56 protein-coding genes, 2 tRNA genes and 2 pseudogenes (2 of these 60 running past the window's edge) are annotated in these 56,406 nt (G+C 58.2%); 30 read left to right on the top strand and 30 right to left on the bottom strand.

Annotated features, from left to right (window positions below; translation table 11 throughout):
- Positions 1 to 223 carry the 3' portion of a CopG family transcriptional regulator gene (locus tag DCC24_RS05555; protein ID WP_110098926.1) on the top strand. 41 nt of this gene lie to the left of the window's left edge, so only the last 223 of its 264 coding nucleotides appear in the window; its start codon lies off the left edge, out of view; the stop codon is at positions 221 to 223.
- Between the two features lie 188 nt (positions 224 to 411).
- Here the strand turns inward: DCC24_RS05555 and DCC24_RS05550 are convergent.
- The 6 genes and pseudogenes from DCC24_RS05550 to DCC24_RS05530 all read right to left on the bottom strand — a co-directional run.
- A pseudogene (locus DCC24_RS05550) lies at positions 412 to 693 on the bottom strand (integrase core domain-containing protein); the annotation flags it as partial.
- Positions 694 to 778: 85 nt separating this feature from the next.
- A complete protein-coding gene (locus DCC24_RS12040; RefSeq protein ID WP_158278400.1) occupies positions 779 to 946 on the bottom strand; it encodes a hypothetical protein in 168 nt (55 codons plus the stop codon).
- Positions 947 to 974: 28 nt separating this feature from the next.
- Positions 975 to 1,694 carry an ABC transporter permease gene (locus tag DCC24_RS05545; protein ID WP_158524603.1) on the bottom strand — a complete coding sequence of 240 codons (720 nt, stop codon included), beginning with the start codon at positions 1,692 to 1,694 and terminating at the stop codon, positions 975 to 977.
- Positions 1,695 to 1,723: 29 nt separating this feature from the next.
- Entirely contained in the window at positions 1,724 to 2,629 is a 906-nt protein-coding gene (locus DCC24_RS05540) for an ABC transporter ATP-binding protein (protein ID WP_110098924.1), read from the bottom strand.
- Positions 2,622 to 4,427: a hypothetical protein gene (locus tag DCC24_RS05535; RefSeq protein WP_110098923.1), complete on the bottom strand. Its 1,806-nt coding sequence runs from the start codon at positions 4,425 to 4,427 to the stop codon at positions 2,622 to 2,624. The genes DCC24_RS05540 and DCC24_RS05535 overlap by 8 nt, the downstream gene beginning before the upstream one ends.
- Positions 4,427 to 4,948, bottom strand: a complete 522-nt coding sequence (locus DCC24_RS05530) for a glyoxalase/bleomycin resistance/extradiol dioxygenase family protein (protein WP_110098922.1) — start codon at positions 4,946 to 4,948, stop codon at positions 4,427 to 4,429. The genes DCC24_RS05535 and DCC24_RS05530 overlap by 1 nt, the downstream gene beginning before the upstream one ends.
- A 78-nt stretch (positions 4,949 to 5,026) precedes the next feature.
- On the opposite strand from DCC24_RS05530, the gene DCC24_RS05525 reads away from it, so the two are divergent.
- Entirely contained in the window at positions 5,027 to 5,842 is an 816-nt protein-coding gene (locus tag DCC24_RS05525) for a helix-turn-helix transcriptional regulator (RefSeq protein ID WP_110098921.1), read from the top strand.
- A gap of 94 nt (positions 5,843 to 5,936) precedes the next feature.
- Here the strand turns inward: DCC24_RS05525 and DCC24_RS05520 are convergent, their stop codons facing one another.
- The 11 genes from DCC24_RS05520 to dnaA form a co-directional block, all read right to left on the bottom strand.
- The gene (locus DCC24_RS05520) at positions 5,937 to 6,164 is read right to left on the bottom strand and encodes a hypothetical protein (protein WP_146206285.1); all 228 of its coding nucleotides are present in this window, start codon (positions 6,162 to 6,164) and stop codon (positions 5,937 to 5,939) included.
- Between the two features lie 153 nt (positions 6,165 to 6,317).
- Positions 6,318 to 6,390, bottom strand: a tRNA-Ala gene (locus DCC24_RS05515).
- A 4-nt stretch (positions 6,391 to 6,394) separates the two neighbouring features.
- On the bottom strand, positions 6,395 to 6,520 hold the full coding sequence (locus tag DCC24_RS12505; RefSeq protein ID WP_255410799.1) for a hypothetical protein: 126 nt from the start codon (positions 6,518 to 6,520) through the stop codon (positions 6,395 to 6,397).
- Between the two features lie 27 nt (positions 6,521 to 6,547).
- A tRNA-Ile gene (locus DCC24_RS05510) sits at positions 6,548 to 6,624 on the bottom strand.
- 72 nt (positions 6,625 to 6,696) lie between these two features.
- Positions 6,697 to 7,293, bottom strand: a complete 597-nt coding sequence (locus DCC24_RS05505; RefSeq protein WP_110098919.1) for a DUF3566 domain-containing protein — start codon at positions 7,291 to 7,293, stop codon at positions 6,697 to 6,699.
- On the bottom strand, positions 7,293 to 9,806 hold the full coding sequence (gene gyrA / locus DCC24_RS05500) for a DNA gyrase subunit A (protein ID WP_110098962.1): 2,514 nt from the start codon (positions 9,804 to 9,806) through the stop codon (positions 7,293 to 7,295). Before gyrA ends, DCC24_RS05505 begins: the two co-directional genes overlap by 1 nt.
- Before the next feature lie 145 nt (positions 9,807 to 9,951).
- Positions 9,952 to 12,081: a DNA topoisomerase (ATP-hydrolyzing) subunit B gene (gene gyrB / locus DCC24_RS05495; protein WP_369859966.1), complete on the bottom strand. Its 2,130-nt coding sequence runs from the start codon at positions 12,079 to 12,081 to the stop codon at positions 9,952 to 9,954.
- Between the two features lie 252 nt (positions 12,082 to 12,333).
- Positions 12,334 to 12,909, bottom strand: coding sequence for a DUF721 domain-containing protein (locus DCC24_RS05490; protein WP_110098917.1), 576 nt, complete (start codon positions 12,907 to 12,909; stop codon positions 12,334 to 12,336).
- 3 nt (positions 12,910 to 12,912) lie between these two features.
- Entirely contained in the window at positions 12,913 to 14,094 is a 1,182-nt protein-coding gene (gene recF / locus DCC24_RS05485) for a DNA replication/repair protein RecF (RefSeq protein WP_110098916.1), read from the bottom strand.
- Positions 14,094 to 15,224, bottom strand: coding sequence for a DNA polymerase III subunit beta (dnaN, locus tag DCC24_RS05480; RefSeq protein ID WP_110098915.1), 1,131 nt, complete (start codon positions 15,222 to 15,224; stop codon positions 14,094 to 14,096). Before dnaN ends, recF begins: the two co-directional genes overlap by 1 nt.
- Positions 15,225 to 15,866: 642 nt before the next feature.
- The gene (gene dnaA / locus DCC24_RS05475) at positions 15,867 to 17,426 is read right to left on the bottom strand and encodes a chromosomal replication initiator protein DnaA (protein ID WP_110098914.1); all 1,560 of its coding nucleotides are present in this window, start codon (positions 17,424 to 17,426) and stop codon (positions 15,867 to 15,869) included.
- Between the two features lie 435 nt (positions 17,427 to 17,861).
- Between dnaA and rpmH the strand changes: the two genes are divergently transcribed.
- From rpmH to DCC24_RS05435, 8 genes are all read left to right on the top strand, one after another.
- On the top strand, positions 17,862 to 17,999 hold the full coding sequence (gene rpmH / locus DCC24_RS05470) for a 50S ribosomal protein L34 (RefSeq protein WP_110098913.1): 138 nt from the start codon (positions 17,862 to 17,864) through the stop codon (positions 17,997 to 17,999).
- Positions 18,000 to 18,041: 42 nt separating this feature from the next.
- Entirely contained in the window at positions 18,042 to 18,467 is a 426-nt protein-coding gene (rnpA, locus tag DCC24_RS05465; protein WP_110098912.1) for a ribonuclease P protein component, read from the top strand.
- A 3-nt stretch (positions 18,468 to 18,470) separates the two neighbouring features.
- Positions 18,471 to 18,848 (top strand): membrane protein insertion efficiency factor YidD, encoded by a 378-nt coding sequence (yidD, locus tag DCC24_RS05460; protein ID WP_110098911.1) that lies wholly within the window; start codon positions 18,471 to 18,473, stop codon positions 18,846 to 18,848.
- Between the two features lie 5 nt (positions 18,849 to 18,853).
- A complete protein-coding gene (gene yidC, locus DCC24_RS05455) occupies positions 18,854 to 19,816 on the top strand; it encodes a membrane protein insertase YidC (protein ID WP_110098910.1) in 963 nt (320 codons plus the stop codon).
- Entirely contained in the window at positions 19,813 to 20,376 is a 564-nt protein-coding gene (locus tag DCC24_RS05450) for a R3H domain-containing nucleic acid-binding protein (RefSeq protein WP_110098909.1), read from the top strand. The genes yidC and DCC24_RS05450 overlap by 4 nt, the downstream gene beginning before the upstream one ends.
- A gap of 16 nt (positions 20,377 to 20,392) precedes the next feature.
- Positions 20,393 to 21,097 carry a 16S rRNA (guanine(527)-N(7))-methyltransferase RsmG gene (rsmG, locus tag DCC24_RS05445; protein ID WP_110098908.1) on the top strand — a complete coding sequence of 235 codons (705 nt, stop codon included), beginning with the start codon at positions 20,393 to 20,395 and terminating at the stop codon, positions 21,095 to 21,097.
- A gap of 44 nt (positions 21,098 to 21,141) precedes the next feature.
- Positions 21,142 to 22,071 carry a ParA family protein gene (locus DCC24_RS05440; protein ID WP_110098907.1) on the top strand — a complete coding sequence of 310 codons (930 nt, stop codon included), beginning with the start codon at positions 21,142 to 21,144 and terminating at the stop codon, positions 22,069 to 22,071.
- A 400-nt stretch (positions 22,072 to 22,471) separates the two neighbouring features.
- A complete protein-coding gene (locus tag DCC24_RS05435; protein WP_110098906.1) occupies positions 22,472 to 23,356 on the top strand; it encodes a ParB/RepB/Spo0J family partition protein in 885 nt (294 codons plus the stop codon).
- A gap of 1,380 nt (positions 23,357 to 24,736) precedes the next feature.
- Here DCC24_RS05435 and trxA read toward each other — a convergent pair.
- The 5 genes and pseudogenes from trxA to DCC24_RS12290 form a co-directional block, all read right to left on the bottom strand.
- A complete protein-coding gene (trxA, locus tag DCC24_RS05430) occupies positions 24,737 to 25,060 on the bottom strand; it encodes a thioredoxin (protein ID WP_110098961.1) in 324 nt (107 codons plus the stop codon).
- Between the two features lie 29 nt (positions 25,061 to 25,089).
- A complete protein-coding gene (gene trxB, locus DCC24_RS05425) occupies positions 25,090 to 26,040 on the bottom strand; it encodes a thioredoxin-disulfide reductase (RefSeq protein ID WP_110098960.1) in 951 nt (316 codons plus the stop codon).
- Between the two features lie 122 nt (positions 26,041 to 26,162).
- The gene (locus tag DCC24_RS05420) at positions 26,163 to 27,881 is read right to left on the bottom strand and encodes a hypothetical protein (protein WP_146206284.1); all 1,719 of its coding nucleotides are present in this window, start codon (positions 27,879 to 27,881) and stop codon (positions 26,163 to 26,165) included.
- A gap of 143 nt (positions 27,882 to 28,024) precedes the next feature.
- Positions 28,025 to 29,734 (bottom strand): murein biosynthesis integral membrane protein MurJ, encoded by a 1,710-nt coding sequence (murJ, locus tag DCC24_RS05415; protein WP_233491997.1) that lies wholly within the window; start codon positions 29,732 to 29,734, stop codon positions 28,025 to 28,027.
- A gap of 377 nt (positions 29,735 to 30,111) precedes the next feature.
- Positions 30,112 to 30,687, bottom strand: a pseudogene (locus tag DCC24_RS12290) (NUDIX domain-containing protein); the annotation flags it as partial.
- A gap of 51 nt (positions 30,688 to 30,738) precedes the next feature.
- On the opposite strand from DCC24_RS12290, the gene DCC24_RS05405 reads away from it, so the two are divergent.
- The 3 genes from DCC24_RS05405 to DCC24_RS05395 are packed head-to-tail and all read left to right on the top strand — an operon-like array spanning position 30,739 to position 34,615.
- Complete coding sequence (locus DCC24_RS05405) at positions 30,739 to 32,310, top strand: CCA tRNA nucleotidyltransferase (protein WP_110098903.1); 1,572 nt, start codon at positions 30,739 to 30,741, stop codon at positions 32,308 to 32,310.
- Positions 32,303 to 32,839: a DedA family protein gene (locus DCC24_RS05400; protein ID WP_110098902.1), complete on the top strand. Its 537-nt coding sequence runs from the start codon at positions 32,303 to 32,305 to the stop codon at positions 32,837 to 32,839. Before DCC24_RS05405 ends, DCC24_RS05400 begins: the two co-directional genes overlap by 8 nt.
- Positions 32,840 to 32,848: 9 nt before the next feature.
- Positions 32,849 to 34,615 carry a formate--tetrahydrofolate ligase gene (locus tag DCC24_RS05395; protein WP_110098901.1) on the top strand — a complete coding sequence of 589 codons (1,767 nt, stop codon included), beginning with the start codon at positions 32,849 to 32,851 and terminating at the stop codon, positions 34,613 to 34,615.
- Between the two features lie 54 nt (positions 34,616 to 34,669).
- Here the strand turns inward: DCC24_RS05395 and DCC24_RS05390 are convergent, their stop codons facing one another.
- Positions 34,670 to 35,755: an inositol-3-phosphate synthase gene (locus DCC24_RS05390; RefSeq protein ID WP_110098900.1), complete on the bottom strand. Its 1,086-nt coding sequence runs from the start codon at positions 35,753 to 35,755 to the stop codon at positions 34,670 to 34,672.
- Between the two features lie 108 nt (positions 35,756 to 35,863).
- Between DCC24_RS05390 and DCC24_RS05385 the strand changes: the two genes are divergently transcribed.
- The 10 genes from DCC24_RS05385 to DCC24_RS05340 all read left to right on the top strand — a co-directional run bounded on the left by DCC24_RS05385 (position 35,864) and on the right by DCC24_RS05340 (position 45,720).
- Positions 35,864 to 37,489: a glycosyltransferase family 87 protein gene (locus DCC24_RS05385; RefSeq protein WP_199446225.1), complete on the top strand. Its 1,626-nt coding sequence runs from the start codon at positions 35,864 to 35,866 to the stop codon at positions 37,487 to 37,489.
- Positions 37,490 to 37,499: 10 nt separating this feature from the next.
- Positions 37,500 to 38,813: a M18 family aminopeptidase gene (locus DCC24_RS05380; RefSeq protein ID WP_110098958.1), complete on the top strand. Its 1,314-nt coding sequence runs from the start codon at positions 37,500 to 37,502 to the stop codon at positions 38,811 to 38,813.
- A gap of 156 nt (positions 38,814 to 38,969) precedes the next feature.
- Entirely contained in the window at positions 38,970 to 39,275 is a 306-nt protein-coding gene (rpsF, locus tag DCC24_RS05375) for a 30S ribosomal protein S6 (protein WP_110098899.1), read from the top strand.
- 62 nt (positions 39,276 to 39,337) lie between these two features.
- Positions 39,338 to 39,862, top strand: coding sequence for a single-stranded DNA-binding protein (locus DCC24_RS05370; RefSeq protein WP_110098898.1), 525 nt, complete (start codon positions 39,338 to 39,340; stop codon positions 39,860 to 39,862).
- 55 nt (positions 39,863 to 39,917) lie between these two features.
- Entirely contained in the window at positions 39,918 to 40,154 is a 237-nt protein-coding gene (rpsR, locus tag DCC24_RS05365) for a 30S ribosomal protein S18 (protein WP_110098897.1), read from the top strand.
- Between the two features lie 28 nt (positions 40,155 to 40,182).
- Positions 40,183 to 40,653, top strand: coding sequence for a 50S ribosomal protein L9 (rplI, locus tag DCC24_RS05360; protein ID WP_110098896.1), 471 nt, complete (start codon positions 40,183 to 40,185; stop codon positions 40,651 to 40,653).
- A 133-nt stretch (positions 40,654 to 40,786) separates the two neighbouring features.
- Complete coding sequence (locus tag DCC24_RS05355; protein WP_110098895.1) at positions 40,787 to 41,515, top strand: YggS family pyridoxal phosphate-dependent enzyme; 729 nt, start codon at positions 40,787 to 40,789, stop codon at positions 41,513 to 41,515.
- Between the two features lie 168 nt (positions 41,516 to 41,683).
- Entirely contained in the window at positions 41,684 to 42,118 is a 435-nt protein-coding gene (locus tag DCC24_RS05350; RefSeq protein ID WP_110098894.1) for a PaaI family thioesterase, read from the top strand.
- A 486-nt stretch (positions 42,119 to 42,604) separates the two neighbouring features.
- Positions 42,605 to 43,978: a replicative DNA helicase gene (dnaB, locus tag DCC24_RS05345; protein WP_110098893.1), complete on the top strand. Its 1,374-nt coding sequence runs from the start codon at positions 42,605 to 42,607 to the stop codon at positions 43,976 to 43,978.
- A gap of 188 nt (positions 43,979 to 44,166) precedes the next feature.
- Positions 44,167 to 45,720, top strand: coding sequence for an AMP-binding protein (locus DCC24_RS05340; RefSeq protein WP_110098892.1), 1,554 nt, complete (start codon positions 44,167 to 44,169; stop codon positions 45,718 to 45,720).
- A 54-nt stretch (positions 45,721 to 45,774) separates the two neighbouring features.
- Here DCC24_RS05340 and DCC24_RS05335 read toward each other — a convergent pair whose 3' ends face one another.
- The 3 genes from DCC24_RS05335 to DCC24_RS05325 are packed head-to-tail and all read right to left on the bottom strand — an operon-like array spanning position 45,775 to position 47,291.
- Positions 45,775 to 46,176 carry an SDR family oxidoreductase gene (locus DCC24_RS05335; RefSeq protein WP_233491996.1) on the bottom strand — a complete coding sequence of 134 codons (402 nt, stop codon included), beginning with the start codon at positions 46,174 to 46,176 and terminating at the stop codon, positions 45,775 to 45,777.
- A 38-nt stretch (positions 46,177 to 46,214) separates the two neighbouring features.
- Positions 46,215 to 46,589, bottom strand: coding sequence for a hypothetical protein (locus tag DCC24_RS11960; RefSeq protein ID WP_146206283.1), 375 nt, complete (start codon positions 46,587 to 46,589; stop codon positions 46,215 to 46,217).
- A 12-nt stretch (positions 46,590 to 46,601) separates the two neighbouring features.
- Positions 46,602 to 47,291 (bottom strand): GTP pyrophosphokinase family protein, encoded by a 690-nt coding sequence (locus DCC24_RS05325; protein ID WP_110098957.1) that lies wholly within the window; start codon positions 47,289 to 47,291, stop codon positions 46,602 to 46,604.
- A gap of 176 nt (positions 47,292 to 47,467) precedes the next feature.
- On the opposite strand from DCC24_RS05325, the gene DCC24_RS05320 reads away from it, so the two are divergent.
- A complete protein-coding gene (locus DCC24_RS05320; protein ID WP_110098889.1) occupies positions 47,468 to 48,676 on the top strand; it encodes an aminotransferase class I/II-fold pyridoxal phosphate-dependent enzyme in 1,209 nt (402 codons plus the stop codon).
- Positions 48,677 to 48,691: 15 nt separating this feature from the next.
- On the opposite strand, the gene DCC24_RS05315 is transcribed toward DCC24_RS05320, so the two are convergent.
- On the bottom strand, positions 48,692 to 49,282 hold the full coding sequence (locus DCC24_RS05315) for an NADPH-dependent FMN reductase (RefSeq protein WP_110098888.1): 591 nt from the start codon (positions 49,280 to 49,282) through the stop codon (positions 48,692 to 48,694).
- A gap of 155 nt (positions 49,283 to 49,437) precedes the next feature.
- On the opposite strand from DCC24_RS05315, the gene DCC24_RS05310 reads away from it, so the two are divergent.
- The gene (locus DCC24_RS05310; protein ID WP_110098887.1) at positions 49,438 to 50,007 is read left to right on the top strand and encodes a YbhB/YbcL family Raf kinase inhibitor-like protein; all 570 of its coding nucleotides are present in this window, start codon (positions 49,438 to 49,440) and stop codon (positions 50,005 to 50,007) included.
- Positions 50,000 to 50,728: a Pr6Pr family membrane protein gene (locus DCC24_RS05305; protein WP_110098886.1), complete on the top strand. Its 729-nt coding sequence runs from the start codon at positions 50,000 to 50,002 to the stop codon at positions 50,726 to 50,728. The genes DCC24_RS05310 and DCC24_RS05305 overlap by 8 nt, the downstream gene beginning before the upstream one ends.
- Here the strand turns inward: DCC24_RS05305 and DCC24_RS05300 are convergent.
- Positions 50,725 to 51,399 carry an NAD(P)-binding oxidoreductase gene (locus DCC24_RS05300; protein WP_110098885.1) on the bottom strand — a complete coding sequence of 225 codons (675 nt, stop codon included), beginning with the start codon at positions 51,397 to 51,399 and terminating at the stop codon, positions 50,725 to 50,727. The genes DCC24_RS05305 and DCC24_RS05300 overlap by 4 nt on opposite strands.
- Before the next feature lie 131 nt (positions 51,400 to 51,530).
- Between DCC24_RS05300 and DCC24_RS05295 the strand changes: the two genes are divergently transcribed.
- Together DCC24_RS05295 and DCC24_RS05290 are read left to right on the top strand one after the other, a co-directional pair.
- Positions 51,531 to 52,298, top strand: coding sequence for a ubiquinone/menaquinone biosynthesis methyltransferase (locus tag DCC24_RS05295; protein ID WP_110098884.1), 768 nt, complete (start codon positions 51,531 to 51,533; stop codon positions 52,296 to 52,298).
- Between the two features lie 77 nt (positions 52,299 to 52,375).
- A protein-coding gene (locus DCC24_RS05290) for an IS5 family transposase (protein ID WP_110098883.1) occupies positions 52,376 to 53,255 on the top strand; the annotation gives its coding sequence in 2 pieces (ribosomal slippage) (positions 52,376 to 52,732 and positions 52,734 to 53,255; 879 coding nt in all).
- Here DCC24_RS05290 and DCC24_RS05285 read toward each other — a convergent pair.
- Both DCC24_RS05285 and DCC24_RS05280 read right to left on the bottom strand, forming a co-directional pair.
- Positions 53,252 to 54,460: a hypothetical protein gene (locus tag DCC24_RS05285; RefSeq protein ID WP_110098882.1), complete on the bottom strand. Its 1,209-nt coding sequence runs from the start codon at positions 54,458 to 54,460 to the stop codon at positions 53,252 to 53,254. The genes DCC24_RS05290 and DCC24_RS05285 overlap by 4 nt on opposite strands.
- A gap of 11 nt (positions 54,461 to 54,471) precedes the next feature.
- Entirely contained in the window at positions 54,472 to 55,077 is a 606-nt protein-coding gene (locus tag DCC24_RS05280) for a TetR/AcrR family transcriptional regulator (protein WP_110098881.1), read from the bottom strand.
- Between the two features lie 192 nt (positions 55,078 to 55,269).
- Between DCC24_RS05280 and DCC24_RS05275 the strand changes: the two genes are divergently transcribed.
- Together DCC24_RS05275 and DCC24_RS05270 are read left to right on the top strand one after the other, a co-directional pair.
- Complete coding sequence (locus DCC24_RS05275) at positions 55,270 to 56,052, top strand: electron transfer flavoprotein subunit beta/FixA family protein (protein WP_110098880.1); 783 nt, start codon at positions 55,270 to 55,272, stop codon at positions 56,050 to 56,052.
- Between the two features lie 13 nt (positions 56,053 to 56,065).
- A protein-coding gene (locus DCC24_RS05270) for an electron transfer flavoprotein subunit alpha/FixB family protein (RefSeq protein WP_110098879.1) crosses the window boundary here: on the top strand, positions 56,066 to 56,406 show its 5' end (the start). It continues 643 nt past the right edge of the window; the window shows 341 of its 984 coding nt (coding positions 1-341); the start codon lies at positions 56,066 to 56,068; the stop codon falls past the right edge of the window.

Raw genomic sequence — 56,406 nt, 5'->3', positions numbered from 1 at the left:
CGACGACATTGAGCGTTGGGCTGCCGAAGCCGAGTCCGAGGAGGGCTACACCGGCAAGCACATCGGTCCCCCTATACAGGGCCGGCCTGTCAGCGTCGGTGCAGAAGCTAAGCCGTTCACTCTTCGACTGGATGCGAACCGCCGGGCAAAGCTCAACAAGCTTGCTCAGGAGCGGCACACCACGCCCTCAGACCTCATGCGCAGACTTATCGACACGCTCTAGGAAGACGCTTCTGCAGGTGCTCTGAGGGCTCGTTTGGATGGCCAGCGGAGTCGTTGAAGCGACCGCAAATCCCGGAAACATCTGACTTGGTTCCTCGCATACTTTGAACACGCCGAAGAAGGTCCACCAATTTGTTTTCAGGGTGGTGCATTTGGGTACGACCCAGTGAAGTGCCCCGGGGCTTGTTCCTAGGCATTTACCTTGTTTTCCATTATTTCTTGTTTCGGGTTGCGAGCCCAATAGTCGACTTCTACCTCGTGTGGTGTCCGGTATCCCAGGCTCTGGTGGAGTCGGGCTTCGTTCCACCACGTCACCCATTCAAACGTAGCGATCTCGACCTCAATAACATTCGTCCAGCGTCGGGTATGGATCAATTCATTCTTGTATGAGCCGTTGACATTTTCTGCTAGAGCGTTATCGTAGGAATCCCCAACTGTGCCGGTCGACGGTGTAATACCAGCCTCTGTCAGCATGTCGTTAGATTTTCGTCAACGCCGTGGTCTCAATGATTGCCATTGATGATTCTCCTTCCACAGCCCCCTAATCGGGCAGATGTCAATGGGCCGCGGTGCTCGCGGTACTGGTACTGCTAGTACTGCTGGTGCTACAGAGCATAATTTTCGATGCAGCCTCCTCCTGCTCTGTCTGAACTTCGGCGATTTCGAAGTTCTCAGCTTTGAGTTGCTCAGCGAATTCCCACCCGTAGGTGATCTTTTTTCCCATTTCTTGTTCCTTTCTTTCTCGAGTATCGCTACCCGTTATCGGTATTGCGTCTCCGGTAGACGGTTGTGGTCGCTGCGGCGCTTATCACCAACCAGACCACCAGAACTATCAACACGAGCCAGAGGCCACTTTCGAGGAACTGACCTGACATAGACTCCACCAAACCTTGAGTCAAAGCCGCTAAGGGGGTGAACTGCATAACCGCCTGGATCCCGTCCGGCAGACTGCTCATCGGCACAAAACTGCCGGACAAGAATGCCAATGGCAACAGCACCAGGTTGAGGCCCGCTGAAACGGCTTGCTCCGATTTTGATATCAGTCCCACGAGTCCCCCGATGACAAAGAACACCAAGGAACCCATCAGCACACAGATGAATCCGAGCCACCAGAACTCTAGTGCGACCTCCAGCCCAAGAAAGGCCACGCCGAGCAGCAGAAATACCACGGTTTGCAACATGGTGATGGCAGCAGTCACGAGGTATCGAGAAAAGAGTATCTGCCAGCCAGTGATCGGTTCGAGTCGCAGTCGAGTCAGCAGTCCACTATTGCGCCATGCAGTAAATGTCAAAGCGGAAGCGCTAAGCGATGCGTTTGCAATGGAATAGGCCAAGATACCCGGCACGACCTGGTTGGCGACATTGTCACCACCAAGGACCTCCTGGCCGATGAGTTGAAACACAATGATGATGCCGATAGGCATCACGAATCCAAAAAGTACGGTGGTCGGTTGCCGAACATTGACGGCCACCGCGGCTCGTGTCATTCCTCCAACCACGCTCATTCCAGATCTCCTGCCTGTTCAACTAACCGAATATAGGTCTCTTCAAACGGTTCTACCTGCCGCTCGACGAGCGCGTGCGCGTCGATGTCTACGATGGCCTGGGTGATTCGCTCCGGCTGGCGTGTCAAAACTTTGTACCCTTCATTGGTCGGAGCCAACGTGACCACGCTGTCTTCTGCCGCCAATTGATCGAGCGTTAGGAGTGTTCGCACCGACAGGGTGACCAGCCCGCTGGTGTCTCGGATGTGGTCGGGTGAGCCGTCGACCAGAACCCTGCCGTTGAAGAGGATAATGACCCGATCACATAATCCGGCCACTTCGTTCGGGTCGTGTGAGGTGAACACGATCGACATACCCTGGGCTGAGAGTTCCTTGAAGTACGTTCGCATACTCCGACGAGCAAGCGGATCTACGTTGGCGGTGGGTTCATCCAGGAACAGTACCCGTGGATTACCGACCACAGCGCAGGCTACCGAGAGTCTTTGCCGCTGGCCGCCGGAGAGCTTTTCTTGGCGGACATCTGCAGCATCCTCAAGCTCTAGCCGTTCGATGACAGTCTCAGCCCGCTGGGCAGGTTGGTTACGGAACCGAGCGAATAAACGAACGTTCTCTCGCACCGTGAGCTGTTCGAATAAAGCCGCATGTTGGGGCTGGTAACTGACCAGAGCGTTCCGTCGCCTGTTCGGCGGGTAGGATGGCTCACCGAGCAGCGCCGCTGACCCAGAGGTGGGTTGCTGCAGTCCTTGTAATACTCGAAACGCGGTGGTTTTCCCGGCGCCATTTGGTCCAACAATTCCAACAAATTCACCCGCCTCAATCTGAAATGTAGCGTCGTGCAGGGCCATACGATTACCGAATCGAACGGTGACATTTTCAAGGCGTGCAAGAGTCTCATTATTCATTGGCGGTGTTCTCCCACTGCAGGTAGACGGTACGCGCCGTGGTCATGCGGCTTACAGTGTCTGGAGTGATGTCACAGAGCTGGGGACACAAATTCAGCTCGGTCATCACCGATGCAAGATCCACCGGTTCACGGACGGGTGCAGCCGAAGTGCTGGGCTTGAGAAGCCGTTGCGGGTCTAGTTCAAACCAGCTCTCTGTTGCTGTTGGCTCGAGCCCAAACTGGGTCCCAGCTGCTAGACGTGCAAAGACGGTAGTTACGGCCTGTGCTACGGTCGGCGCCGCTGCGCGAGTAGAGTGCCGATACTGACCTGCGCTATCGGTGATCACACCGACCACGAGAGGCGCCGGTAACGTGTGCCAGTACAACAGCGTCACGGTCTGTCCGTTGTGGTTGAGGTGGTTCCATAACAGCTGGTCAATGGGGTCATCCAATGGGGCGTCCACTTTTGCAACAGCAGCGGATCGCATCGCCCGGTGAAAGAGTTCGTGTTCGATTGCCATCCACTGGGCTTGTCGAGCCGCTTCTTCGACGCCGAAGGCTGACGAAATATAAGACTGCGGAGCAAGCCGATGCCCCTGTTGAGCTTCGGCCACGGTGGCAGCACAGGCTGACAAAGCCGATAGTAACGCATCACGTCTAGCTTCCGCGAAGGATTCAGTACTAAAGCCCATCCCCGCACGGGGTAAAGCAGGGTGATTCCACCCGTGTCGGATACGTGCGACGAAGAGTGGTTCTTGTAGATAGTGGTCGTCGTCGAAGTCCGCAAATATTCCGGTGTTCGGAGACATCAATGCCAGAAGATCATCGAGCACCTCCTGGTCGCTGCGTGCGTGCGGCGTACTACGCTGCTGGTTCGGTCTCGAAAGAGCCGGAGCAACATTTGCACGAGGTGGTGAAAATGGGTCGATAACTCGCTCTAGCGAACTGTCAACTGTGCGCTCATCCATGACCAGGGCTGCTTGTTGCAATTGGGATGGCAAGGCACCGGTAATCTCACGGAAGACTTCAAATGCTGCGTTCACCCCGACGATTTCGGCGACCGCAGGGCTCAGGTGGGTTGGTAGCGGCCGCCCGCGCATGGCGTATTCGCGCCAGGCAATATGCGCCGTGGCGGAAGCATTGCGCAGCAGCAAGTCAGCGAAGTTTTCAAGACTCTCCACCGGACCGTTCTGGTCGATGATCGGTCCGGTAATCACCTTCTGATCAAGGGTGAAGACGCAGAGTAATCGAAAGGCGCCACTGGCAGCGGCTTGGGAGAGCGTGTGTACCGTCGACAATGGACTGGCGGTGGTAACGAACACCCATTCCCACATTGAGCGTTGGAGATCTTCGACGTTGTGGATCATCACCGCTTGTTGCGCGCCGTTGGTTTTGAGATTATCCAGAAACGCCTGAGCAATGTGGTCATCCCCCACCACCGCGATAGGCGTTTGTGTAAACCGGCGCGCGTCAGTGCGGGGGGTGGCGGACCAGTTCGATAGGAAGGCCTCGATCTCGTTGAGGGCACTGGTTTCCGCGTCTTTCAAGGGCCCTTCGAGCAGGCGAGCGGTGCCTCGCGAGACGAGCAACTCGATGAGTTGTTCGGCAGTGCTCTGCGTACCTTGGGGAACTTGGGAAGTGATGTCGTCAACAGATTGCGAGCCGTTCATCAACTGGGTTAACGCAGTGAGCCAAGCATAGACCGTGTCCCCTTTGATGAGGTAGGACCCGTTTGCGTCCTTGACCACAGCACCCTGAGGATGCTTAAAGTACAGCGCTTCGCCTCGAACGAATGGGTAGCGTGCGTGAGTTGTCATCAATTATGCCTTCTCTTTGGTCCGTTGGGGTATGAGTGCTGTGACGCTGCCCATTCAGCCACGCGACGAGCACTCTCGACCTCAGAGATGTCCTCGATGCGGGTCATGATTGACCAGCGGATGCCGAAGGGGTCGCGGATGCTCGCGAACCGGTCGCCGGACACGAAGTCGGAGACCGGTTCGCGGATAACTGCACCACGCGCCTCTGCCGCGGCTACGACAGCATCGACATCCTGGACGTACAGTCCGAGTGAATAGCAGTCGTCTTCGCCTTCCGGTGGTGCCACGAGGTGATAGTCGGGCATCGGCTCACCAATTTGCAGAAGGCCGTGCCCGAAATCGAGCACGGAGTGGACGACAACACCGCCCATCTCCGTGATGTCGACCACGCGGGCGCCGAACGTGTCTCGGTAGAACTCGATTGCGTCGCGGGCTTGAGGGAGTGCAATGAAGGGCGTGATGCTACTTGCGCCCCTGGGTGTGCCGTGGTCGGTGTGTTCGCCATGTGCTGCTGTTGCCATACGTTGAACACTACGGACGATGACTCAGCTGGCACTTGAAGATTTACGCCAGGACCCCTCGGTATAGTTATTGACGTGATGGTACGCCTGGCAATCTCGCGTGGGGTACTCTACCCAACGACCCTCCCCTGTTTTCATCGCGAGCCGGTCGCGAGAGACCTTGCGGCCTTCGTACGGTGGTTCTGGATTCCTGAATGGCACCTCGAACCCGGACACACCTCACGTCAGCACGTGATCGGGTACCTGGCGTGCAACCTCGTCGTGGGCGACTCCGCGACCGAAATCTCCGGTCCCACGACCCGCGCGTCTTACCGCGACCTGACAGGAAAAGGTTGGGCGGTGGGCGCGTTGCTCCGCCCAGCTGCTGTCCCCGCGCTGGCCAGCGATGTGGCGTCCATGCGCGACGGTTCGCGGCTGGTCGAGGCTGCTGATCTCACGGACGCGGTCCGTGCTGCAATGGGGTCCAAGGGTTCCGGCAGTGCCCGCCGACAATCAGCTGTCGCGGCATTTACCGCGTGGCTTCGGACCCGACTGGGCAACCCGAGCGCTGAGGCCCTACTCGCGAACCGGATGGTCGACGCGGCAGAAACGAACCCGGCACTACGTAGCGTCACTGATCTCGCATCGCATCTGCATGTTTCGACGCGGACTGTCCAGCGACTGTCCGCCAAATATGTCGGTGTTGGGCCGGCGTTGCTGATTCGTCGCCGCAGGCTCCAAGAAGCTGCCGAGAAGCTCCGTGAAAACCCTACTCTCGACCTGACTGAGCTGGCACACGAAGCCGGTTATGCCGATCACGCTCATTTAACCAGAGACTTCCGATCCACTCTCGGCTTCACGCCGAGCAGCTACCGGGCCTCTCTCGCCGAGTCGCGCCCACAACGCACAGTCTGACCTGAGGCGAGCCACGCGTGCGCCAGACTCACTGAAGCAACGGGCGGCTCCTGGTGGAACAACCGGTTCACTGGCCACGCGCCGTCTGCGACGTTCACCATAACGCCACCGATGCCCTGCCGGATGGGGGCGACTGCGCGCACTTACCCTCGATACTGTCGCGACTTGGCTCGATGGCGCACCGGCGAGCTCTTACTCGCGAGCCGGCTCGGTCGATGACTTGTTTGATCTCGCGCTTGATGTGGCTCTCGCCGATGACATCGTTGTCGCCCAAGCGTTCGCCGGGGCGGTAGTCGAAGTGGTCGAAGGTCGTCGCGACCAACCCACTCACCTCGACCTGTACAACGGCACCGTCATCGACGGTGACGCATGTGCGGGTGTCTACAACCTCGCTCTCCCTGTGAGCCGGCGTCACCTATCTTGCCAGTTGGGTCACCCACATAAAAAAGAACCGCACGATAGTGCGGTTCTTTCGTGGAGGTAAGGGGACTCGAACCCCTAACCCTCTGCTTGCAAAGCAGATGCGCTACCAGTTGCGCCATACCCCCATATTTAATGGTGTGGGACCTCGTCGGTCGCCTGGTCCCAGATGTTCCGGGTTTTTGCATCACGGGCGATGACGAATCCCAATGCACCGGCACCAAGAGCCACGGCAATCGTCACGATGAGTTTCTTCATAGTGATCTCCTGTGGTCTTAGGGTCGGTGGTGGGCGTACCAGGACTTGAACCTGGGACCTCTTCGTTATCAGCGAAGCGCTCTAACCGCCTGAGCTATACGCCCGAACCCGTCTCAAGGTCGCCCTCAAGACGAGAATCAACATTACCTGGAATCTAGCGGATCTCCAAATCGAGTTTAGTCATCGGTGAGCGTGACACCGACACCGCCAACCAGGGAGGCAGAGATATTGTAGATGGTCGCAGCCAAGATGGACAGCAACGTAATTAGGACGACGTTCACCACGGCGATAATGGTCGATACCGAGGCCACCTGGCTGAGGGAGACCAGCTCTTGAATCGTCTGTCCACCGCCTTCGGTACCGAGGATGGTCCCGATCAGGGCGTTGACCTCATCGAAAATACCGGTCAGATCCATCACGGTCCACAACACGACCCCAGCCACCACTGTGACGACGCCGAAGGCGACCGAGAGCAGGAAGGAGATCTTCAGCACCGACCAGAGGTCGATTTTGGCCAGCACCAGTCGTGCTCGACGTACCTTGGCCTTCGGCGCCGGACGGACCAGGCCCTTGGTGTTCTTCTTCCCCTGGGCGGGGTTGGTGCCGGCACCGGGTTTCTTCCCGGCTTGAGCAGCCGGAGCAACTTTCTTCGGGGCCTGGGCCTGACCGGCAGGTTTTTTGCCGGGGGAGACAGGTGGTGCCTGCTGTGGACGGACTTGAGGTGGTTGACCAGAGGGCTTGTTCTTCGGCCCTGGAGTGCTCGATTGACTCACTACTGTCCTTCCTCCGTAATGTGATCAGTTTCCAAGGCTACTTCAGAATGCTGATCATTGGGGTCAATGGCAACAGTGTCAGCCGTATTCTCGGCCTCGTCTTCGGTAGGTTCCTGATCAATCGGGTGGTTGAGCGCTACAGCGACAATAGAGTCCTTCGGACCCGGTTTGGCGAAAATGACACCCATGGTGTTGCGACCTCGGATGGGGACCTGCGAGACGGCTGAGCGGACCACATTACCGGATTTCATGACCACCAGAACCTGTTGGTCCTCGGTGACCACGAGGCCACCGACCAGACCGCCACGAGCTTCTTGCAGGTTAGCGACCTTGATGCCGTAACCGCCGCGGTTCTGGAGCCGGTACTCCTCGGCCGAGGTACGTTTCGCGTAGCCTCCTTCGGTAACTGTGAAGATATAGGAGTCATCACAGATCACGCCCATGCTCAGCAGCTCGTCGTTATCTTTGAACTTCATGCCGGTCACGCCTGAGGTGGCGCGTCCCATCGGCCGCAGCGCGTCATCGGTGGCGGTAAAACGCAGGGATTGTCCATTACGGGAGATCAGCACCACATCATCATCGTTACTGACCAGTTGAGCGGCTACCACTTCATCGTCTTCGCGCAGTTTGATGGCGATGACCCCGGCGGTGCGGGGAGAGTCGTAATCTTCCAGGCGGGTCTTTTTCACTAGACCCTGCTTGGTGGCTAGGGCCAGATAGGGCTGGTCCTGATAGGTCTTCAACGTCAGGACTTCAGCAATGTACTCCTCGGGTTGGAAGGCCATCACATTGGCCACGTGCTGACCTTTGGCGTCTCGTCCTGCCTCTTGGAGCTCATAGGCCTTGACCCGGTAGACGCGGCCAAAGTTCGTGAAGAAGAGAATCCAGTGGTGGGTGGAGGTGGTGAAGAAGTGCTCGACCACATCTTCACCCTTCAGCTGCGCGCCCCGCACTCCTTTACCACCGCGGTTCTGTGCACGGTAGTGGTCGATCCGGGTGCGCTTGACGTATCCACCACGGGTAATGGTGATGACCATTTCCTCTTCGGGGATCAAGTCCTCCATGGTCACATCGCCGTCGTAGCCGTAGAGGATTTCAGTGCGACGCTCATCCCCGTGACGGTCGACGATCTCGCCCATTTCCTGGGAGATGACCTCGCGCTGGCGAATCGGGGAATTCAGGATCTCGTTGTACTCGGCAATCTTGGCCTGCAACTCGTCGTATTCATCCTGAATATTCTGTGCTTCCAGGGCCGCCAGCTGGCGTAGTTGCATCAGCAGGATGGATCGAGCCTGGTCATCGTCAATATCCAGCAGCGTCTTGAGTTGCTCGCGGGCAACCTCGGCTGAGGCGGAGGCACGAATGGTGGCAATAACCTCATCGAGCATGTCCAAGGCCTTGAGCAAACCGCGCAAAATATGGGCGCGTTCTTCAGCCTTGCGCTTGCGGTAGGCGGTGCGACGCACAATGACATCCACCTGGTGTTTGACCCAGTAGTGAATGAACCCATCCAGTGACAGGGTCCGCGGTACCCCGTCAACCAGCGCCAGCATATTGGCTGAGAAGTTCTCCTGCAGCCCGGTGTGCTTATACAGATTATTCAGCACCACCTTGGGCACCGCATCGCGTTTGAGGACGATGACCAACCGTTGCCCGGTACGACCGGAGGTCTCATCGCGCAGATCGGCAATACCGCTGAGTTTGCCGTCCCGGACCATTTCGGCGATTTTGGAGGCGAGATTATCCGGGTTGGTCATATACGGCAGCTCGGTGACCACCAGGCAGGTCCGACCCTGAATCTCTTCCACGTTGACCACCGCGCGCATGGTGATCGACCCGCGACCGGTCCGGTAGGCTTGCTCGATCCCTTGATGCCCCAGGATCTGTGCCCCGGTCGGAAAATCCGGACCTTTAATACGTTTCAGCAACTCTTCAAGAAGTTCTTCCCGGCTCGCGTCGGGGTGGTCCAAGTACCACTGGACACCATCGGCGAGTTCCCGCAAGTTGTGCGGGGGGATGCTGGTGGCCATACCCACCGCAATACCGGAGGACCCATTGGCTAACAGATTCGGGAACCGGGCGGGTAGCACTGTGGGTTCTTGCTGTCGGCCGTCGTAATTGTCCTGGAAATCCACGGTATCTTCGTCAATATCCCGGACCATCTCCATGGCCAGCGTGGCCATCTTGGTCTCGGTATACCGCTGCGCGGCCGCCCCATCGTTACCGGCCGAACCGAAGTTACCCTGCCCCTGGGCCAGCGGATAGCGCATCACCCAGTCCTGGATCAAGCGCACCAGCGCGTTATAGATCGCCGAGTCACCGTGTGGGTGGTAATTACCCATCACGTCGCCGACTACACGTGCCGATTTCGAGAAGGACCGATCGGGACGGTACCCGCCGTCATACATGCCATACAGTACACGGCGGTGAACGGGTTTGAGACCATCGCGCACATCCGGCAACGCACGGCCAACAATCACGGCCATCGCGTAGTCAAGGTAGGAGCGCTTCATCTCCGACTCGAGGTCAATGTGTTCGACCTTGTCTTGGTTGATGATCTCTGGAGGTTGTTCGTCACTCACGCTGTTTTAGTCCTTGGGTTTTACAACAGGGGTTGATCGGTGGTGAACTCGATGTCTGGGAGCGATGATGCCCGCCCTAGATATCGAGGAACCGGACATCCTTGGCGTTTTGTTGGATGAAGTTTCGGCGGGATTCCACATCTTCACCCATCAGCATCGAGAAGACCTGATCGGCTGCGGCGGCATCGTCCATGGTGACCTGCAACAGAGTGCGGTGTTCGGGGTCCATGGTGGTTTCCCACAGTTCCTGGTAGTCCATTTCACCCAGACCCTTATACCGCTGGATCCCGTTCTCCTTGGGCAACCGCCAGTTCTTGGCCAGTCCGGCTTCCAGACAGGCGTCACGCTCGGCATCGGAGAACACGTAGTCGTGGGGCTGATTGGACCACTTAATTCGGTACAAGGGTGGTTGGGCGAGAAACACGTGCCCACGTTCGATCAGCGGACGCATATAGCGGAAGAGCAGGGTCAATAACAAGGTGGTGATGTGCTGACCGTCCACGTCAGCATCAGCCATCAGCACGATCTTGTGATACCGCAACTTTTCGATATCGAATTCTTCACCGATACCGGTGCCGAAGGCGGTGATCATTGCTTGCACTTCCGCATTGGAGAGGGCCCGATCCAGCCGGGCCCGCTCGACGTTGAGGATTTTGCCACGCAAGGGCAAGATCGCCTGGGTGATCGGGTTGCGGCCCTGTTTGGCCGAGCCACCAGCCGAGTCACCCTCGACCACATAAATTTCGCACTCTTCGGGATTCTTCGAAGAGCAATCCGAGAGCTTACCGGGCATCCCGAAGGATTCCAGTGGCGACTTCCGGCGGGCCTGATCTCGGGCCTTCCGGGCCGCCAGCCGGGCCTGGGAGGCCAAAATAGCTTTGCGAATAATCTCCTTAGCTGGCGCCGGGTTCCGGTCCAACCAGTCACTGAGCTCAGAGGTGATCACACCCTGGACGAAACCGCGGGCCTCGGAATTGCCCAACTTGGTTTTGGTCTGGCCCTCGAATTGGGGCTCGGACAGTTTCACCGAGATCACCGCGGTGAGACCCTCACGGATGTCCTCACCGGTGAGGTTATCGTCTTTATCGCGCAATAACCCATTCTCGCGAGCGTAGCGGTTAATCAAACCGGTCAACGCCGCCCGGAACCCTTCTTCGTGGGTACCGCCCTCGTGGGTGTTGATGGTATTGGCGTAGGTGTAGACCGATTCTGAGAACGCCGTGGTCCACTGCATGGCTACTTCCAGGGCCATCTGGCGCTGATCGTCCTCGGACTCGAAGGCGATAATGTCCTGGTGCACGGTTTCGGCACGCTTTAACGCATTCAGGTGTTGCACATAGTCCAGCAACCCGTCTTCGTAGTAGTAGCTCACCGACCGCTGGGATGGGACCTCCTCGTCCTGTCCTTCTTCGGCCAATCCGGCCTCATCGGGCTGATCCTCGACGTGGCTGGCACCGACGATTTCATCAGACTGGACCTCATTGGAATCCAGATCCCGCTCATCGGTAAGTGTGATCCGCAGTCCCTTATTCAAAAACGCCATCTGCTGGAAGCGGGCGCGCAGGGTTTCGAAATCAAAGTCAACGGTTTCGAAGATCTCCGGATCGGGATAAAAGGTCTGGGTGGTCCCGGTCTGATCCGTTTCTTCCCCGCGTTCAAGCTGCTGATCGGTGTGACCACCGTTGTGAAAACTGATCCGCCACACGTAACCCTGGCGGTGAATTTCGGTGTAGACCCGGGTGGACAGCGCGTTGACCACCGAGACACCGACACCGTGCAGACCACCCGAGACCGCATAACCTCCGCCACCGAATTTACCGCCGGCGTGCAGAATCGTCATGACCACTTCAACGGTGGGTTTACCCTCTGTCGGGTGCATATCGACCGGGATACCGCGACCATTATCGGACACACGCAGACCGCCATCGGCCTGAATGGCGATATCGATGGTGTCGCAATAGCCGGCCAGGGCCTCATCGACCGCATTGTCGACCACCTCGTAGACCAAGTGGTGCAGGCCCCGGGAGGTGGTGGATCCGATATACATGCCGGGCCGTTTGCGCACGGCCTCCAAACCTTCTAGGACCGTAATGTCCCCGGCGTCATAACTGTGTTCAACTTTGGCCAGTCCAGCTGAGTCCGGATGGTCTGGTGGAGACGACGTCTCTGGCGGTGTCTCTGGCTGTTCATCGGCCACGGTCGACAGGAGCTCCTCAATCGAAAAAATAGGACTTTCAGCAGCGATCTTTCGCCGCGCACATCCCGTTATTCTACGCCATCAAGCCCGATCCGCGGAAAATCCCGGCCCGTCAGTGGCGAAAACATGGCCAAAACGTGACATAATGGCCTCTCCGACGTCTCAGCAGAGGCCTATCTAGCCCGGATCTCAGTCTCGACGGTGCTAACCCGGCAAATCCGCGTTGAGCGAGGTCGAACAAGTTGACCAAGGTGGGGTTGGCTATCCGTAGGTGTCTCGCGGGCCTGGTCCCCGAACCACCCGGGGTCCTTTCCGCCAGCTCGGCGCGGCCGGCCCATTAATCTTGATCTCGCGTACGACCTCACGCCCGAGGGCAGTATTGATCCGTTGCAGGATGTGGTTGGACATCAGCCGCAATTGGGTCGCCCAACTCGTGGTTGAACACCGCACCACCAGCACGGCGTGTTGAAAACTTTCGATCTGGCAGTGTTCAGCGACCTGAGGCCCCACCAGGTCCTCCCAGCGACCTAAGACCGACCCCACCGCAACCGGTTCCTTCCAACCCCGGTCGGCAACGAGTCCGCCGAAAAGATCATCGAGGGTTTTCAGTTGCGACAGCGGGGAGGTGAACTGATTATCGCCGTCGGCAACCCTTCCCCGTGGTGGTTGGAGAGGCCGGCGAGAACGCCGTCGGGAACGCTTGGCCGCTGGGTCGGGATCGCCCGGCGAATATCCAGCCTGCCCCACGGCCCGGCGCACACGCTGCAGGGCCGCGAAGGCTGCATCGATGGTGTCGTAATCGACACCGGAGACCGCATCAAGTTCGTCTTCTGCCATCAGCTAATCCTCCAGCCCCTCAACGTCGGCACCCTCGACGTGGGATACCCCGTTGTCAGCGTGCACGGAAAACCGTGGGCCCTGGAGCGCTGTCGGCAGATCCTCAGCCACCGCAGCGGTGACGATCACCTGGTGTGCCTGGCTGGCGATCTGGGCCAATTTCTCTCGACGCTTGGCATCCAGTTCGGCAAAAACGTCGTCGAGCACCAAGAGAGGTCGGTCTTGGTCAGTGGGACGATCCTCGGCTAAGACCTGATAGCTAGCCAGCCGTAAGCCCAGTGCGAATGACCAGGTCTCCCCGTGCGAAGCATACCCTTTAGCTGGTGCCGGACCGAGGGTGAACTTCACCTCATCTCGATGGGGGCCCACAAGGGTGAGGCCACGATCTTGTTCTTGATCATGCACCTGACGGAGTTCTTCCAGCATCGCCCCGGCCAACGCTGATTCCTCAGGGACCACCGGATGTTGCCCAGCAGCCAGTCCCACCGTTGATTCGTAGCTGAAACCAGCATCTTTGATCCCTGGGGCCAGTGCTTGATACGCGGCGTTGAGTGGTTGAGCTAACAGTTGGAGCATGTGAAGACGCCCGGAAAGAATTCGAGCACCGGCTCGGGCAAGATATTCATCGAAGACCTGCCGGGTGTTCTCTTCATCGGCACCCCAGCGGCGGGCTTTCTTGGCTGATTTGTACAACGCGTTGCGCTGTTTCAGAACGCGTTCGTACTCACGGCGGGCATCGGCCATCACCGGCCGTAACTGGACGGTGAGATCATCGAGAAAATTCCGTCGCACCGAAGGGTCTCCGGTCAACAGTTGTAAGTCTTCCGGAGCAAAGAGCACACATCGCACCAGTCCCAGACCCTCTTTGGCCGGTTGAGGGGCTCCACGGTTAATGGAGACCCGATTGGATTTGCCCGGGTTGATTTCGAGGTCTAAACCCACAGCACGCTGATCATAGTGAACCCGACCCCGGATATGGGCTTGGTCAGCACCAAAATGGATTAATGGGCCGTCATGGGAGACTCGGTGGGAACGGTGTGTCGCCAGATAATTGAGGGCTTCGGCAATGTTGGTCTTTCCCACCCCGTTATATCCCACGAGGACGTTAGTTCCCGGTTCAAGGGTGAGGTCCAGTTGACGGTACGAGCGAAAATTCGTCAGGGAGAAAGCCGAAATATAGACCATCAGTCAGTGATGCGGATCGGCATAACCAGGTACCGGAAGTCCTCGCGTTCATCACCATCGGGCTCATCCTGCCCGGTGACCAATGCGGGTTTAGGGGCAGTGGTGAAAGCAAAGTGTGAATAGTCGGCGTTGACCACATTGAGGCCTTCAAGCAGATAGCTGGGGTTGAAGGCTACCGTGATGTCTTCTCCAGATAGCTGACACGGCACCGATTCATTGGCCGAGGCATCATCCCCGGCCCCGGCATCGAGAAATACCTCGGTACTTGTAAAAGCCAACCGTAACGGAGTATTTCGCTCTGCGACCAAGGCCACGCGTTTGACTGCATCAATCAGTGGCGCTGACTCAACCACGGCGTGGATGGGACTTGATTCGGGGAAGAGCGCCCGAATCTTGGGGTAGTCGCCATCAACTAACAAGCTGGTAGCCCGGCGACCACCTGAGGAAAACCCGAGAATTTCGGTACCCGCATCGTGCTGATTCAGGCGTAACGAAAGCTCTCCACCCCCGCCTAATGACTTAGCGACCTCCGAGAGAGTGCGAGCTTTGACCAAGACTGAGGTGGAGATCGAGGGGTCGGTGGGTGTCCAGGTGATCTCTTTCATCGCCAACCGATAACGATCGGTAGCCAGGAAGGTCATCTGGTCGCCTTCGATTTCAATCTTCACGGCAGCCAAGATCGGCAACGTGTCATCCTTGGATGCCGCTGCAGTGACTTGGTGAACAGCCTGGGCGAAAGTTTCACCGTCAACAGTCCCGGTGATCTCAGGAAGCTGGGGCAGATTGGGGTATTCACTCACCGGCATCGTGGCGAGAGCGAAGCGGGAATTTCGACACGTCAGAATAACTTTAGAGCCATCAAGTTCAACGGTGACAGGGGCGTGGGGCAGTGATTTGACGATGTCATTGAGCAATTTACCCGATACCAGAATCTGTCCGGGTTCGTCTATGTCAGCCTCAACTTCAAGTTGGGCCGAGGTCTCATAGTCGAAGCTGGCAATGGAAACTAATTGTTCATCTGCGGTAATGAGCAAGCCCGATAAAACAGGTACAGGTGGCCGAGGTGACAAAGAACGAGCAGCCCAAGATACAGCGTCGGTGAGGGTGTCACGCTCGATTGTGAACTTCACGCTTGTTCTGCCTCTCATGATCGGGTCTATCGCACACGTTGATAGCGCGACTATGAACTCAAGACTGACACAGATGAGCTCAAGAGTCATAGCAAGCTTAGCGGATTGTGAGTTGCGATGTGATGGGTGCAGAACAGAAATCGCAGATGTGAGGTGTCGTAGAAGCAAACGCGAAGTGTCGACAAGGTTGTTGTTCTGCAGATAGAGATCTTAACGGGTTAATGGTGTTAATAACTCCTGTGGATAATGTGGATAACCGGCTTCTGAGGGCTCATCACGCGGTTGCAGTTGTGGACCACCGAGTGGAATCTCGTCGGATCGATTGGGGATTGTCGTGGAGTCTTTTCTGGGGCTTGTAGGAGAGATTCACAGGGAAGACGGAGGCTATCCAGAAGGTATTTGAAGTTCTCCCCGTGTTATCCCCAAGATTATCCACACCTGTTTATCGTGGTTGAACCTTCGGTGTGGATAACGTGTGGATATTGCCGGGCACCTGTGGATTCTAGGTCTCCCGATGCACTGAGATCGCTGAATTTCAAGGGTTTAACTGTGTGGACCAAGATTCAAGTTGAACTTGAGATGAACACGGGAAAACCTTCATGGCGATGGTTGTCAACACGGCATTGTTGTTGCCCGCACCGTTTAGTTGCGCTTATTACGGGCTGCTTGCTTGATGAGATTCGTCAGTTCAGTAACTTGGTTGTAAATGGTCCTGCGCTCACCCATGAGATCGCGGATTTTTCGGTAGGCGTGCATCACCGTGGTGTGATCGCGTCCCCCAAGTTCGGCACCGATGCGAGGAAGAGACATCTCTGTCAACTCGCGCAAGAGGTACATCGAGATTTGACGGGCATTGACCAGTTTCTTCGTCCGCGACTTGGACTGCAATTCTTCCAGCGTGAAGTCGAAATACTTCATGGTCTCGTCCAAGATCAGTCCCGAGGTGATCTCTTGGGAGTCTTCGTCAGGAATCAAGTCCTTGAGAACATGCTCGGCTAGCGCATAGTCAATGTGGGTTCGATTCAGGGACGCATAGGCGGCAACGCGAATCAGTGCACCCTCGAGCTCGCGAATGTTCGTGGAGATGCGCGAGGCAATGTACTCCAGAGCATCGGTGGGGACATACAGACCGTCGGATTCTGCTTTCTTGTTCAGAATCGCAATGCGTGTCTCCAGATCGGGCGGCTGAATATCGGTGGTCAAACCCCACTCGAAGCGAGAACGTAACCGCTCCTCAAAACCAGAGAGCTGTTTTGGTGGCAGATCTGAGGTGATCACCACTTGTTTATTGTTGTTGTACAAGGCGTTGAAGGTATGGAAGAACTCCTCAACGGTGGCTTCTTTATTAGCCATGAACTGAATATCATCGATCAGCAAGATATCGACATTTCGATAGATTTGCTTAAAGCTGGCGCCTTCGTCGTGCCGGATGGAATTGATGAAGTCGTTGGTGAATTCTTCGGAATTGACGTAGCGAACTCGGAGCCCCCGGTAGAGCTCCTGGGCATAGTGACCAATCGCATGCAACAGGTGAGTCTTGCCGAGTCCCGACTCCCCATAGACAAACAGTGGATTATAGGCTTTGGCTGGAGCTTCAGCTACCGCATTTGCTGCTGCGTGGGCGAATCTATTGGACGATCCTGTGACAAATGACTCGAAATGATAACGCGGATTCAGTCGAGTGCGCTCTTCGGAATCGGTAGGCGTCGTGTCGAGAGCGTGGGGTTCTGGACTGGGAGCAGGATTAGTCCTCGCGCTGAGAATAGTGGTGGGACTGGAGTAATCCGGGTCCGTTCTGGGGCGGGAATCGGGGTGTAACGCTCGTGGAGCATCTTCCGAGCCGAAACGTCTGGGGGCGTTATCCACGTAGTTATCCACAGCATGGGCCCGGTCGTAGGAGGGCTCCGGTGGCCGGGTTGGCTCGGGGGTGACGGTCTGCAAACTCGAGTCGATCGAAAAGGCACAACGTAGTTCGGTCTGGAAGACCGTGTGGAGGGCTTGACTAAGCACAGACTGCAACTGGCCTTCAAGAACCTGTCGAGTCAGTTCGTTAGGCACGGTAAGAAGAAGAGTGTTGCCAATCAGCCCTTGCGGAACTGCGAGGTCCAAAAATCCCATCTGACGTGCACTTATTTGTCCAGAATCTTTAATCTCTTGGACAACGTGACGCCAAGAACTAGTGATTGAGTCATCTGGAACCACGAGACTCTCCTCTTCACAGACCCTTTTGCTGTGATATTGCTGACCTGTCAAAATTGGTGCGGTACTCGGTCACGTTCACGCTACGCCACCCCTTACGATGCGGTGGCCATCAGGCAACAGTAGCGTCAACGACCTTCCTGGTTGGATCAACAACCAGTGGTAACAGCCTAGCCTGATCGTACGCGAATTCAGAGTTATGCACAGTGTTATTCACAGCATGTGCGAACGTCGTTGAAAGGTAAATACCGTTTGATTTGACGTCTCGACGCGGAAGTAACTATCCTTGATGGGTCTGTGCTCGCGCTAAATCATTGCCTAGCGGGCTATAGACGACGAACTGACCCTGAACTGACATGGAGTTCATCAACGCCGAGGCGATCACCGACATCTCCCGGCGTGCGGTGCAAGACCAGATAGCTTGGAGAAGTAAGAATCATGAGTAAGCGGACTTTTCAGCCGAATAACCGCCGTCGCGCCCGTAAGCACGGTTTCCGTGCCCGGATGCGAACCCGGGCAGGTCGTGCAGTACTCTCAGCACGTCGCGCCAAGGGTCGCTCGCGCGTTTCTGCCTAAGATTGTTGATCCTTTGATGCAGTACCAGCGGGTCGTGATCGCGTGCTGCCACGAGTGAACCGGATCAGAACAGGCAAGGACTTTTCACGGACAATTCGTTCCGGTACCCGCGCTGGGGGCCGGAACATTGTCGTATCCGTAGCATTTCAGCTCCAGGGGGGTCACCGGCTTCGTCCGAGTCCAACACGTGTGGGTTTTATTGCCTCGAAGGCGGTTGGCAATGCGGTAGCACGTAACACCGTCCAACGAAGATTGCGGGCTGCCGTGGCTAGTCTTTTGCAAGACGACGACTTTCCTGTCGGGGATCATTCGTCCCCGGGCCAAGATGTCGTTATTCGCGCACTGCCTCGTTCAGCTGAGGTTGACTATCATGAGTTAAAGTCCGATGTGGCCGGCCAATGGAAACGTGCTCTGAAGAAACTGGCCCAGTGTCAAAGAACCGACGCGAAAGAAATGACAGAAGACTAAGATATGCCCGTTGAATCGCCCTACACGACGTTGAGCCCGGGTAAGCAGTGGGGATGGTTTCGAGCGTTGCCATCTCAAGCTGTAGCCTCGGTGCTGATTGCGTATCGGGCGGTCATTTCACCACTATACGGTCAGGTGTGCCGATTCTTTCCGAGTTGCTCGGCCTATACACTTGAAGCCGTCTATCGACACGGTGCTGTTAAAGGAATGGGTTTAGGGATCTGGCGTATCCTGCGATGCCACCCGTGGCAGTCGGGTGGTATCGATGCAGTTCCGCCGAGCCATAGAGTGTGGCCTGAGGGCAAAGTTCCCAAGATTATTAGACTGAATCACCCGCAAGTACCGGAAGAACCCGGCTCACACACAGCAGAGGAAACCTGAACGCCATGGGCTTTTTCGATATTATACTGTTCCCCTTCAAATGGGTTGTCTCCTGGATTCTGAGTATCTTCCACAGTTTCCTGAGTTTCTTGGGGATGAACTTTGACTCCGGCTGGACCTGGACCCTGGCGTTGGTGCTGTTGGTGATCACGATCCGCACCTTGCTGTTGCCATTATTTGTTCGGCAGATCAAATCTCAGCGGGCCATGCAGGCCATGCAACCTGAGATTAAAAAGCTTCAGCAGAAATATAAGGGAAAAAAAGACCAATTGTCCCGTCAGGCCATGGCGATGGAGCAACAGGCGCTGTTTAAGAAGCATGGAACCAGCCCGTTTTCGGCCTGTTTGCCCATGTTGGTTCAGATGCCGTTCTTCTTCGCTCTCTACCAAGTCCTCAATGGTGCATCCCACGCAGCCGAAAACGGGGAGAACATTGCGGCGCTAAGTCACGAAGAGATTTCGTCGTTTGCGCTATCGAGTATTTTCGGAGCCCAGATGCAGGATACCTTCCTTGGCTCCACCGGAGAGAATCTCGACTGGTCGGTTCTGATCGTTGCCTCAGTCATGATCGTCTTGATGTCCGCGTCGATGTTCTACATGCAGCGGATGTTGATGAGCAAAAACATGACCGAAGCGGCGATGACGGGCCCCTTCGCGCAGTCGCAAAGAATGATGCTGTACGTGTTGCCTCTGGTTTTCGCCATTGGCGGTATCAACTTCCCAATCGGCGTCTTGGTCTACTGGACCGCGACAAACTTCTGGGCCGTCGGCCAACAGTTTTACATCATTCGTCGCAATCCGGCTCCTGGCTCGCAGGCCGAACGTGAGCTTAATGAACGCCGGGTGGCAAAGGGTCTTGAACCCATTGGAAAAGCAGCGGAAGAAGCGCGGGCCAAAGCGGAGGCTAAAGCCAAGAAGCCTAAGGGTCAGCGCCAGCAACCTGTGAGAAAGAGCAGAAAGAAACGATGACCACAACCGAAGAACTCCAAAACTCCGTCGAGGACCACGACGTATCCGGTGACGCATCGCTCGAGACGACCGAGGCTCAGGACTCGGTCTCTGCAATGGAAGAAGAGGGAGATCGAGCAGCCGACTATATTGAGGAGCTACTCGATATTGCAGATCTCGACGGGGACATCGATATCGAGGTGCGCAACGGTCGCACTTACCTCTCTGTAGTTACCGATGGTGACGATGAGCAGTTGCAGGGACTGATTGGTACCAAGGGTAAGGTTCTGGAAGCCCTGCAAGAGCTCACGCGTCTTGCCGTACTGTCCTCAACGGGACAACGCTCTCGTCTCGTGCTCGACATCGCTGGGCACCGGCAACAGCGGGAAGCAGAGCTTCGCGTCCTGGCTAAGGAGGCGATCAGCGAGATTAGCGATGGCGATAAAGATGAAGTGCATCTCAAGTCGATGTCGCCGTATGAGCGCAAGATCGTTCATGATGTTGTCGCTGAAGCTGGGTTATTTAGCGAATCCCAAGGGCAAGGTTCACGACGCCACGTCGTCATTAGTGCCGATAACTGACAGAGGATGGGACTATATGGCCAACGATGAAACGCAAGGGCAGATTGAACCGACAGAAGCCCTGGCTATCAGTGGCCTGAAGGCACAACCGGTATGGGTCCAGGACGCGGTGTCCCACTTTTACGATGATGCCGGGGATATTGCACAGCGTTATGTGAACCATCTTGTCACCACCGGGGTTGAGTGGGGCCTGCTCGGGCCACGAGAGATTCCTATTATGTGGGAACGACACGTTTTGAATTGCGTCGCCACTGAAGCACTTTTTCCTTCGGGAGTGTTGGTGGCCGACGTTGGTTCGGGGGCAGGCCTGCCCGGTGTCGCATTAGCTATCGCCCGTCCTGATGTTCAATTCGTGCTCATTGAACCCCTGGAACGTCGAGTGGGTTGGTTAGTGGACGTCATTGCGGATCTAGATTTACCGAACGTTGATGTCATCCGGGCTCGTGCCGAACAAGTTGTCGAAACTCTGGACGTTGACGTAGTCACGGCTCGCGCGGTGTCGGCGTTGAAGTCCCTTGTCCCCCTGACAGCGCCCCTGTTGCACGGTGAGGGGGAACTCATTGCCCTGAAAGGCCGTAGCGCGCCTGATGAAATCAATCGCGCCCGGAAGGTGCTACAGAAATATCGTGCGGAGAACGTCGAAGTACTCACCTGTGGCAAGGAATGGCTTGAAACACCCACGACAGTCGTCAGGGTCAGCTTTGGGGATAGACTGGGGTAGTCAATGGAGTCGGACATCGTGGCAACGGAGTGTGAGTTTCTCGTATGAGTAAAAATGGTTCCTCAAGTTCCGATGAGTCCCAGGTGTCTGCGACACCGTTGGCTGCGGAAATAGCGTCTGAGGCCAAGCGCCGGCAGCGGTTGAATTCGAAGAAGATTCCCAAACCGGACCAGACCCGCATTCTCACTGTCTCGAATCAAAAAGGTGGTGTGGGAAAGACCACGACCACGGTTAACTTATCCTCTGCCTTTGCTCGTGCTGGGATGAATGTGTTGGTCATCGATGTTGATCCTCAAGGTAATGCCTCAACTGCGCTTAATGTGGAACACTCGCAGGGCACCCCGTCCATCTATGATGTATTGATCAATGACTTCGACATTCATGAAGTTGTGCAGGATAACCCCGAGACCGACTCATTACTCATAGCGCCCGCCACCATCGATCTGGCAGGTGCTGAGATTGAGCTGGTGTCTTTGGTAGCGCGTGAACATCGGCTGTCGAAAGCATTACAAAGGTATCTTACGTACCGTGAAGAGCAGGGGCTGGCACGGCTGGATTATGTCTTTATTGATTGTCCCCCAAGTCTCGGGCTGTTGACCGTGAATGCTTTGGTTGCGGCGAAGGAAGTTCTCATCCCGATTCAAAGTGAGTACTATGCGTTGGAAGGGTTGTCGCAACTGATGAAAAATATTCAGATGATACAAAGGCATCTGAATGCAGAACTCAAAGTGTCAACTATTGTGCTGACCATGTACGATGGCAGGACCAACTTAGCGGTTCAGGTAGCAGAAGAAGTACGCGAATACTTCCCAGATCAAGTACTTGACGCGGTTATTCCGCGTAATGTGAGGATATCGGAGGCGCCGAGTTACCAGCAATCGGTGATGACCTACGATCCGATCTCATCAGGTGCGCTCAGCTATCGTGAGGCTGCACTAGAAATTGCGGAGCGCGAACGCAAGAGGCGTCGCTAGGGTCGATCGGCGGGGTCCGCTTCTTATGTGAGCGTGTATCTGACGGTGGTGCCGATGTGAAATTGTTTCACGTGGAACGGGTACCATAGACGTGGAGGTAATCGTGACGCAAAAAAGATCAAGGCGTGGTCTCGGTCGGGGTCTCGGCGCGCTTATTCAACCGGAAGCAGAACCGGTTCCAGCACAGCAGCTTCCTGAGGGAAATGAAGTGGAACCACCGTCAGACGATCATGAGCCGGCCACGGGTGATCAGGGTGCTGCCCTACAGGAGAGTAGCGCTTCGCAGGTCGACGTACCGGAGGGAAAAACACAAGGGCATTCGCGGCCATCGGACTTATTTTTTGAATCCTCTGCTACCGAGTCGGAGGCGAAACGTCGGCAACGGTATCGTCGGCCCACGATGCCCAATCCCCTTGCTCAGCGTCCGAACCGTGGTTCCGGGTCTGGCGTTGGGCAGGCCGCTGAGGAAGAATCAGAGGATGTGGCCGATACCAGACTAGTGGAACTGGACCTGGACCGGATTCACGCGAACCGGCAACAGCCCCGCCAATATTTTGAGGAGGACCAATTACAGGAGCTGGTTGCCTCTATTCGTGAAGTCGGCGTTTTACAACCTGTAGTGGTTCGTGAGATCGGGACAGATTCGTATGAACTTGTCATGGGTGAACGTCGCTTTCGTGCGGCGAGGCTGGCGGGACGGGAGTCTATTCCTGCGGTAATCCGTGATACGTCGGATGATCGGATGCTAGTTGAGGCGCTGGTGGAGAATATTCACCGGAGCGATCTCAACCCTCTCGAAGAAGCGGCAGCCTATGAGCAGTTATTGAAGGACTTCGGCTGGTCTCAGGAGGAGTTGTCGAAAAATATTGGCAAGTCACGGCCGTCGATATCCAATAGTTTGCGACTAATGCAACTGCCCGCTTCGGTCCAGTCAAAGGTGGCGGCACGGGTTTTATCTTCAGGGCATGCCCGTGCCTTACTCGGCGCTCAAGATGCTGAAACGATGGAAGCTATCGCTGATCGCGTGGTGTCGGAAGGTTTATCGGTTCGCGCGACCGAGGAACTCGTTGGACTCTACCGTCCAAAAACTACCTCTTCCCCACGTAAGGTTTCACGTGGAACGCAGAAATTCGAAGACCTGGCTGCGATGTTTGCGGACGAATTGGATACCACCGTTGATATTACGTTAGGTGCAAAGAAAGGGAAGATCTCCATCGACTTTGCATCGGTGGAAGACCTAAATCGTATTATGTCGCTTATCCAGCCTTCCCAGCGGAATGACTAGGCTATACAATTCAGGCTACACATAAGGTTGGTCTGGAGCCTTTTATGTTCCACGTGAAACACTTCGCGAAACGCAACTGTTCACATGAGGGCCTTTTGACAAAGTCCCTGAACGATTGTGGTTGAACCGCCCGACAAAAACTTCACCCAGAGAACGACCGGGTTCCTCGGGTGTGTGTTGTCTTCCATTTTTGGAAAGTATTTGGATCTTATCGGGAACAAGATCTGGTAGTTCATTATTCGAGTTGAGGTTGGGTTGTTAGCTTCGTTGAGCCTTCTGCCGGGAAGTTCCCATCTTGTCGTAGCGAACCTCTTCAGCCTACAGCTCTAGAGAAAGGTCCTGCGTCGTTTCCTGAGACTAGAGTCAGCGTTGAGTGTGTATTGGCCCGGTGTATCAGATCGAGTGTGCTCCGTTGGCCGTTTCGGGTGCGAGGTTCCACGTGAAACACTTGGTCCGTTGAGGCAAGACCAGAACGCTTGCGCCAATGTGGCCTGATGCTGTGAACAAAATCGTTTGTCTAAGCCCTGAATCCCATGTCGGGATTGCTCTGCTTTAATCAGCTATCCTGCTTGACGCCGAGGTGTAGGACCATAGCGCCATCACTGAGTAGATACCAACAGCGCAGAGTACTATTAGTAGCTGAACTATATCGACAGAGGTGGTACCTCCTCTAAGGGGCGACCTAAATCGTGGGAGATGCTCGTCGTGTGAGAACCAAGTAGCGGCGTGACAACGAGCTCGATTATCGAGTCCACTGCGTTATCGGGACTGTTAGATCGGCTTTCGACCGCGATTTAAGGGTCGCTGGATAATCTCATTCAATGCGGTTACGGGTTTGATCCGTGTAGGGCAAATTGCGCTTGCCCGGTTAGGTAACTATTAACAAGTCGGTACACAAGCTACTGCCGGAGTAGATACCTATGACGTTTACGGCGCAGCAAGCGTTGACTATTATCTTGAGCTACCCTCAGATGTTTCACGTGGAACGAACTTGATGATGGAGTGGAAGACGGTTCACAAATGCACAATGTTATTCGTAGCTAGCACGCGGACGACAAGATGTCGTTCATTCGGGACGTGACCAGATATCTCCTTGCTCCTGAGTGGATATACCTTGGATGAGTGATAACACCTTTGGGGCCACGACATACACTACGTGGGATGGCTAGAGCTCGGCCGTCTCTATATATTTGGCTGTCGCCGGCTCGTCTATGACTAACTTCGCGAATGAAATGGAGTCGAATGTAGCTCGCGGGATGCTCACGCTGAGCGTCGGAGATGGGATCACAGCGGGAAGAACCAGGAAAATAGACCGTCTAGCGCAAAAAACGGGGTCATGGTTTCACGCGAAACCATGACCCCGTGTCTGTTGAGTATGTACTATTTCAGGAGCTCAGCAAACTCGGACTCCAGGGCCGGCTGAGGTTTGGCACCAATGGACGTAGCTACCTTCTCGCCGTCCTTGAAGGCCATTACTGCGGGAATACTGGTGATGCCATACTGAGAGGCCACCTGAGGATTCTCGTCAACGTTAAGTTTAGCGACGATAATCTTATCAGCGTGCTCTTCAGCCATCGTCTCCAGGACTGGCGTCAACATTCGACAAGGTCCGCACCATTCGGCCCAAAAATCTACGAGTACAGGCTTATCACTCTGGAGGACTTTTTCCTGGAAGTCCGCATCAGTAACATTAATAGTCGACATCATAACTCCTAGTAGTTGAAGCGTAAGTATTATCTCAAATCGAGCAGGTACTGCTCAACATCCTGCGCCGCTACGCAGCCGGTACCTGCTGCCGTAACGGCCTGACGGTAGGTTGGATCGATGACGTCACCCGCGGCAAAAACCCCGGGTAGATTGGTGCGCGTCGACGGGTGGTCCACCCGTATGGTGCCATCCTCGTTGATTTCCAAGACATCCTTGACGAGTTCTGTACGCGGATCCTGTCCGATGGCGACGAACAGACCGGTAACATCGAGGGTGGATTCCTGCCCGGTCTTAAGATTTTTGACATGGGCGGTTTGAAGCTTATCGTCGCCGGTGAGATCAGTCACAACCGAGTCCCAGATGAATTCAATCTTTTCGTGGTCTAAAGCCCGCTGGGCCATGATGTGCGAGGCGCGGAGTTCGTCGCGTCGGTGAATGAGATAGACCTTGGAGGCGAATTTGGTGAGGAATAAAGCTTCCTCCATCGCTGAGTCACCCCCGCCCACGACGGCCACTTGCTGGTCGCGGAAGAAAAAGCCATCACAGGTAGCACACCAGGAGACCCCATGCCCGCTGAAGCGCTGTTCTCCGTCCAAGCCCAAATGCCGGTAAGCTGAGCCGGTAGCGAGGATCACGGTGTGGGCCTGGTAGCTGGCCCCATTGCCGAGGGTAACGACTTTGGGATTTGAGCTGAGGTCGACGCTGACAACATCTTCGTACTGAATATCGGCGCCGAAGCGACGGGCTTGGGCCTCGAAATTGGTCATGAGTTCCGGCCCGAGGATGCCATCCGGGAAGCCGGGATAATTCTCCACGTCGGTGGTATTCATCAGTTCGCCCCCGGCGGTCACCGACCCGGTGAAGACGATCGGGTTCAAATTGGCGCGGGCGGTATAGATTGCTGCCGTGTATCCGGCAGGCCCAGAGCCCACGATGATGACATTGTGAACGTCGTGAGGGGTAATTTCCGTCACGATGGCGACCTCTACTTTCCGGCAACTCTTACTGATAGCACCAGGAATAAACAACTTAAGCTGTCTACGCAGTGCGTTTATTCATCCATGCTTAACGGCGTGGTAGTCAAGGTTATTCCGTGATCCTAGTCGACCGTAATCTCGGCGATATTGACGGCATAAGGAAGATCTTCAGACGCATCGGCTGCCAAGGGCAGATCGGTGAAGTTGATACTCACGTACTGGGCGGTGACCGGATCGCCATCCTGGCCGGATACCGAGGCGGTATAAGTCGGCCCGGTGAAGGAGCCTTCGGCAACCGAGGTACCATCCGCCGGGTTGGCCGTATCGGAGACCAGCACAGTGAAGCTCCCGCCAGAACCTCCGTTCTGGGTGATGTTGACTTCACTAATTTCAGATTCTTCCTCAAGTTCGATCACCAACGCCATGTTCCGGGCGAAACCACCAAACTGAGATTGGGCGAAAGATAGTGACCGCCAAGACGTGGCGGGATCACCGTCAACCGCTAGAGGCAGTTGGTCATCGGTTTGGGAGCTGAGATTCGGCGAGTCGGGCACGACTCGAGAGATGCCGGTGATAACCGGGTCGGCACCAACAGGAGCCGCATCGTCCTGAGGACTCTCGCCCTCTTGTGGCTCTTGATCTGCCTGATCCTCGGGTTCAGCGGTCTGAGTCGGTTCAGCGACGGGCTCGGTGTCGCCACGACCTAAGAAGGTGAACATGACAACGACTGCAGCAACCAGTATCGCCACGAGAAGGACGGCCCCGATCCATCGCCCGGCACCTCCACCTTGACGTTCATCCGTGTATTCCACGGCGTATCCCTGGCCGTAACCGCCCGGAGCGGGATCGGGAGCAGAGACAGAACCGCCTGCTGCCGCGGAGTTACCCATGGCTTGAGCCACGCGTTCCTGAACGTTTTGGGGAGCGGGGTCGTTGGCGGTGGGAACCTCGGAGGCCTCCACACTCGCCGCTGCCGCCTCAGAAGTGGGCGCTTCACCGGCTGGCTGCTCGGGTGGTTGCCCGGGAGTCTGATCGGGGGTCTGCTCCGAGCCATTAACGACCGGGATCGGGCCGGTGGTGGCTACCGGTTCTGAGACCGCGCGGTCACCAGCCTCCTCGGCCTGGTCCTCGGCATGGCGTGGAGCCTGGTCGGTTTCCGGCTCGTAGTTCGACTGGTCGTCGTCCGTGTCGGTGCCGGGCCCTGTGGCACCCAGGCTGTTGGCTGCTGCTCCGGCCCCTGTTCCGTGAGCTGGTCGCGATGATTGCTGGGAGGGCTGTTGTGTCGGGTGGGTCTCTCCGGGACGGATAAGCTTGGAGGGATCGTCGGTGCGGTTCAGCGAGTCGTTGAGCCGATCCGAGATCCGGTTCAAAAACTTTGGACGATGCGCTTCGTGCTCTGAGCTGGCGGCCACATCGGAATCAAGGCTGGAATAGTATTCGTCATCATCGTCGTAGGTCTCCGGCTCATAAGAGCGGGACTCACCGAAGATTTCCGAGCCGAGGTTCTCGGTGTAGAACGGCTCAACGTAGACGTCGTGGCCGGTCACCAGCGAGAGCAGAGATTGTGGGTCAGTCTCTCCGGCGGAGATCAAGTAGGTGCGGTTATCCGACAGACCCAAATCGAGCACCTGAACATCGGAGGCACGCTCTCCAGTGGCCAGTTGCCGGGCCGAGGTGGCCACCTGGGAGGCATGATCGGGGGAGGCAACCAAGATCATCACTTCCCGATTGAGGACTTGATCGAGTCCGGTCAGGATCACATCTTGCTCGGCGGTGGCCAAGACCTGTCCGGTGATCAGGTAGCGTCCGCCCAGCACGTTACCTTCGTCAAGTTGTGCCACGATCATTCCTCCAGGGTCGGGTTGAGAACGGGCCGTGGTCGGTGCCGTTCATGACACGACCAATGAGTCGACCTAGTTTTCTATGGTAGCCGTACCGCGTGGACGGTGCGCGCTCATCACACGCGTTTACTCCTCGGTTATGCTCAGGCGGAACGCTTGAAGCGTTTGATCAGTGGGCCGAGGTAGTCATCGAGTTCCTTGACATTGAAGGCCCGGCAGGCCACCACATAAACCGCGACCATCACTACTCCCACCACAGCGCAAGTGATCAAAGCGGTCAGGATGGAGTCATAGGGGAAACCGGTGTGATATCCGCCCAACAACAACAGCACCAGGGCCCCGACCAGTCCTGAGGCTAATGCGGCGTAACCGGTGCGCAGATAAGCGGTAAATACTTTGCGAGTGTAATAATTGCCGAATCGTTTCAGCGTCAAGAAATGCACCATCAAGAACTGGATGATGTGAACCAGCGTGAACAGTAGCGCGATCAGATGCGCTAGCGAGGCGTTAGGGATGAGCGGGGCGAGCAGATAGGCCGAAACCAAGGTGATTATCGAGGCGGTGCACTGGACCAGCATCGGAATGGTGGCATTCTCGGAGGCGTAGAAGACCCGCAACAGGTAGAAATGCGCTGAGCGGAAGGGCATGCCGATGGCCAGCAGGACCAGGATCTGCCCGATCGCGGCCGCTGCGATAGGCGAGGTGGGAGAGGAGCCGGAGAATAACCGGCCGATCGGGGCGGCCAGTACCAGGACGACCACCATGGCGAACATCATCGGGACCGCGAAACTACTGAGCCCGGCACCGGTGGTCCAGCGTGCCGCAGCAGTGTCCCGGGCTTGAAGGGAACGGGTCAACCGGTTGAACAGCACCGTGGCGATCGAGAGCACGAAGACCGAGTGGGGTAGCACGGTAATCAGTTGGGAGACGTTCAAGGCATACAGTCCGGGAACCGCGGCGGCTTCCTGCGGGGTTTCAGCAATAGTAGACCGTGCCTCGGTGGCACCGGTCACCAACCGGTTGATCAGTAGGTTGGTCACGTTGCCGACCAGCATGGTAATGATGGTGAAGCCAGCAAGCCGACCGGTGGTGCGTAGCCCCATACCGCGCCAGCCAAATTTCAGTCTCAGCCCGAGCCCGAGCCGTTTGAGTGGCCACAGCAACACCAGGGCCTGAATTGCGATCCCCAGAGTGTGACCACCGGCCAGGAGCAACGTGTGGGTCGTAGACCAGGCTTCTAATTGGTCCTCATCGGACATGCCCGTGTAGTGGCCGAAGGTGAGAATATAGGTGACGATAATGATGATCGCCACCGCGTTATTGGCCACCGGGGCCCACATATAGGCGCCGAATCGTCCGTGGGCGTTCAGGATCTGGCCGATAATGGCATACATCCCGTAGAAGAAAATTTGGGGCAGTGTCCAGAACGCGAAGGCGGTTGCTAGCGCGAGTTTGGGTTCCGACCAGCCCAAGGTCAGCGCGTTCATGATCGGGTAGGCGCACAATGTGATGGCAATCGTGAAGGCGCCGATGATCAGCATGGCCAGGGTCAAGATCCGGGAGGTGTAGTCGGCTCCTCGGTCCGGCGCTTTGGCGGCTTTAATCAGTTGGGGAACCAGCACCACATTGAACACACCACCGGCCAGCAACATGTAGATCACATTGGGGATGGTGTTAGCGGTCTCGAAAACATCGGCGACCAGGGCGGTGGAGCCGATGGCCACGGCCAACAGCGACGTGCGCACAAAACCTAAGATCCGAGACACTAAAGTGCCGGAGGCCATCAGCGCTGAGGCTTTGGTGGCTCCGGCAGAGGATTTCGATTGGTCTTCGGGGACAGGACGCTGGCTCACCGCTGGTCTTCCTGGGGTGGGTTCTTGGGTGGTTGGGATGACCCGGATGGATGACGAAAGCGCTGGACTCGCAACATTAACTCGAACGGTGTCGGTGGCGAGGTCGGTCGAGTCGTGGCATCCTGACCGGGTTGACCGGTGGACGTGGCGCTGGGCCGATCCTCGGTCTGCTGGAAGGAGCCTACCGACTCGCGGTGTGTTGCGGGGTGATTCTCCCCGGGTGTGCCGGGATTTTGTGTGGTGTTACTGGACTCGGGGGTGGAGTCCGGTGCGGAGGTTTGGGGGCGTAGATTCTCCGGAATCAGTCCGGAGGGCAACCGGTGGCGTAGCGGGATGACCCGGCGGGAGCGGAATGTCACCGGCACGTGGGTGAAAAATTCGGGCAAGGTGTCTTGGGCGGCTTCGACGATCCGGCGCTCATTGACGAAGGTCAACCGGGCCGAGAGCCGTTCGAGATCGACCCAGGCGACATCGATGGCCTCTTGGTCAGGGTCGTTGTCAATGGTCAGCGTTCCACCGGTGGCGCGCAACAGGAAGTGGTGGACGGTTTTATGCACCCGGTGCCCGGGCACGGTGAACCAGTAGTCGATCGAACCCAGCGCGGTCAGCACCGTCCCGGAGATTCCGGTTTCTTCAGCGACTTCGCGCTCGGCAGCGGCATGGTGGTCTTCCTCACCTTCCGGGTGGCCCTTGGGTAAGACCCATTCGAGTCGGCCCCCGCGGTTATAGCGGGCAATAATGGCGACTTGGAGTCGCCCGGATCTTTCCCGGACCACCATGCCACCGGCGGATATTTCTTCCACCGTGGGTAGCTTGGCATCCTCGCGCGGACGCCGGGTACGACGTGTAGGATCGAAACGATCGATTCTTCCCGGGCGTGTGGTCTCAGCGTTTTCGGGCGTACCGGAGCCCCAGCCATTCCAGGGGCGCCGTGGTGACCGAAAACGAGACATGTTACCCACTCTATCCCGATTACCACAGTGCAGATCTGAAGCTACGATTGCATGCCCGCGAATGATCACCCAAACCGAGTTGCCGCCGAGACATCACACCGAGACGATACTGTGACTGATCACCCCGTAGACGCCCACGCACCCAACGCAGCGCTCAACGCTGAGGTTCCGCTACCTGCTGGCTTTCCCCACGGGGCCACGGTGCCGGGGCTGGTGGTGGAGTTGGGGCGAATATTTCACCGGGCCGGCTTCGAACTGGCCCTGGTCGGCGGACCAGTGCGTGATATTTTCCTGGGTGCGGCCACCGTGGACCTGGACTTCACCACCGATGCCACCCCGGAACAGATCACCGAGGTGTTGGGCAGTTGGCCGGACGCGATCTGGGATATCGGGGCCGCTTTTGGCACAATCGGTGCCCGCAAGGCCGGCTGGCAAGTTGAAATCACCACCTATCGCGCCGAAAAATACGACCCAGCCTCCCGCAAACCCCGGGTGGTCTTCGGCCACGACCTCACCGATGACCTGCTGCGCCGGGATTTCACCGTCAATGCGATGGCGCTGAAACTGCCCGCATTAGAGCTGGTCGATCCCTTTGGCGGGATCCGGGATCTGGCCACCGGCAACTTGCAAACCCCCGGATCGGCCGAGTCCTCATTCTCCGATGACCCGTTGCGGATGATGCGGGCCGCCCGTTTCGTCTCCCAATTGCGCCTGACCGTCGGCGAGGATGTGCGCACCGCGATGACCGAGATGTCCGAGCGGATCAGGATCATCTCTGCCGAACGGGTCCGCGATGAACTGGTGAAGCTCATCATCGGAGCCAACCCGCGGTCCGGGCTGGAATTGCTGGTGGAGACCGGATTGGCAGAACATGTTCTCCCCGAGTTACCGGCCCTGCAATTGACCATGGATGCTGCCCATCATCACAAAGACGTGTATCAGCACTCGCTGAAGGTCTTGGATCAGGCCATCGACTGGGAACCCGACTATGTCGAGGCACCGAATTTTGTGTTGCGTTTCGCCGCGTTGATGCACGATATTGGCAAGCCCGCCACCCGGCGGTTTGAAAAAAATGGTGCGGTGACCTTCCGGCACCACGATGTGGTAGGAGCCAAGATGGTCCGGGCCCGCATGAAAGCTCTGCGCTTCGATAAAGACACCATCCGGGCCGTGGCCACGCTGGTCGAGTTGCACATGCGCTTCTACGGGTACGGTGAGGCCGGATGGGGTGATTCGGCGGTGCGACGCTACGTCACCGATGCCGGGGATCTGCTACAACACCTTCACGCCCTGACCCGTTCGGATGTCACCACCCAAAATAAGCGCAAGGCCACACGGTTGGCCCACGCTTATGACGATCTCGAGCGTCGCATTGACCAGCTGGCGGCCGAAGAAGAACTAGCCAAAATCCGTCCCGACCTCAACGGTCAGCAGATTATGCAGATCTTAGACATTTCCCCGGGGCCGCTGGTGGGCCGGGCCTACCAGCACCTGCTGGATTGGCGCCTCGATCAGGGCCCCCACACCAGTGCAGAAGCCGAGGCCGAACTGTTGCGGTGGTGGGCAGAACAGCCCGAATCCCAGCCCGAATCCCAGCCCGAGGATGGGCCCGAGGATGGATGAAGGGGTCTGGTATAACCCGCTGTCTTGGAGCGCACCCTGGTTCGTGGTGTGGCTGGGACTCTACGCGGTGATCTGGGCTCGGGCCGGTGGCACCTATCTGCTGGGTCGTGGCATTCGCACCGGCGTGGGCCGGACCAATACCAGACTAGCCCGAATGATCAACACCGACGGGTACCGGCGTGCCGAGAGCGCCATTGACCAGTGGGGCGCCCCCGTGGTGGCCTTTAGTTTTCTGACCATCGGCTTCCAGACCCTGGTCAATTTCGCTGCCGGAGTCACCCGGATGCGCTGGTTCCGCTATCTTCCCGCCCTGGCGGTGGGCGGGGCAGCGTGGGCAGCCATCTATGCCACCGTCGGGGTGGTGTCTTTTCGAGCGTTGACATTCTTCTTTACCCGCTGGCCGGTCGCTACCGGCGTGGTCATCGGGCTCACCGTGATCGCTGTGGTGATCTGGTTGGCGGTGAAACTCCATCGCAGGAACCAGCACCGGAACCATCACAGGAACCAGCACAGCGACCAAAACGTTTAGGCTGGACGTATGAACGATGCTGAGATCTCTGCCACAGCCAAGCTACAACCGATTGAAACGATCGCTGACAGGCTGGGAGTCTCAGCCAACTATCTGATCCCCTATGGCCAGTACATGGCCAAGATTGACGTCACCGGACTTGCGGGGGCGCCTAGCCAGGTTGCTGGTCAGGACCGAGAGCACCGACTGCACGATTTGGGCCATCGCCAGGGGGCAGTGGTGCTGGTGACCGCCTGCTCACCCACACCGGCCGGGGAAGGTAAAACCACCGTCGCGATCGGTCTGGCCGACGGGTTGAACCGGATCGGCGTGAACACGGCCCTAGCCCTGCGCGAGCCCTCCCTGGGTCCGGTCTTTGGGCTCAAGGGCGGAGGAACCGGTGGCGGATACGCCCAGGTGGTGCCGATGGATAAGATCAATCTGCACTTCACCGGCGACCTGCACGCAATCACCTCAGCCCACAATCTGTTGTGCGCGCTGGTCGACCATCACATCCATCAGGGCAACGCGTTGCAGATCGATCCGCGCACCATCACCATCAAACGGTGCCTGGACCTCAACGATCGGGCACTACGCCACACGGTCATCGGCCTGGGCGGACGCACCCAAGGGGTGCCTCGGGAAGATGGTTTTGAGATCACCGCAGCCACCGAAACCATGGCGATCTTTTGCTTAGCCACCGACCGCGCGGATCTCAAACGGCGGCTGTCGCAGATGATCATCGGCTACACCTATGACAAGTCACCGGTGACCGCCGGGGACTTGGGATCTGACGGTGCCCAGGGCGCGATGGCAGTGTTACTCAACGATGCGTTGGACCCGAATCTGGTCCAAACCCTGCACGGGACCCCCGCCTTGGTGCACGGCGGTCCATTTGCCAACATCGCCCACGGCGCCAACTCGGTCATGGCCACCAACACCGCCCGGGCTCTGGCCGATGTGGTGATCACCGAAGCCGGATTTGGGGCGGATCTGGGGGCTGAGAAGTTTATGCACATCACCGGACCCGCCGGTGGCTTCAGCCCCGATGCCATCGTGGTGGTCGCCACGCTGCGCGCGCTGAAATATAACGGCGGGATGAGCGTGGCCGAGGCCACCGAGGATGCTACCCGGCGCGACACGCAGGCCCATCAGGATGCCCTTCAGGCCGGGGTGGCCAATCTCGACCGGCATCTGGCTCATCTGACGCACTACAACCGGCCCACCGTGGTGGCCATCAATACTTTTCCAGACGATACCGAAGAGGAGATCGCCTGGTTGATCGAACACTGCGCCTGCCGGGGAGTGGTCGCCGAGACCTGTCAGGCCTGGGGGCAGGGCGCTGCCGGGGCTGAAAAACTGGCCTCCGTGATGCGCGAGCAGCTGGATTGCAGTGCCACGGCTGGTGGCATCGGAGGCCTATTGAGCCCGGAGGTGATGGCTGGGCTAAGTGTGCAGGAGAAGATCTCGATCATTGCCCGGGACATCTACGGAGCAGCCGAGGTCGAATACACCGCGACCGCCCTGAAACAGTTGGATGCCCTGGCTGGCACACCGGCAGAGTATCTGCCAGTGTGCATGGCCAAGACCCCGTTCTCCTTCTCCGATGATCGCACGGCACTGGGCGCCCCCAGCGGATTTCAACTCACCATTGAACGGACGCAACTGCGTGCCGGTGCCGGATTCGTAGTGGTTTACACCGGAAAGATCATGACCATGCCCGGGCTACCCAAACATCCGGCCGCTGAGGCCATGGATGTTGACGAGACCACCGCCGAGATCCGCAATATCTTCTAGCGAAGGTCGGCGAATGGTTGGGGAATGGTCGCGGGATCGTCAGGCAGGTGCGGGCTAGCGCTCGATCTCGCCCCGAATAAAGGCCTCAACCAGTTCACGGGCGTGCTCATCGCGGTGTTGCACCGGCGGGGACTTCATGAAATACGAGGAAGCCGATAAGATTGGTCCACCGATCCCGCGATCCAGGGCAATTTTGGCCGCCCGGACCGCATCAATAATCACCCCGGCGGAGTTCGGGGAATCCCACACTTCGAGCTTATATTCCAGCGAGACCGGAGCATCACCGAAATTGCGACCTTCCAGGCGCACAAAAGCCCACTTGCGGTCATCCAACCACTGCACGTAATCGGAGGGACCGATGTGGACATTGCGGTCCTGAAGCTGGGTGTTGATAGTGGAGGTCACCGCCTGGGTTTTGGAAATCTTTTTGGACTCCAACCGGTCCCGTTCCAGCATGTTCTTGAAGTCCATATTCCCGCCAACATTGAGTTGGTAGGTCCGATCCACGGTGACTCCGCGGGCCTCGAAGAGGGCGGCCAGGGCGCGGTGGGTAATGGTGGCCCCGATTTGGGACTTGATGTCGTCTCCGACAATGGGCACCCCGGCGTCGGTGAATTTCTGTGCCCACTCCTGGGTGCCAGCAATGAACACCGGTAGCGCATTCACAAACGCCACCTTGGCCTCCAGGGCAGCCTGGGCGTAAAACTTATCGGCCTGCTCGGATCCCACCGGAAGATAGGACACCAGCACATCGACCTCGCGCTCGCGTAGTACCTGAGCCACATCCACCGGATCGGCTTCTGATTCGGTAATCGTGTCGCGATAGTACCGGCCTAAACCATCCAGCGTAGGGCCACGTTGCACCGCAACACCGGTGGTGGGCACATCCGCCAAGGTCAGCGTGTTGTTTTCTGAGGCGGTGATCGCCTCGGAAATATCTAACCCCACCTTGGCGTCATCAACGTCAAAAGCCGCCACAAACTGAAGGTCACTGACGTGGTAATCGCCGAACCGGACATGCATCAGTCCGGGCACCACGTCTGAATCAGCGGCATCCCGGTAGTAACGCACGCCCTGAATCAGGGAGGAGGCGCAGTTACCGAGCCCTGCGATAGCCACTCGAATAGTAGACAACGAGATACTCCTTTGTTATAAAACCCCATCTACTCTACGTCAGCCCGGGCTAGACCTGACAGATACCGGCAGGTTTTTACACCTTGATCACCGCCAACCCGTACACTGAGGCTCATGGCCCCCTGCGAACCACAGCAACAGCCACGCACTCCTGTTGCTCCGACTCGAACCGACTCGCTGATCGCCCGGCTCACCTCCGAGAAGATTGGCCCGATCGGGCGACGCACCGCACCCGGTCGAACCAGTGGCGGATTTTTCACCCCCATGCGGGTGCTGATCCTGCTGACCACCCTGGCAGCCCTGGTGGCGGTATTGCAAAAATCCCCGTGCCGCATCGACGGCTGGACCCAGCCCTTCGTCAACTTTGCCGGTTGTTATTCCGACTGGACTGCACTCTACGGTGGGCGCGGGTTCGATGAAAACCCGCTGGCACCCTTTGCCGAAGGCTCGACCTTCGAATACCCGGTGCTGACCTCGATCGTGGCCTCTGTGACCGCGGCGATCACTCAGATCTTCGACCCCGACCGGCCCTCGCTGCTGTACTTCGACATCAACTTTGTGCTGGTGGTCATCCTCTGGATCATCACCGTCGTGGTGGTCGCCAAATCCTCGGTCCGTCGGATCTGGGATGCCGCGATGGTGGCCGTTGCCCCAGGGATGATCCTGGCCTCCTCCATTAACTGGGACATGTGGGCGGTGGCCCCGCTAATCCTGGGACTCTGGCTATTTGGGGGAAAGAAATACTTCTGGGCTGGCGTGCTGTTCGGCATCGGGATTTCGGCCAAAATTTTCCCCTTATTGGTCTTTGGGGCCATCTTCGTGCTGGCGGTGCGAACACTGATCTTCCGGCCACTATTGTTCAGCCTCGCCGGGGCGGGGACATCCTGGCTGATGCTCAACCTGCCGTTGATGATCAGCAACTTTGAGGCCTGGTCGCTGTTCTACACCTTCTCGGCCGACCGCGGGCCCGGCTGGTCCTCGGTGTGGAATATCTGGAACGTGGTTGCCGAGAACAACCAGGTCACCGCCGACTCTCTGAGCTATCTGTCGGTGGGGGCGGTAGCGGCGTGTTGTGCTTTGATCTTCGTGATGGGCACCACCGCCCCAGTCCGGCCCCGCATGGCGCAACTGGTGTTTCTCATCGTTGCCAGCTTCGTGCTGTTCAATAAGGTCTATTCACCCCAATTCGTGGTGTGGCTGATCCCTTTGGTTGCCCTCGCTCTGCCCAACTGGCGAGACTTTTTGATCTGGCAGTTCGTGGAGGTCCTGCACTTCTGGGCGGTGTGGGCCCACCTGTCCCACTTCACCTCCGAACACAACGTCCAGCACCAATTCGACGAGCGCCTCTACGTCCTGGCCGTGGTCGCCCACATGCTGGCTACCCTCTACCTGATGGGCCGAGTGGTCTACCAGATCTACCGACCCGACACCGACCCGGTCCGCACCAGTCTGCCCGTTGGCGATCCTCAACTGCGCGGTGAGGCCTCAAAGAATCTGGCCTGGGATGATCCGGTGGGTGGCGACTACGATGGCGCTCGCGACCGACTACCGTTTTTGATCCCGGACCCCCAGCCGGTAGGCAAACACGCCGAGGCCACCGCTGACCAGCCAGTGGAGGTGGGTGCAGCCGAACACCAGGGCATCTGGACCCCGATCACCGTAGACGGTTCTGAGGCTCATCAACAGGCTCATCAACAGGCTCATCAACAGGCTCATCAACGGGCTGATCAAGAACAGTAGGGTGGAGTTCATGACCGATCTTGATGCACTCGTCCGACTCATCTCTGATGCCCCCACCTCCTGGCACGCTGCCGAATACGTGGCCCGCGAGGTGGTGGCCGCCGGGTTCACCCGGCTGGAGGAAACCCAACCGTACCCCGCCACCCCCGGCGGTTATGTGGTGGTGCGTGACGGGGCAGTGATCGCCTGGATCCAACCCGAGGCTGTCAGTAACCCCAGCACCGATTCGGCAACGACGCCCCACCTACCGAGTTTCCGTATCCTGGGCGCCCACACCGACTCCCCGGGTTTCAAAGTCAAACCCAGCCCCGATACCACCACGGCCGGATGGGCGCAGGTCGGTGTCGAGGTCTACGGTGGCCCGCTAGTGAACTCCTGGCTCGACCGCGACTTGGCCTTCGCCGGACGCCTGGTCTTGCGTGATGGCACCACCAAACTGGTCACCACCTCCGCCATGGCCCGGATTCCGCAACTAGCCATCCATCTGGATCGGGAGGTCGACCGGGGACTGGCCCTCAACCGGCAACACCACCTGATGCCCATTGTGGCCACAGCCTTAGGGCATCCCGCCGACCCCGCCGAATCCTCGGGTGGTATTTTGCAGGCCATTGCCGAGGAGGCCGGACTCTCGCCCGACCACATTATCGCCGCCGATTTGATGCTCGCCGATACCCAGCCTCCGGCTCTTCTGGGATCAGCCCAAGAGTTCTTGGCCGCCCCGCGGATGGATAATCTGGTCTCGGTCTCGGCCGGACTGTCTGCACTGCTCGAGGTCGCCCACCAGCCCGAACCCGGTCTAATCCCGGTTCTGGCCGCTTTTGACCATGAAGAGGTCGGGTCTCAAACCCGGTCCGGGGCAGCCGGGCCTTTCTTAGAAGAAACCCTGACCCGCATCCAGCGCAGCCTAGGTATCGGTGTGGACGATACCCCGCGGGTACGCGCTGGATCGTGGCTACTCTCGGCCGATTGCGGGCACGTGGTCCACCCCAACTACGTGGGCAAGCACGACCCGGACCACCACCCCCACCCCAACCACGGTCCGCTGGTGAAGATCAATGCCAATCAACGCTACACCACCGACGCAGTGGGTCATGCCGCCGTGGCCGGGTGGGCCGATGTCGCCGGGGTCCCGCTCCAGGAGTTCGTTTCTCGCAATGATGTCCCGTGTGGCTCCACCATCGGACCCATTGCCTCCACCCGCCTGGGCATTCCCACCGTGGATATCGGGGTGGGCTTGCTGTCGATGCACTCGATCCGTGAACTGGTCGGTGTCAAGGACCCGGGCTATTTGACCCGGTTGACCACCGCGTTTTTTCGTCAGTAAAACACCCCGAGTGCCTGTGCCCCACACCCCTGACCCGAAGAATGGCAATTTCGGCGCAATCACGCTAAACTATCGGCGTTGTCTTCGAACAACAGCACTCAAGAACCTCCTGTTACGGAAAGACCGTGACCATAAGCCCGAAGGAGGTGGGTTCGCATGCGTGCATATGAACTGATGGCGCTGATCGACCCGGAGGTCGATGAGCGGACAGTAGAACCGACATTGCGTAAGTACTTTGACAACACCGTTGTCAAAGACGGTGGCTCCGTCGACGAGGTCGACGTGTGGGGTCGTCGCAAACTGGCCTACGAGATTAAGAAGAACTCCGAAGCCGTTTACGCTGTCGTTAATTTCACATCTGAGCCGGCCTCGGCTCAGGAATTGGAACGCCTGCTGGGTCTGAACGAGACCGTGTTGCGCACCAAGATCATTCGTCCGGAAGAGCAGAAGGTCACCCTCTAGGGTCACGTCGTCACTGCACAAACACTCAAGCATCGGTTGAACGAGAGCACCAGGAGTACCTCATGGCTGGAGAGCCGGTAGTCACGATTATTGGAAACCTGACCGCCGATCCCGAACTGCGTTTCACCGCATCGGGACAGGCCGTCGCGAACTTCACCATTGCCCAAACTCCTCGGATCTACGACCGTCAAACCAATGAATGGTCCGATGCTGAGACCTTGTTTGTGCGTGCTTCCATCTGGCGTGAAGCAGCAGAAAACGTGGCCGAATCCTTGACCAAAGGAATGCGCGTGGTGGCCCAAGGTCGCCTGAAAGCCCGTTCCTTCCAGACCCGTGAGGGTGAGAACCGCACCAACTGGGAACTGGACGTCGACGAGATCGGCCCGTCGTTGCGCTACGCCACCGCCCAGGTGACGCGTACCCCGCGTCACGGGGGCGGATCCGGTGGTGGTTTCAACCAGAACCCGCCGGCCCAGAACCAGGGCGGCTGGGGTCAAGCTGGTGGTGCCCCACAGCAGGATCCCTGGGGCGGAGCTCCCTCCGCTGGATCCTGGGACACCCCGGATCATCAGGAACCACCGTTCTAAACACCAACCATCCCGCTGACTGCGGGCTCCAGTTATTACTCGAAGGAGCACCACGATGGCTAAGGCTGAAGTACGTAAGCCCAAACCAAAGCCCAATCCCCTCAAGACAGCAGACATCGACTACATCGACTACAAAGATGTGGCTCTGCTTCGCAAATTCATCTCCGATCGCGGCAAGATCCGTGCCCGCCGTGTGACCGGTGTGACCGTCCAGCAGCAGCGCAAGATCGCTTTGGCGATCAAGAACGCACGTGAAATGGCTCTGTTGCCCTACTCCGGTTCCGGCCGCTGATCTTGAAGTAGAGAAGGAGAGAGTAGACATGGCACAGCAGAAACTCATTTTGACCCAGGAGATCCCCGGCCTCGGTATTGCCGGCGATGTCGTCGAGGTCAAGAACGGTTACGCTCGCAACTACCTGATCCCGCGCGGTTTCGCTACTCGTTGGACCCGCGGCGCCGAGAACCAGGTCGAAGAGATCCGCAAGACCCGGGCAGCTCGGGCCATGGCGAACCTGGAAGAAGCTCAGGCGCTGGCCGAGAAGCTCCAGCAGCAACCGGTGCAGATTCAGGTGGCCTCCGGTGAGACCGGTCGTTTGTTCGGCTCGGTGACCGCCTCGGACATTGTCGAGGCCCTGGAAGCAGCCGGCCACGAGTCGATCGACCGTCGCAACGTTGTCTTGACCGACAGCATCCGTTCGCTGGGTAACTACTCGGTGCAGATCCGTCTGCACGACGACGTGATTGCTCAGGTGGAACTGGCTGTTGTTCCGGCCAAAAAGAAGAAGAAATAAGCTTCTTCGCTCCGGCTAGACCCGGATTGCGTTGAGAGAACCCCGGGGCAGGTGTTGACCATCATCTGGTCACCCGCCCCGGGGTTTCGTTGTCTCCCCCAGTGGGCTGGCAGGGCTGTGTTAGCTTTGAGCTATGTCTGAATCTGCTGTGGCCACCACCCTGGAAGAGATCCAAGAGAACCTCTACGCGGTTCAAGGACGGATTAACGCCGCTGCCAATCGTGTCGGGCGTGATCCCCGGGATGTGCGTCTGATCCCGGTGACCAAAACCGTGGCGGAACAGCGCCTGCGCACCGCCTATCAGGCAGGCATTCACACTTTCGGTGAGAATAAAGTTCAAGAGGCCCACCAAAAATACCAGGCCATGAACGACTTGGAGATCACCTGGTGCATCATCGGACCATTACAGTCCAATAAGACCCGAGACGTGGCCGAATTTGCCGATGAGTTCCACGCCCTAGACCGGGTCAAGATCGCTCGCAGGCTCCACGACCAGCTCACCGAAGCCGGACGGGACCTGTCGGTGTTGATCCAGGTCAATACCTCCGGGGAAACCACCAAATCCGGTCTCGACCCGGCAGAACTCGGCCCGTTTGTTGACCAGATTCAGGATTTCACGGCACTTCGGGTCAACGGATTGATGACCATCGCCGAGAACTCCGATGACGAGGATGCGATCCGGAATAATTTCCGGCAGCTGCGCGCGTTGCGCGATGAACACCGCGACCAACTCGGGGCCGGAGATCTGTCTATGGGCATGTCAGCCGACTTTGAGATCGCCATCGAAGAAGGAGCCACCATGGTCCGAATCGGTTCTGCGATCTTCGGCGCGAGACCTCCCCACGGCTCGGCACAGGACTAACGTGCACAGCACCCCTGCCGGGTAGTGTTGCTGGGGCTGTGGGGTACTTCTGGGCCACTGATGAAACTCAATCAGGCGCGCCACGGGCCATGCTGGGCCGTGACCGCTGGGTAAGGTGCTAGATTCTCTGCCAAATAGCCCCTATGCGGAGAGTGAGTACAGCGCGCCATGGTCGATCGACTTCACGATATCTGGGACCACATCAACGAAGCCCAGGGAACATTCGGGTCCACCACCAACTTCATCTTTGACGACATCACCGCCACACACGTGGCAGGACACGCTGAACTGGGCCCAGACCACCACCAGCCCTGGGGAATCGTCCACGGAGGCGTCTACGCCACCATTGTGGAGTCAGTGGCCTCGGTAGGTGCCAGCTACGCCGTGAAGGACCAGAACATGTTCGCGGTGGGCTTGCACAACGGCACTGACTTCTTGCGTCAATTTAGTTCCGGCACCGTCCTCGTTGAAGCCAACGCCCTCTACCAGGGACGCACCCAGCAACTCTGGGATGTCGTCATTACCGCCGAAGCCACCGGCAAAGTCTTGGCCCGCGGACAACTTCGACTCCAGAACCTTCCCGCTCCGGAAAACCACGGCTGATCTGGCCCTTTAATGTGAAGCAATGCACGTAGCGTGGGAGAACCACACTAGTGTAATTTATCCACGGCTGTGGGTAACCCTGTGGATAACTGCGTGTGGTGTGGAAAACACTCCTTGTACTCGCCCGTCATGATGCTGTCAAGTCGGCCAAAGTGAGTGCAAATTATTTTTTAAGTCACAGGCTGTGATTCATAAAAGCCCTAGTCAAAGCCGAATCGGCGGATGATCACCTGGCTGAATCAACAGGTTCTTGAGAATTTTTACACAGGCTAATCCACTCTTTCCACAGGGTATCCACAGGAAAAGAATTTTGGGGGTTTGCTGAGGCTGTTTTCCCCGAGTAGTGTCGCTATATCGCCTCTCGGCCGGTGGGTATTGGCAGGTTATGCACAGGGTGCACATACTGCGCGCATCCACTGCGACCGGGGGGTCTTCGTGAGACAGTCCGGGGTCCGGTAAAGGGGAAGGGAATCAAGAGACGATCTAATGAATACGCCTTATGATTCCACCGGTTCCCCGGAGCTGTCTCGCGACACGCTCGTCCCACCCCAGGATCTCAGCGCCGAACGATCTGTCCTCGGAGCGATGTTGCTATCGCACGATGCGGTGGCCACCGTGGTGGAGGTTCTGCGTGGGCCAGATTTTTACTCACCAGCTCACGAGCTGATCTACGACTCCATCATTACACTCTACGGTCGTGGCGAACCCGCAGATGCGGTCACCGTCTCCGACATGCTTAACAAGCGTAAGGAGCTACCTCGTGTCGGGGGAGCCTCGTACATACACGAATTGGTCCAGTCCGTTCCGGCTGTCACCAGCGCCGAGTTCTACGCCGACATCGTCCAGGAGAAAGCGATTCTGCGTCGACTCGTGGACGTGGGCAACAGGATTAGCCGGATGGGCTACGCCCAAGACGGCGACGTGGACGACATTGTCAACGCTGCCCAGGGTGAGATGTACCGGGTGGCAGAGAACCAGCAATCCGAGGACTACGTCCGTCTTTCGGGCATCCTGGAGAACACCGTCGACGAGATCGAAGCCGCCGGTGATCACGCCGGTGGACTCTCGGGTGTTCCCACCGGTTTCTACGAGCTTGATGAGCTGACCCAGGGACTGCACCCCGGACAAATGGTCGTGGTGGCGGCCCGTCCTGCGGTGGGTAAATCGACGTTGGCTCTCGACCTGGCTCGTGCGGCGGCGATCGGCAACAACATGCCCACGGTGTTCTTCTCGCTAGAAATGGGCCGCAATGAGATTGCGATGCGTCTGCTGTCGGCCGAAGCAACCATCGCGCTGTCTGATCTGCGTAAAGGTGCACTGGAATCCGAACACTGGACGAAAATCGCCGCCACCGTGGGACGGTTGAACGAAGCACCGTTCTTCATTGACGACTCACCCAATATGACGATGATGGAGATCCGGGCCAAATGCCGGCGCCTGAAGCAAAAGCACGACCTGAAACTAGTTGTGCTGGACTACTTGCAACTGATGAGCTCCGGCAAGCGGGTGGAATCACGTCAGCAAGAAGTCGCCGAGTTCTCTCGTGCCCTGAAGCTCTTAGCCAAGGAACTCGAGGTCCCGGTCATCGCGCTCTCGCAGCTCAATCGCGGCTCAGAACAGCGCACCGATAAGCGTCCGCAGATTTCTGATCTGCGTGAATCCGGTTCGATTGAACAGGATGCCGACATGGTCATTCTGCTGCACCGTGAAGACGTCTATGATAAGGAATCACCACGTGCTGGTGAGGCTGACCTGATCGTTGCCAAGCACCGTAATGGGCCGACCCGAACTATCGTCGTCGGCTTTCAGGGCCACTACTCCCGGTTCAACAACATGGCCCCTGAGGACGGCGGATTCTAGAGCCACTGATCTGCGCCTCAGTGCGGTGTCGGGCAGCACTTACTGGAAACACGCAAAAAGACGTGTCCGGTCGAGGTTTCTGATGACTCTGATGTGTCGATGAAAATGTGCTCGTCATCTCGCTTTTCCGTTCACACCTCCACTATTGTAGTAGTGATATAGATCACACTTCTCTGGAAGGTCTGAACATGCTGATCCCCTCCCGTCCCGACCGTCAGCCGTTCTTCTCACGTCGCATGCACTGGATGAATATGCTCGATCTCCACGCCACTGATAGACCAGACGAGATTGGGTTGACCACCCAGACTGAGAACATTTCCTGGTGGGAGCTACAGCAGCGCGTGCAAGCCTTGGCCGCAGACCTTCAGCAACATCGGGGTGTACAACCCGGCGACCGTGTGCTGATCCTGTCGCTAAACAGCGCAGAATATATCATCGCCATGCTTGCCATTAATACCGTTGGTGCGATCAGCGTTCCGATCAATATTCGATCTGTGCCGCGCGAGCTCGACTATTTTGTGTCAGATTCTGGTGCGAAAGTGATCTACGTCGACGCCATGGGCGCTCAGGCACTGGCTGGGTCCCAGAGCAAAGACCATATCCAGACCATTTCTCTGGTGGAGAATGTGCCCGAGATTGTGGCAGCCGGGGGAACCGCCGAGCTTTTGGACATCGATGAGAACTCGATTGCCATGATTGTCTATACCTCGGGGACCACCTCGGATCCGAAAGGGGTCATGCTCAGCTATTTGAATCTTTTGAGTCAGACCATTCCGGTGTATCGCAACGCGCCGGCCCCGGGAGATCTTCCTGAAACCAACCTCGTTGTGGTTCCGTTGTTCCATATCGCCGGCATCGGTGTCCTGACTCCGGCATTTTTTGCCGGTACTCGTTTGGTGGTCGCTCCACCCCAGGTGCTCACAGATCTCGCAGCGCTGGTTGATCTCATCGAGAAAGAGCAGATCACCAATATGTTCTTGGTGCCGACAATCTGGCAAGCACTGTGTTCTCTACCCGGCATCACCGAGCGAGACCTCCCGTTACAGTCAATCTCGTGGGGAGGATCACCAGCCTCGAAAGAAACCCTGCAACTGATTGTGGACACTTTTCCAAAGGCAACGCTTTCCACGGCGTTCGGTCAGACCGAAATGTCACCCATTACCGCATTGTTACAAGGCCCCGCATCACTGCGCAAGATGGGCTCCATCGGTGAACCAATCGGGCCGATCGCAGCTCGTATTGTCGACGCGGAAGGAAACGATGTCGCCCCCGGAGAAATGGGAGAAATTGTCTATCGTGGCCCGGGACTGATGGCCGGCTATTGGAATAAGCCCGAGGCGACCCAACAGGCTACCCGGGATGGCTGGTTTCACTCCGGGGATATGGTCCGACAAGATGAGGAAGGATTTATGTACGTCGTCGATCGGTCCAAGGACCTGATCATCTCCGGTGGTGAGAACATCTCCTCAATCGAAGTTGAGCATGCCGTCAGTACCCACCCGAAGGTGGCTGATGCTTCCGTGATTGGTGTCCCCGACGAGAAATGGGTGGAGACGCCACTGGCGATTGTGGTCCCCGATGATCCCGCGGATCCACCCACCTTAGCGGAGATTCACGATTTCCTCTCTGACAAGCTTGCCTCCTTCAAGAAGCCCACGCGCCTTGAAATCGTCGAGGAGTTACCCCGTAATGCTTCGGGCAAACTGCTCAAACACAAACTCCGAGAACAATACGCCCTGTAAAAACCAGACCCGTGGATCATCAGACAGCCGGCCACTTTGGCTCGTGGCATCTGTTCAACGGCCACGATTCCAGGTATAGATCTCACCGGTCCATGGCTGGTCGGCCTGATGTTGCGGTGCATAAAAGAGGCGGAACTGATCGGTGGCTGCTAGCTCCCGGGTAATGGTGGCTTTCCACTCCTGGTGGGTCAGCCAGACCCGCTCCATGCGTTGGCGATATTCCTTGTTGGTTTGGCGGGCAAATCGCGGTCCATCGGTCACCGCATGGGGATCGTCCCGGTAGCGCATCGCGCCGATACGGATGATTGACACCGGCAGGCCGTGAATTTCGCTTGTGGAACGCAATAACGCTTCGGCGAAGGCCTTCGCTGCCCCGTAAAGACCATCCGGTCGTGGCAAGCTCGTCGGATGCGGCGTGTCGAGAACTCCTGTTTCGTAGAACTCAACTTCGTTCATCCCCGTCACATGGTTGCTGGAAGCATAGATGAGACGCTTCACCCCTTTTCGACGCAGACTTCGGCCACATTCTTTACGCCGTGGATCTCGGCCTCGAGGAGTCCGTGCCACCCCATCTTGGCGCCCGTGGGAAGGTACAAAACATAATCAGCATCGCCTAGCCCGTGATGTACCACTACTTTATCGGCCACCGTACCCGTGGACCAGGCGTGGTATCCCACGATGTTGTGATGATCCAACACATCGAGGCCTATCAGAACCAGATCCTCGTCTGTGAAACACTGACCGGTGACCCGCCCGATCTCACCGGCAGCACCAACCACGGCCATGCGTGGTCTGCTGTGCGCAGCAGAAGTCGGGCACCAAGCGTTCAGTGTGGCCGTGGTGCTGTGCGGTAGTTCCACTTCCGGCACGAATGATTCTCCCTAAACCCAGTGGCCACCGTGGTTCGTCGCTGAGGGGGAATCAGCGCCTGCGGAACGTATCGGCTTGCTGTGCAGAATATGACGCAGATTCAGCATCCGCTGTTCCAAAGTCGAGGAGATCTCGGCGACTTCCTTCAGCTCGTCGATAGCCCACTGTGGCACATCGCCGTCGTATTTATAGTGCAACTTGTGCTCCAGCGAGGCCCAAAAGTCCATCGCCGACGTACGGAACTGGATCTCGACGGTGACATCCTGACGGCCTGAGGACAGGAACACGGGCACCCGGATAATGGCGTGCAACGACTTATACCCGTTGGGCTTGGGGTTTTTGATGTAGTCCTTGACTTTCAGCACCGTGACATCATCTTGAGCTACCAGCATGTCAAAGATTTCATAGACGTCAGTGACGAAGCCACAGGTCACCCGCGCCCCGGCAATATCGGTGATGGTGCGTCGAATCTCGTCGGGGTCGAAAGCAATACCCTTACGTGAAGCCTTCGCCAACAAGGAGTCCATCGATTTCACGCGGGTGGAGATGTGCTCGATGGGGCTGTAGTCGTGGAGCTGGGTGAACTCATCGCGTAACACCGACAGCTTGGTTTCGACCTCCCGGAGCACGAAGGTGTATTCGGCCATCATCGAGTCCAAGTCTCTCCGCAACCGCTGAAGTTGTGCGGCCGAGAAAGACATGGTGCCCTCAGCGGTGTGGATATACACCTCATCGTGGGGTGTGACGCGTCGCAAGCTAGGAACCTGTCCCGCATAGCGTGCCACGGACCGCTGATCGGGAACAGACGGGGAAGTACTCATGAGACTCAGTCTAGAAATACAGCCTGCACGGAGTCTGAAAGGACCATACTAGAACCATGACTGACAAGGTGACACCGAGCCGATCTGAACAGCCCCATTTCACGCCTTCGCGTCGTTCTCAGGTGCCCCCGTTTCGGGTGATGACCATCTTGCAACGCGTCGCGGAGCTAACTGCCACCGGACAACCGGTGATTAGTCTGTGCGCCGGGGAGCCCTCTGGCGGAGCACCCACGGCGGTTACCGAAGCCGCCCGGAATATCCATGATGCGGCCGTGCCGCTGAACTACACCCCGTCGCTGGGTATCCAACCGTTGCGGGAAGCGATCGCAGAGCACTACCGTCGCTGGTACGACCTTGAGGTTCCCGTGTCACAGGTTGCTGTCACCACCGGGTCATCGGGTGGCTTCATGGTCGGTTTCTTGGCCGCCTTTGACGTGGGAGATCGCGTGGCCTTGGCCCGTCCCGGCTACGCCGCTTACCGCAATGTGCTCCAAGCCTTAGGTTGTGAGGTCGTTGAAATCCCGGCCGGTGCGGAACAAGGGTTTCTGCCCAGCATTCGGGACCTGGAGCAGGCCAATGTTACCGGACTGGTCTTGGCCTCACCCAATAACCCCACCGGCACCATGGTTGAGCCCGCCAGCATGCAGCAACTGACCAGCTGGTGCGACGCCCACGGGGTGCGACTGTTCTCCGATGAGATCTACCACGGCATCACCTATTCCACCCGCGGGGTGAGTAGCTGGGAGTACTCCCGCACTGGCGTGGTGGTCAGCTCCTTCTCTAAATATTGGGGAATGCCCGGCTGGCGACTGGGTTGGTTACTGTTGCCCGAAGATCTGGTAGCACCGGTGTCGGCACTGTCGGGCTCGGTCTCTCTGTGCCCACCGGCCGCCGGACAGTACGCCGCGGTAGAAGCGTTCAGCGACACCGCGTACGCCGAATGCGATGCCCGTGTCAGCCAGTTCGCGGCCACGCGCTCGCTGATTCTCTCTCGGACTTCCGAACTGGGCTTTGATGACGCCGCGCCTGCCGATGGGGCGTTTTATTACTATGCCCGGCCCCCGAAGGCGGTGATGCAACGCTTCGGAACGGCCACCGCTTACGCCCAAGCACTGCTGGAATCCCACTACGTGGCCCTGACGCCGGGACTGGACTTTGATCCGGTGGACGGCGATGAGTTTATCCGCATCTCGTTCGCCGCCGGCACGGCCGCGGTGAGTGAAGCCCTGGAACGGATCCAGCACTTCCACGCGCAGAACAGCTAGTCGGGCGCGTCGGATCTAGTTCTGCCGCAACGGCCGGGTCGCGACGGTCAACCGGTGTAGTTCCTCGAGCAGCTTGCCCAGCGACTTCTCATGGCGGTCGTTGACCTGCAGCGTATCGGAGTCAAAGTCGTAGCGGTTATATAGCAGGATCTGTTGCCCGATGGTGTACATCCCGTAGGGGGCCATGCTGACCCGCCATTGATCCACCGCACGGGCGCCACCCACGCCCCCGTAGGAGATGAAGCCGACCGGTTTGTGCTTCCACTGCACATCCAGCAGATCGTAGGCGTTTTTGAAATATCCCGGCGCCGCTCGGTTGTATTCCGGGGTGATGAACAAAAACCCCTCGCATACATCGACCGCATCGCGCCAGCGCACCAGATCGGCTGGTGCGTGCTGATCGGAGTGCTGATTGAAGTGTTCCAGCGGGGGTAACTCGAAGTCCTTGAGGTCCAGCACCGTAAACTCGGCCGGATAATCGTGGGCCTCGAGATGGTTCCGCACCCAGTCGGCGACAGAATCGGCCTTGCGTGGGGTGCGGATCGAGCCGATGACCACTCCCAGCCGAGGGAGCTGATCTGCTGTGGTGTCGTTGTGCTCAGTCATATATCGAGCCTAGGGTCCTTGCCGTATTCAGCCCAGTCAACGGCCGAACACGTGACGTTTTGTGTCACACGACATAGGCTGGAGCACAATAGCACGGGTACTGGTCACACCGACCGGGCCCGAGACCGTATCAGCAATTGGACGAAAGGACTCTGATGAGCTCCGAGACGATTAACGCATTGAACGAGACCGGTAATGATCCCTTCGCCCGCCTAGACGATGCCGTGGAATTCACCGTGACCTCCACCAGCGTCACCGACGGTGAGCAATTCCCGCTCAAGCACTACTCGGGTGCCATGGGAGTTGACGGGGGAGAAGACATCTCCCCCCAGTTGTCCTGGTCGAACGCACCCGAGGGCACCAAATCATACGCCGTAACCGTCTATGATCCGGACGCTCCCACCGGCTCCGGATTCTGGCATTGGTCGGTCGGCAACATCCCCGCCTCGGTCACCGAGTTGCCCGAAGGTGCCGGCGCCGGCGATGGCTCCGGACTGCCCGAGGGCGCCTTCCAGCTCAACCACGACGGCGGTGGCCCCGGCTTCATCGGTGCCGCCCCACCGGCAGGCCACGGCCCACACCGCTACTTCATCACCGTCCACGCCCTGGATGTGGAATCCCTGGACATTCCCGCGGATTCATCCAACGCCTTCTTCGGCTTCAACCGCTTCGGCCACGTGCTGGGTCGTGCCACGATCGTGGTCACTGCCGAAGTCGATGGCTAACCACACTGGCTCACCAGAGGGCCACGGTGCTGTAGCTCGTTGGGCATTGTGGCGTCGCATAGGGTACGGGGCCACCGGTCTGATCGGACTGGTGGCCCTGACCACGTCCATTGCCCTGGGCTTTCGTCGCGACGGCGACCCGCCCGCCGGCAGTACCCTGACCGGACGCCTGACAGCCGGCTGGGAGCATGCGCTCAACCAACCCGCCTATTTCACCTTCATCTCGGTGGTGATGACCACACTGGTTTCCTGGTGGCTGGTGATCCGACCCCACTCCCGCTCGCCTGTGCTACACGTGGTGCGCATTGCCGCGGTATGTTGCCTGAGCATCACCGGGCTGGTCTTCAATATTCTGCTCCGCGACGACTCAGTGCTGACCCCACTGCAACAGGTCAACGACTTCACCTCACACGTGGTGTTACCCATCCTGCTGGCTGTGGTCACTGTCCTGGTGGGCCCCTTCGGACAGGTGCGCTGGAGGAGAATTGCTATCTCGCTACTGATCCCCGCACTGTGGCTGGTGTTCACGCTGGTGCGTGGCCCGATCCTGGACTGGGTGCCCTATGACTTTTTGGACCACACCGCCCCCGGCGGATACACCACGGTGGCGACCTATTGTGCCGTGATTCTCACCGGCTACCTGGTGGTCGCCACCGTGTTATGGGGTTATGACCGACTCAGGTCCCGTCGGGACCCGGAGGCACTCACCGCGGTGCCTTAGTCGCGCTGAGCGGAGAACACCTCGTCGATCGGGGTATCGCCATCAAAGAAGTCGATCTTGTGTCCGATCGATTCGGGGTGGTCCAGTGCGGCCACAATGGCCGAAGCCACATGAGCCCGCGAGGTTTCCCGACGCTCGTTCTCATCACGGGGATGGTCTTCTGGAACCTCCATGATCTTGCCGGTGGGCTCCTCGAGGGTCAGCAGACCCGGTCCCAGGATGGTGTAGTCCAGTCCAGAGTTGCGCAGGTACTCATCGGCCTGCGACTTGGCTTCAGCGTAGGGGTAGAAGGAGTCGGTTTCCGCCACGCCGTGATCCCGACGGCACCCGGCATAGGAGATCAAAATGAACCGGGAGACTCGAGCCTGCTTGGCGGCATCAATCGAGCGTTTGGCTGCTTGCAGATCTACTGCGTAGGTGCGATCCGGATTGCCCCCGCCGGCACCGGCGGCGAAGATCACCGCATCCTGATCCGAAAAGGCCTCGGCCAAGTCATCCTGGCTGGCCTGCTCGAGATCCAACAGCTGGGCTGTGGCACCGGTGGCCTGAACATCGGGTATTTGCTCTTCCTGACGAATGACGGAGGTGACGGTATTGGTCTTTTCGGTGAGCAACTGGGCCGCGCGTAGCGCAACCTTGCCGTGTCCACCCAAAATAATGTAATGCGCCATGATTCCACCTTTCCGCTGTGTGCTACACCGGACGAGTCAGGCCCGGTGTCGCGTTGTTGTGGTGCTTTCACTACGCGTAACGGGTGCCCCGGTGATCTTATTCCGACCGATCCCAGGTAGCGTGTGAAGATATGAGCACCACCTCCGCAACGACCTCCTCACCCAACCGGTCAACCACGCCCACGGGCGTTGACTCCGTGGCCGTGGACGAACACGGCCACACCGTGGCCGGGATGTTTGACGCCATCGCCGACCGCTACGACGTGATGAACCTGGTGATGACCTGGGGCCAAGAACCACGACTGATCCGCCGCACCGTCACCGCAGCCCGGCTCCCACAGGCCCCGGCGGTGCTCGATCTGGCCGCCGGCACCGGGGATCTGGCCTTCGCGGTGCTGTCTCGGTACTACGGCGCTGAGATCACCGCCTGCGATATTGCTCCGGAGATGATGGCCGTCGGTGCCGCCCGCCCCGGCGGAGACCAGATCAGTTGGGTGCAGGCCGATGCGATGGACCTGCCCTTTGCGGACCACAGTTTCGATGCGGTCACGCACGGCTATCTATTACGCAACGTGACCGATATTTCTGCCACCCTGGCCGAACAATTCCGCGTGCTCAAACCCGGGGGGTGGATGGCAGCTCTGGAGATGTCACCGGCACCACGGAACGTGATCAAACCGTTCTCCACCGCCTACATCACCTGGGCGGTCCCGCGGATCGCCTCCTGGATCACCGACAACCCCGAGGCCTATGAATACTTGTCCCGAACCTCCCGAGGCTTCCATCCGCCCCAGGTGATCCAGCGTATGGCGCACGAGGCCGGTTTCCGCTCCACCGGCTACGAGCTACACATGTTCGGCACGATGGCGATCCACTGGGGGCAAAAACCCCTGGACTAACACCCCTGGACTAACACTGCCTCAGGACTAGGGCGTGTCTGACAAAGTTTACGGTTGGTTTCTGAAACTCTTGAGTCATGTCTCGATTCCAGCTGCTCACTGATGACCAATGGGCTCTCATCGCTGACTACCTGCCAGCACCAACAGGCAAGCGCGGACGCCCCTTTTCCGATTCCAGGCAGATGATCGAAGGCATCATCTACCGCTACCGCACCGGCATCGCCTGGCGCGGCCTGCCCGAGACCTTCGGCAAATGGCAGACCGTGTGGACCTGGCACCGTCGCTTAGCCTTTGACGGCACCTGGGATGCCATCCACCAGGCGCTGACAGACTTTGCGGTGAAGAATGACAAGGTCGACTTCACCGTCTCAGTCGACTCCACGATCGCTCGTGCTCACCAGCACGCAACGAACATCAGCCGCGTAAAAAAGGGACTCGTCGAATTACAAGGATCTGCTGACCGACTCGCCTGACCACGCCTTCGGCCGCTCTCGTGGTGGCTTGTCGACAAAGACTCATCAGCTCGTCGATGGCCACGGACTGCCGTTAGTCACGATCTGCACTGCCGGCCAGGACGGCGACAGCCCCATGCTCGCTCCTCTACTGGAGAACCTGAAAGTCGGTCGACGCACCCGCCCAGACGCGCTCCTGGGTGACAAAGCCTACTCATCGAAAGCGAATCGCTCATTGCTGCACTCACGAAAGATCGAGGCAGTCATCTCCGAGCCGACCGATCAGCAAGGCCATCGTCTCCGGCGAGGATCAAAGGGCGGCGGTCCACCGAAGTTCAACGCAATCAAGTACAAGCGCCGCAATGTCATCGAGCGTGGTTACGCCCGTATGAAACAGTGGCGAGGACTGGCCACACGATATGACAAACTCGCCATCATCTACCGGGCCGCTATCGTGCTCAACGGTGTCATCGCCTGGTTACAACATTTATCAGACACGCCCTAGGCCTGTGCATGCTGTTTCTGGCGGCGGTTGCGGATCGGCTGAACCACCAGGGTTTGGGCCACCAGGATGAGCATAAAGATCAGCCCGACCCAGCCACCAATGGTGTAAATGGAATTGACCAAGGTCCGGAAATCGAAGAACAACGCAAACGTCATCGCCAGCCCGGCGAACACCAGGGTGAGCACCACAGCCCGGGGCGTGCGGTCTTCGGCGAATTGGTTCACGGTGGACCACAACAGGGGAACCGCGGTGGTATAGACGCCGAACACAATCAGTATCGCGACGATGATCTGGGCCCACGGGGCGATCAATCCGGCGATTTCCAACATCGGAATATCTTTATCCCACACCTGCGGCAGATTCGCCAGCAGGCCGGCGCCGGCCACAGCTGCCCCCAGGGCGAAGAGCACTCCGCCACTGGCTCCCGAGGCCACCGCGACCTTGCGTTGGGGTGACTCTGTTCCCACCGCGGTGACAAAGTTGACCAACACCAGCATGTTGTACGAGGCAAACAGCAACCCGGCAACCAGCCAATTACTCCCGGCGCGCACGGCCCCATACTCATTGGCCTCGAAATCGACGTCGGCGAGAAAGCGGGCGCTATCGGCAATACCTGAGGGGTTATGGGCGATCCCATAAATCCCCAACAGGATCGCGATGACCGCAATCACCGGGCCAATGTTGCCGACAATATCGACGGTGCGTCGCAACCCCATCAGCACCGTGGCCACCAGCAACACGGTCATGATCACACCCATCACGTGCGGGGACCAGCCGAAGGATTCGACGAACAGTGAGTCGGCGCCGGCGATCATAATGATCGTCACCGCGAACATGAACAACAAGGCAAACCATTCAAAGGCCAAACCCAACCAGCGACCGGCAAAGAACTCGTAGGCCTGTCCCGGGCGCGCAAAACGCTGGTGATAGCCGGCCCGGGCCAGCTGAGCGGCCACAAACCCCAAGATGACACACACCACGGCGCCGGTGCCAATAATGCCCCATAACCCGTGAAAGGCGAAGAACTGCAGAATCTCCTGGCCGGTGGCGAACCCGGAACCGATGACCACTGCGGTGATCGCCCCGGTATTGCGAACCCACGCGCCCCAGGCGAAACCGCCACCAGAATCGGTCGGGGGTCCCGAGGTTGCCGCGGTGCCAGGGGTGTTGGTCTGTGGGGTCTGGGAGGATCGGCGCTGGGTCATGCCAGGCCAGTCTAGTACGTCGGGTCGGCGACCACGCGCATATGCAGTCCCATCTCATCGGCGTCGACATGGAGTTTTTCGGCAACCCGGTCGATAAAGGGTTGCATGAACACCTGGCCGAGTTGCCCGTAGAGGACACGCATGACCTGTTCACTGGTGTCACGAGTGGTGGAGGCGAACCCGCGCTCGCGTAATTCTTGGATCTGGGCGGTGGCAAGATCAGTGATGCGCTGGTACAGATCATCGGAGACCTCGCGGTCACCCAGAAGCATCACGTGACGCAGGTAATTCACCCCGTGCGGGTTCTCCTGACACCAATCGCGGAGTCGCTGATCCAAAGTGGGGGCCACCGCTTGCGGATCGTCCGGTTTGCGGTCTTCGGGAAGGTGCTCGTAGGCGATTGCATCCCGAATACCGAACACGATCTCATCTTCCACCGCTTCCTTCAGGAGCGCCTTGGTGCCGTAATGATGAGTAATCAACCCGACGGTTACCCCGGCCTGCGTCGAGATCGAGCGCATCGAGGTGGCAGCCGGGCCGTGTTGTGCGAACAATTCCAGAGCGGCCTGCAGGATGCGTTCTTTCGCCGTGGTTTCCGCTGAGTCGGTGAGCTGCATCCGGGTGTCGCCTCTTTCGGTAACGATGAAAATAATGCGTGCTAGATCACAGTAGAGTACTATGTGTGTGGCTAAATCCTAACGTGCCATGACGCGCGCCTTGAGGGCACGACGGGACTTTGTGTCCCGGTCAGCGCCAGGATGACACCCACCCGAAACTACAACGTACAAAAGTGCAGACGGAGTGCAGCGATGAAGCTAATGATCTTCGCCAAGTTCGTGCCCGACACCTATGGCAAGCGCGGGCTCGATCTCGAGACCGGCATGGTTGATCGTGTCTCAGAAGCCGTGATCGATGAGATCGATGAACGTGTCGCCGAGGCAGCCACCCAATTTAAGAGCGACATTGGTGCCGATGACACCGAAATCATCGCGGTGACCATGGGCGCCGACGATGCCTCGCAGGCGCTGCGGAAGGTGCTGGCTATCGGTGCGGACCGGGCGGTGCACATCGTCGACGACGGATTGGCTGGGTCCGATTTGGTCCAAACCGCCCGCGTTTTGGCCGCCGTGGTGGAGCGTGAAGGTGCTGACCTGGTGCTCACCGGGGCTGAGTCGACCGACGGTCAGGGCGGTATGCTCGCAGCCGCGATCGCCCAGCTGACCGGCCGGCCCGTGGCGCCTAGTTTGGATGAAGCCACCGCGACCGCCACCGGGATTTCCGGTGTCCAACGCGATGGCACCACCGAAACCACGTTGAGCGTTCAGTACCCCGCTGTGGTCTCGCTGACCGAAAAGATTGCTGAGCCACGGTTGCCGAACTTCAAGGCCATCCGTGCAGCGAAAAAGAAGCCACAGGAGCAGCTGTCGCTGGCTGAGCTGGACCTGCAGGCCGGTCCCGAGGCCGCCTATGTGCGCTCGACGATGGTTAGCGCCGCCCAGCGTCCTGCGCGCACCGCCGGACCGAAGGTCCCCGCTGAGGATAATGCCGTCAAGCAACTTGTTGACTTCCTGGCCGAACGCCACGTGATCTAATCGGAGGCACCCCATGACGAACCCCAATAACCCCGTTGTCCTGGCCCTGATTGAGCTCACTGAGCAGGGCCAACCCGCTGAATCTGCCGCCGAGGTGCTCGGCGCAGCTGCTGCAGTCGGCGCTCCCGTGGCTGTGGTAGCCACTGATAGCGAGCCTGCCGCCGAGGTGGTCTCGAGTCTTGGCGAGCTGGGTGCCACCCAAGTGCTGGCCTCCACCGGTGCCGGTTCCGGCTATGGTGAAGCCGAACTGACCGCCCTGGAGCGGGCCATCGACCAGTCTGGTGCCACCACCGTGGTACTGTCTCACACCATCACGGGTCGCAACACTGCGGGGCGACTGGCGATCTCGCGTCA

The sequence above is a fragment of the Auritidibacter sp. NML100628 genome (genome assembly GCF_003185985.1).
GTDB classification, from domain to species: domain Bacteria; phylum Actinomycetota; class Actinomycetes; order Actinomycetales; family Micrococcaceae; genus Auritidibacter; species Auritidibacter ignavus.
The sequence above is the reverse complement of the archived record's forward strand: the minus strand, read 5'-3'. Positions and strand labels throughout refer to the sequence as shown.

Excerpts from the sequence above, each read along its gene's own strand:
- rsmG (WP_110098908.1), top strand. The coding sequence starts at position 20,393 with ATGGCCAACGATGAAACGCAAGGGCAGATTGAACCGACAGAAGCCCTG.
- DCC24_RS05310 (WP_110098887.1), top strand. The coding sequence starts at position 49,438 with ATGAGCTCCGAGACGATTAACGCATTGAACGAGACCGGTAATGATCCC.
- DCC24_RS05300 (WP_110098885.1), bottom strand. The coding sequence starts at position 51,399 with ATGGCGCATTACATTATTTTGGGTGGACACGGCAAGGTTGCGCTACGC.
- dnaB (WP_110098893.1), top strand. The coding sequence starts at position 42,605 with ATGAATACGCCTTATGATTCCACCGGTTCCCCGGAGCTGTCTCGCGAC.
- DCC24_RS05540 (WP_110098924.1), bottom strand. The coding sequence starts at position 2,629 with ATGAATAATGAGACTCTTGCACGCCTTGAAAATGTCACCGTTCGATTC.
- DCC24_RS05355 (WP_110098895.1), top strand. The coding sequence starts at position 40,787 with ATGTCTGAATCTGCTGTGGCCACCACCCTGGAAGAGATCCAAGAGAAC.
- rpmH (WP_110098913.1), top strand. The coding sequence starts at position 17,862 with ATGAGTAAGCGGACTTTTCAGCCGAATAACCGCCGTCGCGCCCGTAAG.
- recF (WP_110098916.1), bottom strand. The coding sequence starts at position 14,094 with ATGGTCTATATTTCGGCTTTCTCCCTGACGAATTTTCGCTCGTACCGT.
- yidD (WP_110098911.1), top strand. The coding sequence starts at position 18,471 with ATGCCCGTTGAATCGCCCTACACGACGTTGAGCCCGGGTAAGCAGTGG.
- yidC (WP_110098910.1), top strand. The coding sequence starts at position 18,854 with ATGGGCTTTTTCGATATTATACTGTTCCCCTTCAAATGGGTTGTCTCC.
- DCC24_RS12505 (WP_255410799.1), bottom strand. The coding sequence starts at position 6,520 with ATGAAGAAACTCATCGTGACGATTGCCGTGGCTCTTGGTGCCGGTGCA.
- rpsF (WP_110098899.1), top strand. The coding sequence starts at position 38,970 with ATGCGTGCATATGAACTGATGGCGCTGATCGACCCGGAGGTCGATGAG.
- DCC24_RS05280 (WP_110098881.1), bottom strand. The coding sequence starts at position 55,077 with ATGCAGCTCACCGACTCAGCGGAAACCACGGCGAAAGAACGCATCCTG.
- DCC24_RS05535 (WP_110098923.1), bottom strand. The coding sequence starts at position 4,427 with ATGACAACTCACGCACGCTACCCATTCGTTCGAGGCGAAGCGCTGTAC.
- DCC24_RS05335 (WP_233491996.1), bottom strand. The coding sequence starts at position 46,176 with ATGAACGAAGTTGAGTTCTACGAAACAGGAGTTCTCGACACGCCGCAT.
- DCC24_RS05440 (WP_110098907.1), top strand. The coding sequence starts at position 21,142 with ATGAGTAAAAATGGTTCCTCAAGTTCCGATGAGTCCCAGGTGTCTGCG.
- DCC24_RS05435 (WP_110098906.1), top strand. The coding sequence starts at position 22,472 with ATGCCCAATCCCCTTGCTCAGCGTCCGAACCGTGGTTCCGGGTCTGGC.
- DCC24_RS05370 (WP_110098898.1), top strand. The coding sequence starts at position 39,338 with ATGGCTGGAGAGCCGGTAGTCACGATTATTGGAAACCTGACCGCCGAT.
- DCC24_RS05385 (WP_199446225.1), top strand. The coding sequence starts at position 35,864 with ATGGCCCCCTGCGAACCACAGCAACAGCCACGCACTCCTGTTGCTCCG.
- DCC24_RS05400 (WP_110098902.1), top strand. The coding sequence starts at position 32,303 with ATGGATGAAGGGGTCTGGTATAACCCGCTGTCTTGGAGCGCACCCTGG.
- DCC24_RS05315 (WP_110098888.1), bottom strand. The coding sequence starts at position 49,282 with ATGACTGAGCACAACGACACCACAGCAGATCAGCTCCCTCGGCTGGGA.
- DCC24_RS05305 (WP_110098886.1), top strand. The coding sequence starts at position 50,000 with ATGGCTAACCACACTGGCTCACCAGAGGGCCACGGTGCTGTAGCTCGT.
- rpsR (WP_110098897.1), top strand. The coding sequence starts at position 39,918 with ATGGCTAAGGCTGAAGTACGTAAGCCCAAACCAAAGCCCAATCCCCTC.
- DCC24_RS05450 (WP_110098909.1), top strand. The coding sequence starts at position 19,813 with ATGACCACAACCGAAGAACTCCAAAACTCCGTCGAGGACCACGACGTA.
- DCC24_RS05395 (WP_110098901.1), top strand. The coding sequence starts at position 32,849 with ATGAACGATGCTGAGATCTCTGCCACAGCCAAGCTACAACCGATTGAA.
- gyrA (WP_110098962.1), bottom strand. The coding sequence starts at position 9,806 with ATGAAGCGCTCCTACCTTGACTACGCGATGGCCGTGATTGTTGGCCGT.
- rplI (WP_110098896.1), top strand. The coding sequence starts at position 40,183 with ATGGCACAGCAGAAACTCATTTTGACCCAGGAGATCCCCGGCCTCGGT.
- DCC24_RS05285 (WP_110098882.1), bottom strand. The coding sequence starts at position 54,460 with ATGACCCAGCGCCGATCCTCCCAGACCCCACAGACCAACACCCCTGGC.
- DCC24_RS05295 (WP_110098884.1), top strand. The coding sequence starts at position 51,531 with ATGAGCACCACCTCCGCAACGACCTCCTCACCCAACCGGTCAACCACG.
- DCC24_RS05350 (WP_110098894.1), top strand. The coding sequence starts at position 41,684 with ATGGTCGATCGACTTCACGATATCTGGGACCACATCAACGAAGCCCAG.
- DCC24_RS05275 (WP_110098880.1), top strand. The coding sequence starts at position 55,270 with ATGAAGCTAATGATCTTCGCCAAGTTCGTGCCCGACACCTATGGCAAG.
- DCC24_RS05325 (WP_110098957.1), bottom strand. The coding sequence starts at position 47,291 with ATGTCTTTCTCGGCCGCACAACTTCAGCGGTTGCGGAGAGACTTGGAC.
- DCC24_RS05525 (WP_110098921.1), top strand. The coding sequence starts at position 5,027 with ATGGTACGCCTGGCAATCTCGCGTGGGGTACTCTACCCAACGACCCTC.
- DCC24_RS05320 (WP_110098889.1), top strand. The coding sequence starts at position 47,468 with ATGACTGACAAGGTGACACCGAGCCGATCTGAACAGCCCCATTTCACG.
- DCC24_RS05530 (WP_110098922.1), bottom strand. The coding sequence starts at position 4,948 with ATGGCAACAGCAGCACATGGCGAACACACCGACCACGGCACACCCAGG.
- trxA (WP_110098961.1), bottom strand. The coding sequence starts at position 25,060 with ATGTCGACTATTAATGTTACTGATGCGGACTTCCAGGAAAAAGTCCTC.
- DCC24_RS12040 (WP_158278400.1), bottom strand. The coding sequence starts at position 946 with ATGGGAAAAAAGATCACCTACGGGTGGGAATTCGCTGAGCAACTCAAA.
- DCC24_RS05405 (WP_110098903.1), top strand. The coding sequence starts at position 30,739 with ATGCCCGCGAATGATCACCCAAACCGAGTTGCCGCCGAGACATCACAC.
- DCC24_RS05340 (WP_110098892.1), top strand. The coding sequence starts at position 44,167 with ATGCTGATCCCCTCCCGTCCCGACCGTCAGCCGTTCTTCTCACGTCGC.
- DCC24_RS05490 (WP_110098917.1), bottom strand. The coding sequence starts at position 12,909 with ATGGCAGAAGACGAACTTGATGCGGTCTCCGGTGTCGATTACGACACC.
- DCC24_RS05380 (WP_110098958.1), top strand. The coding sequence starts at position 37,500 with ATGACCGATCTTGATGCACTCGTCCGACTCATCTCTGATGCCCCCACC.